This window comes from Mesorhizobium sp. M0136 (assembly GCF_040322515.1).
Taxonomy (GTDB): domain Bacteria; phylum Pseudomonadota; class Alphaproteobacteria; order Rhizobiales; family Rhizobiaceae; genus Mesorhizobium.
In genome coordinates this window covers 1-57101 of sequence record NZ_JAMYTP010000011.1, presented here as the reverse complement: position 1 = coordinate 57101, position 57101 = coordinate 1, and the positions used below count along the sequence as shown (strand labels likewise).

The 57101-nt window shown below is 61.7% G+C and carries 51 protein-coding genes and 4 pseudogenes (1 of these 55 running past the window's edge); 14 read left to right on the top strand and 41 right to left on the bottom strand.

Annotated elements, in window-relative coordinates:
• Positions 1–2080, bottom strand: partial view of a caspase family protein gene (locus NKJ35_RS15310; RefSeq protein WP_352648116.1) — the 5' portion only. The gene continues 470 nt to the left of window position 1, outside the view; the window shows 2080 of its 2550 coding nt (coding positions 1–2080); its start codon is at positions 2078–2080; the stop codon falls past the left edge of the window.
• A gap of 404 nt (positions 2081–2484) precedes the next feature.
• On the opposite strand from NKJ35_RS15310, the gene NKJ35_RS15305 reads away from it, so the two are divergent.
• The 3 genes from NKJ35_RS15305 to NKJ35_RS15295 all read left to right on the top strand — a co-directional run bounded on the left by NKJ35_RS15305 (position 2485) and on the right by NKJ35_RS15295 (position 10299).
• A complete protein-coding gene (locus NKJ35_RS15305; protein WP_352648114.1) occupies positions 2485–3759 on the top strand; it encodes an MFS transporter in 1275 nt (424 codons plus the stop codon).
• A gap of 120 nt (positions 3760–3879) precedes the next feature.
• The gene (gene cysK, locus NKJ35_RS15300; RefSeq protein ID WP_352648111.1) at positions 3880–5373 is read left to right on the top strand and encodes a cysteine synthase A; all 1494 of its coding nucleotides are present in this window, start codon (positions 3880–3882) and stop codon (positions 5371–5373) included.
• 204 nt (positions 5374–5577) lie between these two features.
• Complete coding sequence (locus NKJ35_RS15295; RefSeq protein WP_352648108.1) at positions 5578–10299, top strand: alpha/beta fold hydrolase; 4722 nt, start codon at positions 5578–5580, stop codon at positions 10297–10299.
• A 62-nt stretch (positions 10300–10361) separates the two neighbouring features.
• On the opposite strand, the gene NKJ35_RS15290 is transcribed toward NKJ35_RS15295, so the two are convergent.
• The 4 genes from NKJ35_RS15290 to NKJ35_RS15270 all read right to left on the bottom strand — a co-directional run bounded on the left by NKJ35_RS15290 (position 10362) and on the right by NKJ35_RS15270 (position 13482).
• Positions 10362–10964 carry an alpha/beta fold hydrolase gene (locus NKJ35_RS15290; protein ID WP_352648106.1) on the bottom strand — a complete coding sequence of 201 codons (603 nt, stop codon included), beginning with the start codon at positions 10962–10964 and terminating at the stop codon, positions 10362–10364.
• On the bottom strand, positions 10961–11191 hold the full coding sequence (locus NKJ35_RS15285; protein ID WP_352648104.1) for an alpha/beta fold hydrolase: 231 nt from the start codon (positions 11189–11191) through the stop codon (positions 10961–10963). The genes NKJ35_RS15290 and NKJ35_RS15285 overlap by 4 nt, the downstream gene beginning before the upstream one ends.
• Before the next feature lie 378 nt (positions 11192–11569).
• Entirely contained in the window at positions 11570–12796 is a 1227-nt protein-coding gene (locus tag NKJ35_RS15275) for an NAD(P)-binding domain-containing protein (protein WP_352648102.1), read from the bottom strand.
• 101 nt (positions 12797–12897) lie between these two features.
• Positions 12898–13482 carry an OsmC family protein gene (locus NKJ35_RS15270; RefSeq protein WP_352648101.1) on the bottom strand — a complete coding sequence of 195 codons (585 nt, stop codon included), beginning with the start codon at positions 13480–13482 and terminating at the stop codon, positions 12898–12900.
• An 873-nt stretch (positions 13483–14355) separates the two neighbouring features.
• Here NKJ35_RS15270 and NKJ35_RS15265 point away from each other — a divergent pair.
• Positions 14356–14691 carry a helix-turn-helix domain-containing protein gene (locus NKJ35_RS15265; protein WP_352648100.1) on the top strand — a complete coding sequence of 112 codons (336 nt, stop codon included), beginning with the start codon at positions 14356–14358 and terminating at the stop codon, positions 14689–14691.
• Positions 14684–15931 carry a type II toxin-antitoxin system HipA family toxin gene (locus NKJ35_RS15260; protein WP_352648099.1) on the top strand — a complete coding sequence of 416 codons (1248 nt, stop codon included), beginning with the start codon at positions 14684–14686 and terminating at the stop codon, positions 15929–15931. Before NKJ35_RS15265 ends, NKJ35_RS15260 begins: the two co-directional genes overlap by 8 nt.
• On the opposite strand, the gene NKJ35_RS15255 is transcribed toward NKJ35_RS15260, so the two are convergent.
• From NKJ35_RS15255 to NKJ35_RS15245, 3 genes are all read right to left on the bottom strand, one after another.
• On the bottom strand, positions 15928–16854 hold the full coding sequence (locus tag NKJ35_RS15255; RefSeq protein WP_352648098.1) for a LysR family transcriptional regulator: 927 nt from the start codon (positions 16852–16854) through the stop codon (positions 15928–15930). The genes NKJ35_RS15260 and NKJ35_RS15255 overlap by 4 nt on opposite strands.
• 196 nt (positions 16855–17050) lie before the next feature.
• Complete coding sequence (locus NKJ35_RS15250; RefSeq protein WP_352648097.1) at positions 17051–17632, bottom strand: hypothetical protein; 582 nt, start codon at positions 17630–17632, stop codon at positions 17051–17053.
• Complete coding sequence (locus NKJ35_RS15245) at positions 17575–18045, bottom strand: hypothetical protein (RefSeq protein ID WP_352648095.1); 471 nt, start codon at positions 18043–18045, stop codon at positions 17575–17577. Before NKJ35_RS15245 ends, NKJ35_RS15250 begins: the two co-directional genes overlap by 58 nt.
• 439 nt (positions 18046–18484) lie before the next feature.
• Here NKJ35_RS15245 and NKJ35_RS15240 point away from each other — a divergent pair, with 439 nt between their 5' ends.
• Genes NKJ35_RS15240 through NKJ35_RS15230 form a run of 3 tightly spaced genes read left to right on the top strand, consistent with a single transcriptional unit; the run spans position 18485 to position 21916 of the window.
• Positions 18485–19210 (top strand): helix-turn-helix domain-containing protein, encoded by a 726-nt coding sequence (locus tag NKJ35_RS15240; protein ID WP_352648094.1) that lies wholly within the window; start codon positions 18485–18487, stop codon positions 19208–19210.
• Positions 19207–20514: an MFS transporter gene (locus NKJ35_RS15235; protein ID WP_352648092.1), complete on the top strand. Its 1308-nt coding sequence runs from the start codon at positions 19207–19209 to the stop codon at positions 20512–20514. Before NKJ35_RS15240 ends, NKJ35_RS15235 begins: the two co-directional genes overlap by 4 nt.
• 1 nt (position 20515) lies before the next feature.
• Positions 20516–21916 (top strand): hypothetical protein, encoded by a 1401-nt coding sequence (locus NKJ35_RS15230; RefSeq protein ID WP_352648091.1) that lies wholly within the window; start codon positions 20516–20518, stop codon positions 21914–21916.
• 447 nt (positions 21917–22363) lie between these two features.
• Here the strand turns inward: NKJ35_RS15230 and NKJ35_RS15225 are convergent, their stop codons facing one another.
• A complete protein-coding gene (locus NKJ35_RS15225; RefSeq protein ID WP_352648089.1) occupies positions 22364–25678 on the bottom strand; it encodes an ATP-binding protein in 3315 nt (1104 codons plus the stop codon).
• A 392-nt stretch (positions 25679–26070) separates the two neighbouring features.
• Here NKJ35_RS15225 and NKJ35_RS15220 point away from each other — a divergent pair, with 392 nt between their 5' ends.
• The gene (locus tag NKJ35_RS15220) at positions 26071–26574 is read left to right on the top strand and encodes a helix-turn-helix domain-containing protein (protein ID WP_352648087.1); all 504 of its coding nucleotides are present in this window, start codon (positions 26071–26073) and stop codon (positions 26572–26574) included.
• Between the two features lie 15 nt (positions 26575–26589).
• Here NKJ35_RS15220 and NKJ35_RS15215 read toward each other — a convergent pair whose 3' ends face one another.
• From NKJ35_RS15215 to NKJ35_RS15195, 5 genes are all read right to left on the bottom strand, one after another.
• Positions 26590–27843 (bottom strand): CapA family protein, encoded by a 1254-nt coding sequence (locus NKJ35_RS15215; RefSeq protein ID WP_352648085.1) that lies wholly within the window; start codon positions 27841–27843, stop codon positions 26590–26592.
• 79 nt (positions 27844–27922) lie between these two features.
• Positions 27923–28753 carry a transporter substrate-binding domain-containing protein gene (locus NKJ35_RS15210; RefSeq protein WP_352648331.1) on the bottom strand — a complete coding sequence of 277 codons (831 nt, stop codon included), beginning with the start codon at positions 28751–28753 and terminating at the stop codon, positions 27923–27925.
• A 68-nt stretch (positions 28754–28821) separates the two neighbouring features.
• A complete protein-coding gene (locus NKJ35_RS15205) occupies positions 28822–29571 on the bottom strand; it encodes an ABC transporter permease (RefSeq protein ID WP_352648083.1) in 750 nt (249 codons plus the stop codon).
• A 10-nt stretch (positions 29572–29581) separates the two neighbouring features.
• A complete protein-coding gene (locus NKJ35_RS15200) occupies positions 29582–30241 on the bottom strand; it encodes an ABC transporter permease subunit (RefSeq protein WP_352648081.1) in 660 nt (219 codons plus the stop codon).
• Between the two features lie 350 nt (positions 30242–30591).
• Positions 30592–30810: a helix-turn-helix domain-containing protein gene (locus NKJ35_RS15195; protein ID WP_352648079.1), complete on the bottom strand. Its 219-nt coding sequence runs from the start codon at positions 30808–30810 to the stop codon at positions 30592–30594.
• Between the two features lie 233 nt (positions 30811–31043).
• Between NKJ35_RS15195 and NKJ35_RS15190 the strand changes: the two genes are divergently transcribed.
• Entirely contained in the window at positions 31044–32015 is a 972-nt protein-coding gene (locus NKJ35_RS15190) for a LysR family transcriptional regulator (protein ID WP_352648077.1), read from the top strand.
• Positions 32016–32045: 30 nt separating this feature from the next.
• Here NKJ35_RS15190 and NKJ35_RS15185 read toward each other — a convergent pair whose 3' ends face one another.
• From NKJ35_RS15185 to NKJ35_RS15070, 24 genes and pseudogenes are all read right to left on the bottom strand, one after another.
• Entirely contained in the window at positions 32046–32270 is a 225-nt protein-coding gene (locus NKJ35_RS15185) for a DUF2274 domain-containing protein (RefSeq protein ID WP_352648075.1), read from the bottom strand.
• Between the two features lies 1 nt (position 32271).
• The gene (locus NKJ35_RS15180) at positions 32272–33426 is read right to left on the bottom strand and encodes a TraB/TrbI/VirB10 family type IV secretion system protein (protein WP_352648073.1); all 1155 of its coding nucleotides are present in this window, start codon (positions 33424–33426) and stop codon (positions 32272–32274) included.
• Positions 33423–34478 carry a P-type conjugative transfer protein TrbG gene (gene trbG, locus NKJ35_RS15175; RefSeq protein ID WP_352648071.1) on the bottom strand — a complete coding sequence of 352 codons (1056 nt, stop codon included), beginning with the start codon at positions 34476–34478 and terminating at the stop codon, positions 33423–33425. The genes NKJ35_RS15180 and trbG overlap by 4 nt, the downstream gene beginning before the upstream one ends.
• Positions 34475–35164 carry a conjugal transfer protein TrbF gene (gene trbF, locus NKJ35_RS15170; RefSeq protein ID WP_352648069.1) on the bottom strand — a complete coding sequence of 230 codons (690 nt, stop codon included), beginning with the start codon at positions 35162–35164 and terminating at the stop codon, positions 34475–34477. Before trbF ends, trbG begins: the two co-directional genes overlap by 4 nt.
• Before the next feature lie 4 nt (positions 35165–35168).
• Positions 35169–36518 (bottom strand): P-type conjugative transfer protein TrbL, encoded by a 1350-nt coding sequence (gene trbL / locus NKJ35_RS15165; protein WP_352648067.1) that lies wholly within the window; start codon positions 36516–36518, stop codon positions 35169–35171.
• Between the two features lie 2 nt (positions 36519–36520).
• Positions 36521–36847: a putative entry exclusion protein TrbK-alt gene (gene trbK-alt / locus NKJ35_RS15160; protein ID WP_352648064.1), complete on the bottom strand. Its 327-nt coding sequence runs from the start codon at positions 36845–36847 to the stop codon at positions 36521–36523.
• Positions 36848–36858: 11 nt separating this feature from the next.
• A complete protein-coding gene (gene trbJ, locus NKJ35_RS15155) occupies positions 36859–37617 on the bottom strand; it encodes a P-type conjugative transfer protein TrbJ (RefSeq protein WP_352648062.1) in 759 nt (252 codons plus the stop codon).
• A complete protein-coding gene (gene trbE, locus NKJ35_RS15150) occupies positions 37614–40061 on the bottom strand; it encodes a conjugal transfer protein TrbE (RefSeq protein ID WP_352648060.1) in 2448 nt (815 codons plus the stop codon). The genes trbJ and trbE overlap by 4 nt, the downstream gene beginning before the upstream one ends.
• Positions 40062–40071: 10 nt before the next feature.
• Complete coding sequence (locus NKJ35_RS15145) at positions 40072–40353, bottom strand: VirB3 family type IV secretion system protein (RefSeq protein ID WP_352648058.1); 282 nt, start codon at positions 40351–40353, stop codon at positions 40072–40074.
• The gene (locus tag NKJ35_RS15140; RefSeq protein ID WP_352648056.1) at positions 40353–40685 is read right to left on the bottom strand and encodes a TrbC/VirB2 family type IV secretion system protein; all 333 of its coding nucleotides are present in this window, start codon (positions 40683–40685) and stop codon (positions 40353–40355) included. The genes NKJ35_RS15145 and NKJ35_RS15140 overlap by 1 nt, the downstream gene beginning before the upstream one ends.
• Positions 40682–41665 (bottom strand): P-type conjugative transfer ATPase TrbB, encoded by a 984-nt coding sequence (gene trbB / locus NKJ35_RS15135; protein ID WP_352648054.1) that lies wholly within the window; start codon positions 41663–41665, stop codon positions 40682–40684. The genes NKJ35_RS15140 and trbB overlap by 4 nt, the downstream gene beginning before the upstream one ends.
• Positions 41666–42645: 980 nt before the next feature.
• Entirely contained in the window at positions 42646–43083 is a 438-nt protein-coding gene (locus NKJ35_RS15130) for a CopG family transcriptional regulator (protein WP_352648330.1), read from the bottom strand.
• 4 nt (positions 43084–43087) lie between these two features.
• A complete protein-coding gene (locus NKJ35_RS15125) occupies positions 43088–45073 on the bottom strand; it encodes a conjugal transfer protein TraG (protein WP_352648052.1) in 1986 nt (661 codons plus the stop codon).
• Between the two features lie 15 nt (positions 45074–45088).
• Entirely contained in the window at positions 45089–46828 is a 1740-nt protein-coding gene (locus NKJ35_RS15120) for a relaxase/mobilization nuclease domain-containing protein (RefSeq protein ID WP_352648050.1), read from the bottom strand.
• Positions 46829–47071: 243 nt separating this feature from the next.
• Positions 47072–47842, bottom strand: a complete 771-nt coding sequence (locus NKJ35_RS15115; RefSeq protein WP_352648327.1) for a lytic transglycosylase domain-containing protein — start codon at positions 47840–47842, stop codon at positions 47072–47074.
• Between the two features lie 3 nt (positions 47843–47845).
• Positions 47846–48180, bottom strand: a pseudogene (locus tag NKJ35_RS15110) (DUF736 domain-containing protein).
• Positions 48181–48271: 91 nt separating this feature from the next.
• On the bottom strand, positions 48272–48796 hold the full coding sequence (locus NKJ35_RS15105; RefSeq protein ID WP_352648048.1) for a S26 family signal peptidase: 525 nt from the start codon (positions 48794–48796) through the stop codon (positions 48272–48274).
• A complete protein-coding gene (locus NKJ35_RS15100) occupies positions 48793–49311 on the bottom strand; it encodes a DUF2840 domain-containing protein (protein WP_352648046.1) in 519 nt (172 codons plus the stop codon). Before NKJ35_RS15100 ends, NKJ35_RS15105 begins: the two co-directional genes overlap by 4 nt.
• A 92-nt stretch (positions 49312–49403) precedes the next feature.
• Positions 49404–49679, bottom strand: a complete 276-nt coding sequence (locus NKJ35_RS15095; protein WP_352648044.1) for a helix-turn-helix transcriptional regulator — start codon at positions 49677–49679, stop codon at positions 49404–49406.
• A 123-nt stretch (positions 49680–49802) separates the two neighbouring features.
• Positions 49803–50291, bottom strand: a complete 489-nt coding sequence (locus tag NKJ35_RS15090) for a DUF2285 domain-containing protein (protein ID WP_352648042.1) — start codon at positions 50289–50291, stop codon at positions 49803–49805.
• Positions 50227–50565 carry a transcriptional regulator domain-containing protein gene (locus NKJ35_RS15085; protein WP_352648040.1) on the bottom strand — a complete coding sequence of 113 codons (339 nt, stop codon included), beginning with the start codon at positions 50563–50565 and terminating at the stop codon, positions 50227–50229. Before NKJ35_RS15085 ends, NKJ35_RS15090 begins: the two co-directional genes overlap by 65 nt.
• A 122-nt stretch (positions 50566–50687) precedes the next feature.
• A complete protein-coding gene (locus NKJ35_RS15080) occupies positions 50688–50948 on the bottom strand; it encodes a DNA -binding domain-containing protein (protein WP_352648038.1) in 261 nt (86 codons plus the stop codon).
• A gap of 182 nt (positions 50949–51130) precedes the next feature.
• Positions 51131–51457 carry a DUF736 domain-containing protein gene (locus tag NKJ35_RS15075; RefSeq protein WP_352479110.1) on the bottom strand — a complete coding sequence of 109 codons (327 nt, stop codon included), beginning with the start codon at positions 51455–51457 and terminating at the stop codon, positions 51131–51133.
• 669 nt (positions 51458–52126) lie between these two features.
• Positions 52127–52335 (bottom strand): annotated as a pseudogene (locus tag NKJ35_RS15070) (arginase family protein); the annotation flags it as partial.
• Between the two features lie 72 nt (positions 52336–52407).
• Between NKJ35_RS15070 and NKJ35_RS15065 the strand changes: the two are divergent.
• Positions 52408–52778: pseudogene (locus tag NKJ35_RS15065) on the top strand (Lrp/AsnC family transcriptional regulator); the annotation flags it as partial.
• 188 nt (positions 52779–52966) lie between these two features.
• Here the strand turns inward: NKJ35_RS15065 and NKJ35_RS15060 are convergent.
• Together NKJ35_RS15060 and NKJ35_RS15055 are read right to left on the bottom strand one after the other, a co-directional pair.
• On the bottom strand, positions 52967–53134 hold the full coding sequence (locus NKJ35_RS15060) for a hypothetical protein (RefSeq protein ID WP_352648036.1): 168 nt from the start codon (positions 53132–53134) through the stop codon (positions 52967–52969).
• A gap of 354 nt (positions 53135–53488) precedes the next feature.
• A pseudogene (locus tag NKJ35_RS15055) lies at positions 53489–54406 on the bottom strand (DUF2493 domain-containing protein).
• A gap of 376 nt (positions 54407–54782) precedes the next feature.
• Here NKJ35_RS15055 and NKJ35_RS15050 point away from each other — a divergent pair.
• Positions 54783–55001, top strand: coding sequence for a KTSC domain-containing protein (locus NKJ35_RS15050; protein WP_352648034.1), 219 nt, complete (start codon positions 54783–54785; stop codon positions 54999–55001).
• A gap of 560 nt (positions 55002–55561) precedes the next feature.
• Here NKJ35_RS15050 and NKJ35_RS15045 read toward each other — a convergent pair.
• Positions 55562–55789, bottom strand: a complete 228-nt coding sequence (locus NKJ35_RS15045) for a hypothetical protein (RefSeq protein WP_352648032.1) — start codon at positions 55787–55789, stop codon at positions 55562–55564.
• Positions 55790–55965: 176 nt separating this feature from the next.
• Between NKJ35_RS15045 and NKJ35_RS15040 the strand changes: the two genes are divergently transcribed.
• Together NKJ35_RS15040 and NKJ35_RS15035 are read left to right on the top strand one after the other, a co-directional pair.
• The gene (locus NKJ35_RS15040; RefSeq protein WP_352648030.1) at positions 55966–56319 is read left to right on the top strand and encodes a hypothetical protein; all 354 of its coding nucleotides are present in this window, start codon (positions 55966–55968) and stop codon (positions 56317–56319) included.
• 390 nt (positions 56320–56709) lie between these two features.
• A complete protein-coding gene (locus tag NKJ35_RS15035; RefSeq protein WP_352648028.1) occupies positions 56710–56835 on the top strand; it encodes a hypothetical protein in 126 nt (41 codons plus the stop codon).
• Positions 56836–57101 lie beyond the last annotated feature (266 nt).

Genomic DNA, 57101 nt, shown 5'->3' with positions numbered 1-57101 from the left:
CAGACAAGTAATTGCGGCCGAGCAGGTTCATAGAATACATATCCTGCCGCTGCACGCCGGCTTGCAGGAACGCAACGGCGCGGGCTAGGTCAGCGGCCACGCCGTTGCGGCCCTCGGTGAAGATCGCAGCCAGATCGTTCATTGCATAGGTATGCCCCATCGCCGCTGCCTTGAGAAGCAGGTCCAACCCCTTGGCCGTGTCGGGCTTGACGCCATACCCATTGAACAAGGCGCGACCCCAGGACGTCATGCCGTAGGGATCCCCCTTGTCGGACGCCGCGGCGTAAAGCGCGTTGGCCTGTGCGCGGTCGACGGCCAATCCGGTTCCGGTCGCATACATGTAGCCTAGCTCGAACACGGCACGTACGTGTCCCTTCTTGGCGGCTTGCTCGATGGCTGTCCTGCCCTCATCGACCTTGCCTGCCGCAAGGAGCGCGCGCCCCAGTTCATAGCGGAAGCGCGCAACGTTGGGATAAGCCTTCACGGCGGTCTCGCAAAGCTCTACCGCGCTGGCGCCAATTTCGTTCGGCAGCAGGCCGGGGACGACGCCTTGCAGGTCCAGAGGTTCGCCGGCAGCCGTATCGCACGGATCGACTATCGGCGAGAGTTTCATCGTGGCTGGCTTTGAAGAGCTGCTGGCCGCCCGAATCTCGAAGCCGACCTCGACCGTGGCTTCGGCGCCGATCTGTGGCTCGTAGCGCAGTCGATCGACCTCTGCGGCCATCAGGCTCGACTGGGGCGATAGGGTTCGATCGGGCAGCGAGAGCGTTCCCGTTGTCGGATATTTCGAAACTTTCAGCGTGACAGCGGGATCTTCGGTCGGGAAGTCAAGCTTCAGGGAGACCGGACCGACGCCCATGGGAACATCGATGTCGCGGTTTTCGATCGCTTCTGCCGCACCGGTGATATGAATGCCACGCTGCAATACCTTCTGCTTCTGCTCGGCCTCGAGCGAGGCCATGATCTGTTTACCCTGTGGGCCTTCGCCGCTCTTGACCCGAAACACCAGAATGCCCTGGGTTTGACCGCCCCAATTGTCATGCGTGGCATAGGCCAGCATATCCACCTCTTCCTGCGCAGCGACACCCTTGGGAACGTCCATCTGCAAGCGCGGGAGGTCCTTGCCCTGAATCGGCACGCCCACCTCGACTGGGTTGCCGTCCAGCATCAGTCGCCCCAGGGCAGGCGGTCTTTCAATGCTCAGGGTGATCGTGCCGCCGTCGATGTCTACCGGTTCGGGCAGACCCAAGCCGACGGGTCCAACCCCCGACAGCACGACCTTCTCCAGCACCGGCGGCAGTGCGGGGCGACTGCTGCGGCGCATCAGCACGACTTCGTCAATCAGTGATGAGTTCTCCCAGGGAACTTGGAGGCCGTTTGTAGCTTCCACCACATCGCGGCGTACCGCCGCCATTACGGTGCGGATTTCCTGGTTAGGCGCTAGCGCGCGACGGGAAAACGCCGCCGAAAACGGGCTGAGTTCGCCGGCCCCGTCATACGCCGCCGCCCCGGGTTCGGTGGCAAATGCAATCAGTGTGTTCAGCGAGCTTCTGACCTGGGCGAGCCCGGCGTTACCGGTGGCAATGAGCTGGTCTCTCAGCCAGTAGTTCTTGCGCGGAAACGGATTGTTGCGGCAGGCATCAAGGATGATCACCTGGATCTTCGATTTCGAACGCAATTGTCCCAGCACATCGTTGAGCTTGATGGCCTGGACCTCGATGTCCGCCGCCTCCTTCAAGGAGGCATCGACCGGGATCAGGAAGTTTTCGCCGCCGATCTGAAAACCGTGGCCGGAATAGTAGACGACCGCCAGGTCGGCGCCGTCAACGGCGGCAAGATAGTTGCGGAACTGTTCTTCGAATTGCAGCTTCGTCAGATCGCTTGCGACGAAGACCTCGAATCCTGCCAGTCGAAATGTTTTCGACACGTCCTCGGCATCCTTGACCGGGTTCTTGAGCGCGGGGAATTGTCGGTAGTCCGAATTGCCGATGACAAAAGCGACCCTTCGGTCGGCGCAAGCGTCAAAAGTCGTGAAGCTCGCAAGGAGGAAGGCTGCGACGATTGCGCAAAGTCGGAGCATGGCAACCCCATAAACGCTGTTACCTCGCGACCACAAGAACACCGCATGGGGTAGCCAGGTCCGTTAGAGAGCATGCAATCTGCCGGGACAAAAAAGGGAGAAAAGCCGTCGCGGCAGCGGGCATATTTCTCACTTGATCAAGTGCTAAATTACATCAGAGACCGCATATCTGCAACGTCTGTCAGACGGCGCCGGCTATCCGATCACTGCCCGCCTCGTCTGGTTCTGGGGATTTACCAATCTCGATTAGGCCTGATCTCGGTATCAGCCCCTCCTGTCGGGTAGATTGCAGGTCCAAAGTGGGCCGTTTCCACGGCCGGGTCCGGAGTTTCTACGCTGATGCACACGCCTGCTTCCATACCGCTGGACGATGACAGCTTCGAAGATGTTCTGAGGGCAGAAACATGTCGAATCGTCAATCACCACCGGCTGGAAACAGCGAGGTTCGGGGTAACACAATGCGGCTGCGCGGCCTGTTGGCTGCGGCCGGTGCTACGACTGCCATGGCGTTCGGATTTGGTAGCCTAGCGCTGACATCCGTTTTTATCAGGCCGCTTGAGGCGGAGTTTGGCTGGTCGCGAGCCGATATTAGCCTTGCCTACACGCTGTCAAGCGTCGGCATGGCCTTGGGCGGGCTGTTCTGGGGCCGGTTGTCCGATCGCCTGAATACCAGAAACCTGCTGTTCATCGGCTCGGCAGGTATGGTGATAGCGCTTGCCGCGATGTCCTTCGCTACTTCGCTCTGGCAGATCTATGCCGCCAATTTCGCGCTGGGCGGGCTCGGCTTTGCCTGTCTTTATGCGCCGGTACTTGCGGTAACCGGGCTCTGGTTCGACCGCCGCCGGGGCCTCGCGGTGGGGACCGTCACAGCAGGAGGAGCCCTAGGTCAAGGCATACTGCCGTACGCCGCGAATGCCTTGATTGATGGCGTCGGCTGGCGCTTCGCATATGCGGTGATGGCGGCGGCGACAATGGCTGCGCTGGCGATCCTTCTGCCTGCGGTTCAAAGGCCGCCCCTCGGCGACGTTCTTCCCGTCCCCGTGCGTTTTTCAACAGAGCCAGCTTTCCAAGGTGGCCGGATTTCTCCCGTGGCGCTCCTGTCTGCGGCAGCCTTTCTCTGCTGCGCCTGCATGGGGGTCCCGCTGATGCACCTCACGAGCTTCGTCACGGCCGTGTGCGGATCTTCGGATGTCGGATCGCTCAGCCTGTTGATCGCGATGCTGTTCGGCGCCGCCGGGCGGATCGCATTCGGGCTCCTCGCCGACCGGGCAGGCAACCTTGCTGCCTATGCACTGGCATCTTTCATTCAGACCGCATGCGTTGCGATTTTTCCCGCGCTAGACCAGCAGCTGAGCCTCTTGGTGCTGTCGGCAGTCTTCGGTTTTGGTTTTGCTGGAAACATGACCTGCCTGATCCTCTGCGTACGCCAGTTTGTGCCAGCCGAACGCTTTGGCCAGTCACTCGGCACTGTCATGCTGATCGCCTGGGTAGGCATGGGCATGGCCGGCTATTTCGGCGGCTTCGTCTATGACCACTTCGGCAGCTATAGGCCCGCTTTCCTAATTGCATCTGCCGCGGGCGCAGCCAATCTGGCCGTGCTGGCTGTATTGGCGTCGTTCGGTGCGAGAGCGCTGGCCCCATGCGGCGGCGGACTTCCAGATCCTGCAGTGGGCCACTGATTTCAAGCGTTGGAATCGCTGAATTCCACGTTGGGTCAAACGCTGCAAACCTCGGCTTTCCTGCCAATTCAGAGATCAAAGGGACGGAATGCCGCCGTCGCTAAACAAGGACCAACTGAGATGAGCCCAATCCACGACAGCATTCTCGACACGATCGGTGACACGCCGGTCGTGCGCCTTTCGCGCATAAACAACGGCGCCGCCTCGCTCTATGCCAAGATCGAAGCGTTCAATCCTGGCGGATCGGTCAAGGACCGTTTTGCCGCCGCCGTCATCCAACAAGCGGAGCGTTCTGGATTACTTCGACCTGGCCAGACCGTGATCGAGGCGACGAGTGGCAACACAGGCATTGGGCTCGCCATGGTTTGCGCCACGAAACGCTATCCTCTTGTTATCGTCATGCCGGAAAACGCCAGCCTCGAACGCCGCAAGCTCATGCGTTTCTTCGGTGCCAAGGTCGTGTTGACACCTGCCGTCGAGCGTGGCAGCGGCATGCTGGCCAAGGCGATCGAGCTGGCCGAAACGCACGGCTGGTTCCTCTGCCGGCAATTCGAGACGCCCGTCAACGCCGATATTCATGCCCGCACGACAGCGCTCGAAATTCTCGCGGCTTTTCAGGACCGTCCACTCGATTACTGGGTCACCGGCACAGGGACCGGCGGAACTCTTGCCGGTGTGGCGCGAGTGCTCAAGCGCGAGCGGCCGCAAACGCGAATCATCGTGTGCGAGCCCGATAATTCGGCACTGCTGTCGAGCGGCATTCCCCAAAGCTTTGACGACCACGGACTGCCGACACGAGCGCACACCCGCTTCCGGCCACACCCGATGCAGGGGTGGAGCCCAGATTTCATTCCGCAAATTGTAGGCAATGCCATGGCCGACAACCTTGTGGACGAGATCCTGCCCGTTTCCGGTGCCAGCGCCCTAGAAGTCGCACGCCGGCTTGCGAAGGAAGAAGGAATATTGGCGGGCATCTCCGGCGGAGCAACCTTGAGCGGGGCACTGGAAATCGCTCGGCGCGCCGGCCCGGACCAGAGCGTGCTCTGCATGTTGCCTGACACAGGCGAGCGGTATCTCAGCACGATCCTGTTCGATCATATCAGCGACGAAATGTCGGAGGCCGAGGAGGCGATCTCTCACTCTACACCCGGCTACCGCTTCGACCGGCCGCCATCCTTCGCGCTGTCATCGGCGCCCGCGAACGACATCCAAATCGATCCGTCGGCGCATGAGTTTATTGATGAGGCGATCAATGATTTGGAGCACCCGGTAGTCATGTTCGCTCTGACATGGTGCGAATTCTGCTGGACGGTAAGAAAGCTCTTCGATCGTGCCGGAATCGCCTACAAGTCCATCGACATCGATACCCCGGAATTCCAGAAGATCGGCCTGGACGGAGAAATCCGAAAGGCCCTGAGAGCCCGGATTGGCTCGCCTACAATTCCGCAGGTCTTTGTCGGCGGCGAGCATCTCGGTGGCTGCCTGGATACACTTGCAGCATGGCGAGACGGCACGCTCGGCGCCCGGCTGGAGTCTATTGGCGCAAACTACACACCCGGCGCATGTGCAAATCCCGACAGCCTGCTGCCCCGATGGATGCGCGCGGCGGCGTGAGACGCATCGTCGCTACCAACCCAGAACGAGCCAACACGGACGCCATCCGCTTCCGGCTCGGCTTCATGTAGACTTTTCCGTGCCGACCTCCCCGAAGCGAGGAGCAAGTCAGATCGCTCGCGTTTCTGAAACGAACGGTTTCGGCAGCGGCACGAACTTGATACAATCTACCGCTAATTTAGCAGGCGCACTGGGATCGGCAAAGTGTCGCTCGAAATTCGCCTCCTCGGAGATCTGACCGTCCTTCGCCATGGCGAGGTCGTTTCCTTGCCGCGTTCGAAAAAGACGCGGGCGCTGCTGGCCTATCTTGCGCTTGTCGAGCGCCCGCAGCGGCGCGAGCGCCTTTGCGAAATGTTCTGGGAGGTACCGGACGATCCTCGCGGCGCTCTTCGCTGGAGTCTCTCCAAGATACGGCAGGTCGTCGACCTCGGGCGGGGCGAGATCCTGCAAGCCGACCGCAACGCAGTTCGCCTGAACACCAGCCAAATGACGCTGGACATCGCGCCTCTCCGGGGCCTCGGCGCTCGCGACATAGAGGCCCTTGAACGGGAGCAACTGGAGGCCCTCGCCCGAGCGTTTCGCGGACGTTTCCTGGATGACCTTTCATTGCCGCGCTGTCCGGAATTCGAGGCCTGGCGCATTGCGACTGCCGACGAACTACACGTGACGCGTCTGCGCATCCTTCGCGTGCTCGTCGACCGGCTGGCGGATGATGACCCTGCTCGGGCGCTTCCGTACGCGCATGACCTGCAGGCGCTGGAGCCCGAGGACGGCGCACTTCGAGCCGACATCCGCCGTCTAAGCGAGGCTGCACGGCAGTCCGCCATGGTCCAAAGCAGCGCCACGAGAACGGACACTCAGATCGCTCCCGCGGGTGAGACCGTCACTTCGACGCAGGTTCTGCCTACGCCGGAGATGCAGCTTGCTTCTCCGCCGGAAGTGGTGCTTGCGCAGGAGATCCGCCGGTGCACGACACCCGACGGCGCGCGCCTGGCCTACGCATTGAGTGGTCAAGGTCCCCCTTTGGTGAGGGCCGCCCACTGGATGTCCCATCTCGAGCTCGAATGGGACAGTCCGGTGTGGAAGCATTGGATCGAGGGCCTCTCCGCGCACTACCAGCTGATACGCTACGACCAGCGCGGCAACGGCCTATCAGACCGGTATCCCGCCGACCTTTCCTTTGATGCCATGGTCGCCGACTTGGAGAGCATCATCGATGCCGCTGGTCTGCGCCGCGTATCCCTGCTTGGCATTTCCCAAGGGTGTGCCGTCTCGATCGCCTATGCCGTAAGGCATCCTGAGCGCGTGGCGGGAATGGTGCTGTATGGCGGATTTACCAAGGGCTGGCGCAAACGAGGCAATCAGCGCGAAATAGCGCGTCGCGAAGCCATGGGAGCGCTGATACAGGAGGGCTGGGGCCAAGACGACCCGGTATTCCGCCAGATGTTCACCTCCCTCTTCATTCCGGAAGCAACGCCGGAACAGAAGAATTGGTACAATGAGCTGCAACGCAGTACCGTCTCGCCGGAGATTGCCCATCGAATCTTCGAGGAAGGCGCCGTCATCGATGTGGACGACCTGTTGCCCCGAGTTCGCGTTCCGACCCTGGTGATGCATGCCATTGGGGATGCCGTCATTCCGTTCGATCATGGTCAGGCAATGGCTGGGAAAATCCCCGGCGCGCGTTTCGTGGCGCTCGATAGCGCCAATCACGTGCTGCTTGGTCACGAACCGGCGTTCGCAACCTTTGTGGATGAAACGCGTCGTTTTCTTGCGGACCCCGAACAGACGCAGCAACTCGCGGGTCCTCCGGCGTCCTTGGGAATCAACCGCTCTCGGCAGTACATAACCGTGCTTGCCGCGGAAGTGGTCAGTCCCATGCATCTCCTCGAAACAGAAGATCCGGAGGTGGCGATCCGCGAATTCCAGCCCCTCGAGGATCGCTTGATACAGGTCGTGGAGAGCCATGGCGGTACCATCACATCGTCTGCTGACGGGACAATCACGGCAGCATTCGGCCTTGCTCGCGCCACAGAGGATCACGCGTATCTTGCGTGCCGCGCCGCGCTCGCGGCTAAGCTAGCCGTGGAGGAGCTCTCCCACGGCGGCACCCGGTTGAGGGCCGGAATGGACACCGGCGAGGTCATCGTGCGGCAACAATGGACGAGCGAAGGCAGCAAGGTTGAACTGGCCGGCGCCGCGCCGCGTGCAGCCAACCGGCTGATGCGTGCCTTGCACCGTGCGACGATCGCCGCAACGGCCCGGGCGCGCGCAGCCGCCGGAGGCTATGTGCAGATGCACCGCTTAGCGCATTCGGAGCATCCGCAACTTGGCCGTGACGAACGTATTTACGAACTGTTGGGCGAGAACCACGCTCTGTCGCGCTGGCACCTGAGGGCCAACCGCGGCCTTACCGGATTGGTGGCGCGCGAGCTTGAGCTCAAAATGCTTCTTGCAACTTGGCGCCGGGTCAGGGAGGGCCACGGCCAGATCATTGGCATCGTCGCCGATCCCGGCATGGGCAAGTCGAGACTTGCCCACGAATTTCTCTCCCTCGACGAGGTTGCTGGTTTTACTGTCCTTGAATGCGGCGGTCTGGAGTTTGATTCATCGGTCGCTCTGGGCACTGTAAAGAAGCTGTTGCTCTCGGCTTGTGGCATTCGCGGCGAGGACGGCTTGGCGGACGCCCAGCGCCTGTTTGCCCTTAAGCAGGCGGAACTGGACCTGGATCCACGTCATGCGGCGCCGCTTTCATTCCTCGCGGACCTGCCGGTCAACGATTCTGCGTGGCGGCATCTCGATGCGCGGGAGCGGACCTCACGGGTATCCGAGGCGATGAGCGCTTTTCTGGTTGCTTTGAGCCGAGCCTCGCCCGTCGCCATGCTTATAGAGGATCTGCACTGGATCGATGCTGAGAGCGAGGCCGTGGTCAACAGGCTGGTCGAAGTGATGGGCGCCAACCGCATCATGCTTCTCGCCACCTATAGGCCGCAGTACCGGCATGAATGGAACCGCCGCGGCTATTTTCAGCAGATGAGGCTGGAGCGGTTCGCGCGGGACGAAATGGACCAGTTCCTTACCGAATTACTGGGATCCGATCCCAGCCTGGGTGAACTGCGGAAAACACTTGCCGAGCGGGCCGAGGGCACACCGCTCTTTCTGGAAGAAATGGTGCGCGGACTGGTTGCGGACGGTGCACTTGTCGGCCATTCGGGCCGCTACGAGCTCAAGACGCCGGTGGACTCCATCACCATCCCCTCGACGGTTCAGTCGCTCATCGCCGCACGTATCCAGCAGCTGGGTGACTCGGAAAGGCAGGTACTCCAAGTCGCTTCGGTTATCGGTAAGAATGTTCCATATCCGCTGCTGAGCGCGCTCTCGCCGCTGCCGGATGCCGAACTGGAATCATGCCTGGCCAAACTGCAGAGTCTGGAATTCCTGTTCGAGGTCCAGAGCTATCCTAACGTGGAATATACGTTCAAGCACGCCTTGACGCTCAAGGTGGCCTACGAATCCCTGCTGGCGGAGGACCGAAAAAAGCTGCATCGGGGTGCACTGCTTGCGATGGACACGCTCTATGCCGGATCGCTGAACCATCACGTCGAGGAAATAGCGGAGCACGCGCTTCGTGCCGAGGCGTGGGAACCTGCCGCGGACTATCTGCTGCAAGCGGCGGGTCGGGCTGAGGAACGCTCGGCCTATTCCGCCGCCGTCCAGTTCCTAGAACGCGCCCGCAAGGCGGTCGCCGCGTTGCCCCGAAATCCGAAAACTCTCGCCCAAGCAATAGCCCTGCGGGTGCGGATGCGGCCTGCCTACGGCGCCCTGGGTGCCTATCGGAAGGCGCTGCCGCAGCTGTTGGAAGCGCGCGAACTGGCCATGGAACTGGGCGATCCGCAACTCATCTCCGAGGTGCTGCTCCATTTGAGCTATCTCAACAGCTCCCATGGCCGCTACGAGGAGGCGCTGGAACCGGCCGACACACTCAAGCGCGGCGCCACGGCAAATGGCGTGCAGCGCTGCATAAGCGAGTCGGATCTGGCCGCCTCACAGGCGCTTCTGATCCGCAGCGAGGCGCGGCAGGTGCTCGAGCGGCTTGTTCCGCATGAGGAGAGGTTCACCAAAGCTTGGCGTCTGGAGCGTTTCGGACAGCTCGGTGCGCGAGCGGTTTGGTACCTGGGGCATCGCGCGCAGGCCGAAGCGCGCCTTGGCCGTTTCGACGATGCGGAGCGTTCGCTTGCCGAACTCCAGAAGGTCGCCGCCGAAGTGGCGCGCCCGATCGACAGCTGCGCTGCCGCCTATTTCACCGGTGTGGTGGGTGTCCTGCGCGGGCCCGAGCCGGAGCTTGTCGAGGCGTTGCAGTTGTGGTCCTCCGAAGCTGCGACCAGCGCATCAATCCTTCTGCGGCCATGGCTGTTGACGATGCTTGGGCACGCGGAATTCCTGCTCGGCCGCAACTACGACGCGGGCGCCACCTTGCAAATGGCGGTGACCGAGGCTGAGCGGCTCGATCTTGCCCAGTTCGAATGTCACGCGCGCGCGGTGCTCGCATGCGTGCGTGCGCGCCTGTGTGAGCCAGAAGCTGCGGCCAATCTGGGCCATGCGCTCGAGCTTGCACGGGGACGTGGCGATCCGTGGAGCGAGATCATCGTACTGCGCGGTATTGCCGAGCTGAAACCTCCCAGATCAGCCATGAGCTGGCTCGAACAGGCCTGCAATCTTGCCAGGCGGGTTGAATTGCGGCCGGAGCTTGCCCGCTCCTTGTTGGCTCTCGGCCTCGCGAAGCGTCGCGGTAAAATCGCTAGCGCGGATGCCGCTCTCGCGGAAGCGGGCAGGCTCTACTCAGAAATGCAGATGCGCGAGGATTTTTCCGACACAGAGGTCCCGGCCGGAAAAATCGCGCGCGATCGCATAGCCGCTACGGTGTGATCCCCCGCACCCAAGGATCTGCTTCGAAGGTTTGCGCTGCCCTTAGGGCAAGCAAGTCGCGGTCACGCGGCTCGCGATCGTGCGGTGTTGTGCAACAATATCCCACGGACCAAACGATCCGCCACCAGATTTGCGTGGGTCAGCGGCCCCATATGTCCGGCGCCAGGAACAATCGCCCCGATCGCAGTCGGAACACGGGAAACGAGTTCCCGGGCGATGAGCTGCGTTGGAACTGGCGCAAATTCGCCACGCAATACCAGGACCGGAAAGCCAAACCGGGCATATTCGCTTGCTGGCGTCGATTCATGGATCAATGCCTGGAAGTCCAGGCTGGCCTTCGGCAGAAACCGCACAAGCGCCACCTGCAGTTCCGGCTTCATCGCAGCGAATGCGCCGTCCCCACCCCAATAGTCGATAAAACGAGCTGTCGCGGTCTGGTAACGGCCGTTGATCAGGCCGTCTTGAACGGCGCCTGTGATCCCCAAGATCTCACCCAATGCCTCGTGCCCCTCCGATTCCAGCTCGCGCAGCAGGTGAAAGGCAGAGGGCTCATAAAGCGAGAGGCTGGCTATTCGATGTGGACGCTTCGCAGCTATATGCAGCGCCAATCCACCGCCATAGGAATGGCCAACAAGATGCACAAGTCCCTCATGGCGATCGATCATTCTATGATGGCAGCGGCTTCGTCAGCCAAACGGAAAGCGGCGGAACCAGTCCAGGTTCCGCCGCCCGGCGCGCCGATCAGATCGGGTGCGCTGAACCGGAACGTGTCGTCGAGCCGCTCCAACAATGCGCGCCATTGTCGTCCGCTGCCGCCCGAACAGTGCAGGGCGATTACAAGCGGTGCGTTGCACGCCTCATGCAAGACATTGAACGTCGATGCGGCGGTCACCGAGCCCCGCCCTCCTCCTCCTTCGAAGGACGCATCCGACGGCTGGTATCACGCCTGCCAAACGAGGTGATCGAGTTGATTTCTAAGCGGGTGACGCCGACGTCGCGCAAGATGTAGTCTGGCAACTCGTAAAGCTGCCGACGATCCCCGTGGATGCGAATGAAACGCCAGACTGCGGCCAACATTGTTCCGCCGGCCCCGCGCAAACCTCGCGTTGTGGTGAGGGGCCCGGATGGATTTACCATTGCACTCATTGTTTTCTCCATTGGTTGCGGGCCGCTGACTGCGGCGCCAGTGGGGACCTTTGTCGGGGTCGGCCGTGTGCCTCATCGTTGAAGGCAGCGTGGATTTTTGCCGCGCCACCGTTGTATTGGGCGGTCAGGCCGCGGCTCGGTGCGGAGCAGCGAGAAACATTGCCAGGTGCGCCGTCAGCGCCTCGGCATCGCGGCCGACACCGTCAAGGAAGCTGGAGCTTCGATGACGCATGAAATTGAGGCCGAGCACGTAAAGTCCCGGGTACGGACAGACGCCGCCATCGTTCAGGATTTCGCCCTGGGCGTCGAAAACATCCAGCTTCAGCCATGGGTATTCCCGGCGATAGCCGGTGGCCCACATGATGGTCCCGATACCCTGGTCGATGAGGTCGATTTCGGTCGCCTCGGCGCTCAGAATCAGGTTCGGAATGGGAAGCGGATCGATTGGGCAGCGGCCCTCGCTCGCGGCCGCGCGGTCTATCTTGGCCAGCACCCGCCTCAGCCTGCGTTCCGCCGCCGTGGTCGTGTCAGCGAGATCGCCGTCGAACCGAATGCGTGTATCGCCAGCAGCAGCCGCTCGACCGACAAGACGAACGCCTTGCCCCTCGAGACCGGCAAGGTCGAGCGTCCTGCGTTCGGGTGTGCCTATCAGCTGTAACGAGGGCTGCCGTCTTGCTGCATCAAGATCCGGAACTTCAGCGACGGGCTTGGCAAGCATTCCCAGCCGGTCGAGCCACCACATGATGTCGTGCCCGCGGTAAAGCCTCGGTAGGCGTGTATGACTGCCGACCGACAGGGTCACCGGGCGCCCGGAGCGATTGATCTCTTCCGCAAGTTGTATGCCGGTCGCCGAGGCCCCGGCCACGAGAACGCCACCCTGAGGCAGTTGCTGAGGATTGCGATAGCCCCGCGGCACGATCTGCCTGATACGGGGGGAGATCTGCCTCGCTATTGACGGAATGCGTGGCCTATCGCTGTATCCGGTCGCGACCACGATCGCACGCACACTCCATTGGCCGCGATTGGTCAGCAGCCGGAAGCCTCTGTCGATCCTTTCGGTCGAGAGCACCTCCACGCCGCCCTCTATCGGTGAAGTTGTCGAGCGCGCGTAATTCTCCAGGAATGCGACGGTCTCGGCCGTTGTCATGAAGCCATCGGGGTCGGCACCGCGATAGCTGCCGCCGGGCAGGCGCGTCATCCAGTTGGGCGTGAGCAGGCGAAGGGAATCCCACCTTTCACTGCGCCAGCGCTCAGCGATCCGGCCGCGCTCCAGCACGACATGGTCGATGCCGCTTTCGCTCAGACAATGGCTCATGGCGAGACCCGCCTGTCCGGCGCCGATGACGGCCACGTCTGTGCGCTGCATGGAATCTGCACCTTATATAGCGGGGCACCAGATCGCCGGCGCCATCCTTTCCTGGACGAAGCCGGCGATGTTGCTTCGATCAGAGATCAGCCTTTCACGGCAACCGAGATCGGCACGCCGTTGGTCAGTACGTCGAACACCGCGGAACGGGCACGCGACTGCATTACGATCTCCTCGAGCTTCTCGGCAGGAGCATCGCCCTTGATTTTGAAGGAGACACGGATGCCCTGATAGCCGTTGCGGACTTCATTCGAGATGCCGAGGATGCCGCGAAGGTCGATGTCGCCTTCCACTGTCGCTTCCACCTGATGAAGCGTCACCCCACGCACGGCCGCAATGTTCGCAATACCGGCTGTAAGGCATGAAGCAAGCGCGTGGAGAAGATATTCGACCGGCGTCGGGCCGTTGTCGGCGCCGCACAGGACCGCTGGATGGTCGCTATCAGCCTGGTAGGCCATCGCGTGGGACTGCTCGGCGCCGGCTCCAAAGAAGTTGGTCATCGTGCTGCTGCTGTGGGTGCCCGCAATCCACCGGCTTTTGGCACGGAACTGGAACTTGGCAAGCTCCGGCTGGCCCGCGACGGCGTTTATGGTGGCCAGAAGGGTGGGCGTGTCAACGCCGTTCCTCGGCTCCCGCGGCGCCTTCTTCATGGAAGCCTTTTCCATGACCATTGTATCGTCCTGCATGTCATTCACTCCTGAGTTCGGATGTTGCGCGACCGGGATCGCCCCGGACGGCTAAACCTCGGCCGTCAGCGTTTGATGTGCAGTGGGAACGACAGTGGGAAATCGAGAGGTTTTTTGCACAGCCAGTCGTGAACAGCGCCAGATCCGCAATCCAGCGAAACGACGGGCCTTCAAACGCTTGTTTCCCCGCAAAGCTGCGATCACCCGCAAGCGCCGAGAAGGCGTGCCAACCGAAACCGCAGGAGATCAGACCATGTCTCGTTCATTTGGGATAGAGGCCCGCCCGTCCTCAACCGACTGGGCAGTCATCGTTCGCACCAACCAAGGCTGAGGTGCTTGCCCACATTGCGAAGATCCACACGTATGCGGGCCACCTTAAATCGCCCCGATCCCGGGAAGAGAATACGAGACCTGTCGCGGCGGGAGTGCAGATCGGTCTCCTGTCGACGACAGCAAATGCGCGGCGGTCGTCGCGCGGCCTCAATCCGGAGATCGCGACGGCGGCGAAAGCATCCTCGGCCGGCTGGCGACGGGCATTGCGCTGATCGTCGACAGGGGCTCCGCTTGCCATCTTAGGCGTCACGACGACGAGTCCGGCTTTGATCCACCGCAAATGTCTTTCCAATGGATGATGAGCGCGCCCATGCCCCGCGGATATCTCTCGTCAGTTGCTGCCCGACGCGATCACACGAACACCGCCCTGTATTTGGCCAGAACGCAATTCAAGCGAGCGCACAATCACGGCGCACGTGCTGGAATTGCTCCCGCCTCGCACTGGTAAGTTGTTTTTGAACCTGATTGGAAAATTGTAGTCTTCGTGCTACATATTGACGTAATTTGTAGCGCGAAGGTATCAAAATGCCCACTCCCCACAACCCGCCAGCCGCCGTCAGACGCGCCCTGCGCAAGCTGGGAGCGGATATCCATGACGCGCGGCGGCGGCGGCGGCTTCCAATGGCGGTGGTGGCCGAGCGGGCCTTCACCTCGCGCTCGACATTGCAACGGGTCGAAGCTGGCGACACGAATGTCAGCATCGGCATATATGCCGGCGTTCTTCAGGCGCTCGGCCTGCTCGATGGCCTGAGCCAGATCGCTGATATCGCCAACGACACCGTCGGTCAGACGCTGGCGAGCGCCGATCTACCAAAGCACACGCACCTCAGGCGGCCGGCCAGGACGTCTCGCGATGGCTGACTTTGAGGTCCATATCGATCTTGGCGGCCACACCCGCCCTGTCGGCCTGGCGAGAAGCAATCGGGTCCGCGGTGCGGAAACGATCCTCTTCGAGTATGACGCTGCATGGCTCGACGACCCGGACCGGTTTTCCCTGGAGCCGGCTCTGGCTCTCACCCGTGGCGCCTTTGCTCCGCCTGCCGGGCTGGCTACGTTTGGCTCAATCGGCGACTCGGCGCCTGATACCTGGGGGCGACGCCTCATGCAGCGCGCCGAGCGGCGTCTCGCTGAACGTGAGAAACGTGCCGTTCGCTCTCTCACCGAGAGCGATTATCTTCTCGGCGTGGCGGATCAGACACGACTTGGCGCGCTCCGCTTCCGGTTGGTCGGCACCGAGCTATACCTGGCGCCGATCCGTGACGGGGTCCCTGCCCTCATCGAACTCGGCCGGCTGCTGCAAATCACCGAGCGAATTCTACGCGATGAGGAGACCGACGAAGATCTGCAAATGATCTTCGCACCAGGTTCTTCCCTAGGCGGAGCGCGGCCGAAGGCCTCGGTTATTGACCAACATGGCCACCTCGCGATCGCCAAGTTTCCAAAAGAGACGGACGACTACAGCATTGAGACCTGGGAGGAGATCGCGTTACGCCTGGCTGGCCAGGCAGGCATCGCCACGCCACGACACGAACTGATCGAAGTTGCCGGCAAGCCTGTGATGCTCTCGACGCGTTTCGACCGTGAAGCCGCGATCCGCGTTCCATTCCTGTCCGCCATGGAGATGATGGGTGCCCGGGACGGCGAGCGCGGCAGCTACCCTGAGATGGTCGATGCGCTCACCCAACATGGCGCGCAAGGAAAGACCGACGCGCATGCCCTCTATCGCCGTGTCGCCTTCAACGTGCTGATTTCCAACGTCGACGACCACCTGCGCAATCACGGCTTCCTTTGGCTGGGAAAGGCAGGATGGTCGCTATCGCCTGCCTACGATCTCAATCCGGTCCCGACGGATCTCAAGCCGCGGGTTCTGACGACCAACATCGATCTCGATGAAGGGACGTGTTCGCTTGATCTTCTGGAGACCGCCGCCGGGTTCTTCGCGCTGACGCTCCCGCAGGCGCGAACGATCATCAAGGAGGTCGCCGTGGTGACGTCGACCTGGCGCGATGTTGCCAAGGCCGTGGGGGCGCGACCGGCGGAGATCAACCGGATGGCGAGCGCTTTCGAGCATGACGATCTCAAAAGGGCTCTGGCGCTCTAGGCGCGCGGCGCGCGTCCCGGCCTTCGACTTGCTGCAGCCATGTTCCTGGCGAGCCCGACCAGGCGCAGGACAGCCCGCTTTGGATTCGATTCGAGCCAAACGCCCCTGATCGGGCTGACGCTGTTTTTCCCGCCAAGCGGTTTCCACCGGGCGGAATCGATGGAAGCGGTCCTGGCATAACTCGCCTCGGCCAAAGTGACGCCTTGCCCCAGCTGCACCTGAAAGATGACGGTGGCCTGGTTGGCGCGACATGTTTGAAGGGCCGGGCCGCCGTCGGCCGTGATGCGTTCGAGCAAGCACAGATTCAACGGCGGTCCTTCCAATCCGACCGGAACGAGCAGGCACATATCGGCAAGGTCAGCCCAGGTGAGGAAGGGCTTCTCGACAAGGCAATGAGACGACGGCAGGAGCACGAAGAGACGTTCTTGCCAAAACACTTCGCTGCTGCAGAATCTAGCGGCGCCAATATCGTGCGTGAACACGATGTCGAAGTGCCTGCGGCGTATGGCTGCCAGGCACTGCCCGGATGGGACATCTTCAATGGTCAGGCTGACGTCTGGGTACTTCTCGCCGAAACGATCGATGAGGCGCTTAAGGAACTCACCTCCCGTCACCCAGCACAATCCAATGCGCAGCGTCTTGGCATCGTTGTTATCGCGGACCCGCTCAGCGAAGGCCTCCAGCAGCCCCTCGTAGTGAGCGCGCACAATTTCGATCCAGGTTCGGCCGGTCTCGGTCAAACGAACGCCGCGCACATTGCGTTCGAAGAGCTGCATTTCCAGAAGCTGTTCGAGCTTGACGACGTTGCGACTGACCGAGGATTCCTGGACCCTCAGGACTCTCGCCGCCTGACGCAGGCTGCCATGATCCATCGCCGCAAAGGCGTATGTCAGCAACTGGATGGCGTTCCCGTTCCGCGTCATGGCGCTTGAACTTCGTGGATATTTTCGCGGATGAGGCCTGCCTCACTACGATGCGATCGGATCTGTTCACCGCAACAGGTCGCGCTCTGCAGATCAACAGCCTCGTCCGGCAGCGCAGCAACTCGAGCGCAGGGCGAAGCGACAGGCACCGGTGATTGCATCGAAGCCTTGCGGCAATGGGCATCGCATTGCGTCGTCAGAGCGGGACCTCTTTCATCACGATCGTCGAAGCCGGGAATATGCCGGCCTCATAGACATATTCGTGCGGAATGGCGGGGCCTGGCATCTGTGACACGTACAGATCGAGATTTTCCTTGCTGTTGCTCGCCGCGAGACTGCAGAAATTGCCGCTGTTCCACGTCATGACGCAATGCTTGAACTGCGCGCGTACGGCGCGAGCCATCTCCTCCAAAGTGGCCTCATTGTTGAACATAGTCCCCAATACGGCGGTCTTCTTTCTGTCAATCTCCTCCTGGGGGAAGTACCGCGCTTTGAAACCGTAGTCCTTCTGGTACTCGCGACGTTGGTAGTCGCCTTCATCGACGCCCCGGAACTTCTCGACGAACACGAAGATGCCACCCTTCTTGAGGTGCTGGGTCACGAACTCGACCTGCTTCAGTCTGTTGGGCGAGTACATCTGAAAGGTCGTGTCCTCCAGGATAAGGTCGAAGCCTTGCGTGAACTTTGCCAGCCGCTGGTCGGATCCGAGAACGTCCTTGGTCAACCGGTGGAACGGCCCGATGAAGAACTCGGCATGGGGCGGTTCACCATAGGCCATGAAGGATTTGTAGTTCTCGGGATTCGGCTGCACGACAGCGAGACAATCTGCCCGCCGGAGAATTCGGACAGCGTCCTGGCCATCGTTCCTTCCGCCGTTCCAAGGCTGTATAGCGACAGCGGCGCGCCACGGGACCGGGCATATTTCAGCACCGCGTAGGCCATCCGGCACTCCTCTTCCAATCTGTAAGGAATGCTGCCGTGATAGTGCTGGTCAAAGAAGCCTTGCCGATTGGCGTGCAAATCTACCAGATCGCGCAGGAGTTCATCGCCAGGGAGAAGCCGGGCGTCGGCCACCGGCTTGCGGACGGGCATCCCGCTTTTGCCCGCGGCCGTTGAAGCAAAAAAGCCAGCAAGCTCATTGATCCGCGGACCTTGATCGCATTCGGCCAGGAAATCGTCGAGACCACGCATTGGAATATGCCTCCCGCACCATTGCTTTGGTGAGATGCCAAGAGCTCGATGCGGAAACGCCACCAATTTAAGAGAGGCCTAATGTTTCAAGCTTGTTCGAATCTTGGCGAGGCACTGGTAGGCTGGGAAAATACGGGCGGCTTTCATGCGATTGCCGTTTTTTTACTAAAGTGACATCTTCGACCAATCCTGAGTTAGTTGTGATTTGTCCAGCAACCCATGGTTATGCACAACACGAGAGGGGCGGGCTGCTTTTGGTACGAAGGTTGCTCTCTGCGTGGATACTCTTTGCCTCGACCCAAAAAAGTTACGCCGCTCACAGCATCAAACGTTTGCACACCAACATGAGAGTTGGGGAAACGTGCGGGCGGACTTGATTAAAAGGACTGGTCTAGGGCGCCAGGAAACGGGCATCTCCTTCCCGGGTCATATGTTTCTGATGAACCTGAAGGGCGTGGCGAGCCGCGGAGAAGACTTCGTCGACGGGCGTCGTATCTCCTTTTCGCCGCGACGCGCCGGTTCACTAATCCATATGCCCGCAGGCAGTGATTGGACGGGGTGGGACGAGGGAGATCCGACAGCCGCCTACTTGCTGGTATCCATTGAGAAGGGGTTCGCTGACGAAGCGTTGGGGGGCACGGCGTGCCATCGTTCTGGCGATCTGCCCCCTTCGATCGGATTTCGCGACACCACCGTCGAGATGGCCTTGCAGCGGATCGTCATCGAGCTTAAGCAGCCCGACCGGATCAGCGTGACAATGGTTGAGAGCCAGGCCATGCAACTGCTCGTTCAAATGGTCAGGCTGAACGGCAGCCATCATGAGCCGGCAAAAGGCGGCTTGTCGTCCTTCGATCTCAGACGTGCCATCGCGATGATCGAATCCTCGCCGGACGAAATACCGTCTCTGGCTGCCCTGGCAAAAGAGGTCGGGGTGAGCCGGTTCCATTTCAGCAGGGCCTTCAAGCAGTCGACGGGCATGACGCCCCATGCGTTCATAGCACAGCGTCGTCTGGACCGCTCAGCCGAGATGCTGCGATCGACCAACATGTCCGCGACAGAGATCGCGCTGGAATGCGGGTTCGGCAGCTCAAGCCATTTCACGATCGCTTTCAAGCGGGCCTTCGGCCTCAGTCCGATCGATTTTCGACGCCGGTGCAGGATTTGAATCAACACCTCCGCTCTTTTGAGCAACTATCTGAAAAGCCGAGCATGATTGTTAAGCGGGATTCCCCGAACAGGTTAGACGAGCGGCCATTGGATGGACCGCCCGTGTCAGATGCAATTCGAATTGCCAGCGATAAAAGACCGGGCACCCAGACACGGGTGATGCTTGGGTTTCTGGCCAGTACCTTCTCTGCTGCTGCCGGACGCAACGGCTATTACATCGCTTCCGCCTGGGCACTCGTCGAAGCCGGCCGGGGCAGCGCAGGCGTTGCGATACTTCTGGCGATCGTCAGTGTCGCGGAATTCGTCACGAGCCCTCTGGCGGGCCTGGCTTCGGATCGCTTCGACCGACGACAGCTGAACATTGCGGCGGACCTTGGCCGCTTTGCCATCGTGCTCGGCACAGCTTGCGCGCTTTCCTACCTGGACGTGTTTGTAACCCTTTGCCTGTCGGCCGTCGCCTTTGCATTTTGCGACCGGATCGCGCTGACTGCTTCGCAGGCCATGATCCCGCTCCTGGCGCGTGGCACCGATCTTGTGAACACAAATTCCGCCGTCTTTTTCATCATGCAGTTCGGCAGTCTCGGAGCCGCATTGCTTGCCGGACCCTTGCTGGACGGGCATCCCCCTGCCCCGGCTTTCGCCGTACTTGCCTTGTTCTTCCTGGTTTCGGCGGGCTCGCTCTCCACCGTGCCGCCAAGCTCGGCGCTGCAGCGCGCCACGGCGACCAGAGGTCTGGCGCCAAACGTCGATAACGACCTGTGTCGTCTCTTTGCCGCCTACGCGCTTCTCTATGGAGGCGCAGTGCTCGTCACGGCAATGGCATCGAGCTTCGTGTTCGAAGAGCAGAGGGGGACTGCGGCGGATTTTGGTCACCTAGAGACGGCATGGTCAGCAGGTTCCCTGATCGGCGCAGTTCTTCTCATCAGGCTGACACGAGGGATAAGTGCTCCTATACTTCATCTCATGCTTTTGGGCTCAACCGCGCTCGCGCTGATGTCGTTGATAGCACTGCGCGCGCCGTGGACACTTATTTGCTTCACCATGCTCGGGTGTCTCTACAATCTGGGCCGTGTGAGCATTGAAGTCACATTGCAGTCGTCTGTCCCCAATAATGTGTTGGGCAGGGCAAAAGGCGCCATGCACAGTCTCGCCGTCGCGCTTGGCTTGCTTATGTTCAGCATCATTACCGGTTTGGGCGGCAATGTCTCTCCTTCGACGATCCTCTTCAGTTTCGGAGTGGCGCTCCTTATCAGCATTCCCGCATTGAGCCTCGGCATCGCGCAGCGAAAGGGTGAATCGTGAGGTGGACGAGCTAGCAGCAGACGCAGACGCCAAGCAGGCCGTGCTCGGTGCGTTCGCCGCGCTCTATCCGTGGATGCGATCCCATTATTCCCGCCCGGTCCGGGACTATGCGTCTCGCGTGTTCAAGGCGCCAGCTCTGAAGTCTGAACCGGAAGTTCGCAGCCGCTCGCTTGCCAAACTGCTGGGCACGATCAGGAACGCTGGAGAGCGGAACGGACTGTCAATCGAAGCCGTCGCACAAATCTGCGGGGAGTTCGAAAAACGCCGCGTGTTGCAGACCGGTCCACATTTGTTTCTGCTCCTGGAGCCGGAAGCCTATTACACACATGTCTTCAGCCTGCTGGGCCTCTCGGCGCAGGCTTGCTCGACCTATGTTTCCTATGCCGTCTCAACGGTAAGCCTCGTTGAGAGGCCGCGCAAAGGGCCAGGCTGGTTCAATGTTGACGGAGTGCCGACGAACGTCTTCGGTCTCAGCCGGAGCCGGATGATTGGCTACAGCCTTCTGACCGGGCCGGGATCCTACCGGTTTGAGCTGGTGCCGACGGAGCCGAACGCCGAGGGAGACGCCCTCACTCAGCTTCGCGGCCTTCTGCCACGGACGCCGTTCGAGCGGCCGGCGCATGCCATCAAGGCAGCCAACCTGATGCTCTGGCCGAAACTGTTTGGAAGCAGCTTTGCCTTCCTGCAGATCGACGACGAGGATGTTGCCGATTTGGTGGCGGACCATCTTTCAGACGCAGGCTCCTGGCTACGGACAAGGCTGCTGGAACACCCCAAGATCGCATCCAACATCCTTGCTGGTCTCGATGGGCTGGCCGCCGGTCCATGGAGCGGCTGGCTAGCACGCGGTACCGATTTTTTCTGGTTCTACGAAAACGGCAAACGCCTGCCGCTGCGGTTGGTTGGCGGAGACCTCGTCCAGCCCGCGACCGGAATGAAGGTGGCCCGCTTCACGGTACCCGACATTATCGAACGGCTGGCAGACCGCAGCCTCATCCCCAATCTTCTGCTGATGTTTCTCGTTCTGTCGATCCTGCCTGGCGTGCGAGCCCTGGGAGGCAGTTATCAGCCGCTCTACTACCCCTTGATGCGCTACGTCATCTGCATGGCGCTTGAGGACGCAGGCGTGGATGAGGATCTTCGGCGGGCTCTGGCAGCCGACGACGTACCGGGAGCCTGGGGACATCGAGTCATCGAGTGCTATGATGACCCCTTCAAGCAGTTCCTGGATGGCGAAACCGGCGTGACAAGCGGCCTCCTCGACCGCTTCGGCGATACTCCCTTTGCCAAGGCATGTGGAAGCATGACCAGCTTCGTGACGGACCCGTCGTGGCAGGAACTTCACAGGCGGCTACGGCAAGGGCTGGTGGCGCCTACCGATGCGGAATGGGCCTTTGCTTGAATGTGCATGTGACGATCGCTGTGTACCGCAGTGTAGTTGGCCCACGAAGCGAATCGAACCCTTGACTAAGCTGGAAGCTTCGACCGAAGCGTCAATTTTTGATCAGGTCGAACCACGCAAAGGCGCTTGAAGATCCGCTGCTGACCCTCCGAGCCTCGAAGCCGCATGTCCGCTTCCCGGCCAAATGCTGCCAGGCGGCAATGCGCCTGATGCATCGGCCGTTAAAGTTAGTTGTGCCACCGCCTTACAGCGGACATTGCCGGCGACCGCGCTTGAGGGCGTAGTTGCGCCAAGAGCGGTCATCAGAGCCCGTCGTGCTCTGCCCACAAACGGATCCTTGCGAGCAGACCTCAGGATAATCTAATCACCCTGGCGCTTGGCAGCTGAGGCTCAGCCCCGATCCGACTCCACTGCCTGCTAGTCAGCCTACAACACCGATGCGGTGATCTAGAAAAGGGCAGCAGCTTCGCGGATGACCGAGGTTTCTAGGCCTTCAGCGATCTCGCTAATCCGAAGCTGATTCCGATAGTCAGCTCGGAGCTCATGGCCCGACCTTCTTGAGAGCTTGACCAACTCGGTTGCAGCACGAACCGCCAACCAACGCGCGCCCTGACTTATCGCAGTATCATAGGCTCTGGTTAGGACTTCCATCCCTTGGGTCACATCCGCCTTGGCTACCAAGCAACCCTGAATACGTTCTATTTCAGCCTGCGCCCATTTCTCGTCAGTCTTGTCCATCGCCTCGATAGCATTCTCGATCGCCGCGAGGCCCTCATCGATCCGTCGATGCCTGAGGTAAATGTCCGCAATCGACGAATAGAAGTGTGGCAAGTGCAGCTCGGAGCCAGTCGAGCGCCATCGATTCATGCCGTCTCGCAGCATTCTGAGCCCTTCGTCAGGCAGGTCGCTTCCGATGGCCCAGCCGAGCAGAGTGCGAGCACCGCCGGACCAGGATGCCAGTCTGCGGTCGTCAGCTAAAATGAGCATACGTTCAGCGATCTCACGGCACTCGGCCGGCTCATTGCGGAAACGTCGGGCAAGGGCGAGATTCATGAGGATAAATGCCAGATTGAGCGGATGATCGAGCCGCTCCGCGGTTTCAACGCTTGACGCACAATTGGCGAGGCCGGTGTCGACCCGCCCTGCGAGCACCTGCGCGATGCCTAGATAGCTGCGACAGATCGAGGGGCCGTCCTCTCCATATCTTGCGACATCGAAATCCCTATCGGAGGTCGCCCAGGCATTGATTCCGGCCTCGGCTTCCCGTGCAGCATCCCCAATGGCACCGAGATAGAAATAGGACGTGGCGAGCGCCCGATGGGCCAAAGTCGTTTCCTCAACGTTTTCTCCGCGCGAGGTTTCGGCAAGGAGTTGCTTGGCCAGGTCTCGGCTCCGGTGCAGGTCAGGCCGGTCAAGATAGAAGTTCCAAAGCGAACGTCGGACAAAAAAGAGGTTGGAGGTGAGGCCCGTGGAAATACAAAGCTCTTCGGCACGGAGAAAGTTCGCTTCAACCTTCTCTGACGCATATCCAGCTGACGCGTTCAGCGGGACGCCCATTTCAATCCGGATTCTGAGTTCAAGCTCATTTGTATTGCCCGAGCTAGTGACTGCTTCCAGGGCATCCAGCGCGCCGGTGAAATGCGCGACGGCCTCTGGATTGGCAAATCGCGCCGCGGCAGCGCGCCCAGCTTGGAGGAAGCATTCAGCTGCCTCATGATACCGCTTTGCCGCTACGAGGTGATGTGCAACCAGCTCCGGTTCGGCCGTCGACTCCGAGCCGAGTTTGTCGGCCAGCCGGCTGTGTATGTCCTGGCGCACCGATTTCAACATACTGTGATAGGCAGCATCCCGAACGAGAGCGTGCTTGAACGTGTATCGTGCGTCCGAGCCCCTTCCGCGGCGGAAAACGAGCTCGGCATCCACGAGCTTATCGAGTGCCTCTTCCAACTGGGCACCGCTGAGCCGCGTGACCGATCCAAGGAGGTCGTGGCGGAACTCGCGCCCGATGCATGCGGCCATTTGCGCAACTTCCTTGACCGGCTGCAATCGGTCGAGGCGGGCCATCAGCGAATCGTGTAACGTTAGCGGAATGTCGAGATTTGCCGACCTGGCATGATCTTCGACGAAGGCGGCTGCGCGATCGAAGTGGCGGGCTTCGAGAACACCCTTTGTCAGCTCTTCAATGAACAGCGGCACACCATCCGTCGTGGCGATGATCTTGTCCACAATGGTGGGCGGTAGTCTAATATCGCCGGCGAGCTTCTCGATGAAAGCGGTGGTCTGTTCACGGCCCAGGCGATTAAGCGCCAACTTCGTCACTATGGGATGTCCGCCAAAACCGTGTTCGAAGGTCGGTCTCGTCGTCACCATCATCATGACCCGAGCGTGCTGAATCCGTTCGACACATTGATCCAACAATTCGAGGGTTGTCGCGTCAATCCAGTGGATGTCTTCGATCACGAACAACAATGGCAGAATTGCTGCAGCGTCGAGGATGTCATCCACTAATCCGTCAAGCGTGCGCGCTCGCAGCTGCTGCGGATTTAGGCGCGCCAGAGCATCGCTCTCGTAGCATTTAACATCGATCAGGGAGGCAAAGATGGGCAGCAACGGATTCGCTAGACCTTTGGTGCGCTGGAGCTTTCTGAGCTTCTCGCCATCCTCGTCGGCTTCTCCAATACCGATAGTGCGGCGGAGCTGCTGAACAGCTGGATAGAGCGGCGAGCCAGAATAATACGGCGAGCACTGATAGCTCACCCGCACATGTTTCTCTTGAGAGACCGCGTCGATCAAGGCGCGGGTGATGCGAGATTTGCCGATACCCGCCTCGCCGCTGAGAAGCACGAGCTGGCCTTCGCCCCTCTTCGCTTGCCCCCAACGTTCGAGAGCAAGTCCGAGTTCGAGGTCTCTTCCGAACATGATTTGAGGAGCGCTCGTGACGCGCGCGTCATAGCGTGTCTCGACGGCATGTTCCCCGACAACCAGAAATGGCGAGACGGGTGTCGAAAATCCCTTCAGCTCGATAGGACCCAGGCTCTCAACCGCGAATATTCCGCCGAGCAACTTTGTCGTGCTCTCGGCGACCACCACATATCCCGGTTGGGCCAGGGCTTGCAGCCGGGCGGCGAGATTGGGTGTTTCGCCAACGACGACTTCTTCGTGTGCGGACCCAGTCCCGATGACGTCTCCGACGACACATAATCCCGTGGCAATTCCCACTCTAGCTGCCAGTGGCACTTGAGCAGGAGTGCGCAAACTGGCGACAGCTTTCACTATGGAACGTCCAGAGCGGACCGCCCGCTCGGCGTCCTCCTCGTGGGCGTGTGGCCAGCCGAAATAGCACAGCACGCCGTCGCCCATGAATTTGGCGACGTGGCCATCATAACGGGCGACCTCTGCAGCGACCAACGATTGATATGCGGCTAATACCGAGCCCAAGTCCTCCGGATCGAGCGTCGACGACAGCGCGGTCGATCCCACGAGGTCGACGAACATGACTGTCAGCTGTCGACGCTCCGCGCTTAGCTCCCGGGCGCGGCTTTGAGCCGCGATGTCATCGGTGCTCGCGTCGGGATGGCTTGACGACGGCCCCAGCCCGACTGCCGCCTTGCGGAATCGCTTGCGATGACCGAGGAGCATACCGAGCTTCTCGAGGTCGGCATCGGTCAGCTCCGGCAGGACTTCCGCGTCGATCGCGTTGTCGCGAAATGCCTGCTCGTATTGCTGGAGGCCGAGGCCTCGCAACCAAGTGGCAACGTCCACACAGCTCTCCCAAGCCTGAATTCGGATCCCTCAGCCGCAATATTAACTCAGATGCCAGGGAAATGCTGTAGTCCGACATGGTTACCGCGGCGCGGACGATACGCTCCTAGTGATCAAGCGTCCGCATCGGGTCAGATCGCGTCGATGCATGGGAGCCCCTCACATTCCAAGCCTCCAAGCCGCAAGTCCGCTTCAGGCCCTTTAAGGTCCTTCAGTTGCGAGCGGCGCATCATGCCATGCCTAATTGACTACATGCTTGGCCATCTATGCGCCTGCATTACACATTATATGGTGTATTAGATGGACGCTAATTTCAGATAGCGCCGACACAAGATGCCGCAGCCGACGGACTCCCTGTTCGAGGATAACCCAGTGGAGCATCGAGAGCATTGTTGAAAACGAAACGCTCCGACCGCGTCGAGACCCGCGCAACGCCTGATAGCGAGGGTAGCCCTCATCCCGCCGATCGGCATGTGGGCAGACAGATCGCAACTGTTCGCGTTCAATCAGACGTTTCTCAGGCTCAGCTTGCCCGATCCATAGGGATTAGCTTTCAACAGCTCCAGAAATACGAGAACGCAAAGAACCGCGTTAGCGCATCCATGCTCTACGAGATCGCCAAGTCGTTGGACGTCCCGATCAGCCGCTTCTTTGAGGGCCTGCCGGGGAACGACCAGACGGCCATGGAGGCGCGACCTTTGCCCGTTGATGAACGCCTAGACTTCATCGCGAGTGCGGAGGGCCGACGCCTCATCGAAGGGCTGATGAAACTTCCTCCCCGGGTGCGTGGCCGGGTCTCAGCCCTGATCGCAGCTTTCGGCGAAGAACTCGCACCGGCCGACGCGAACAGCGAAACGGCCGACGAGTACGCGCCGGCCCAGCGCAAGACGGCCTGACAGCCATCGGACTTGTCAGCCGTACTTTCGTGCAGCGGGCATTATGATGCGGCCGGCGCGCCCTGATACGGCGATATCGGTACCGAAAACCCGCGAACGGGTTGCAAATCCATCAAGAATATCTCGCGCTGCGTTCCCGGTTGCGGCCGTGGGAACCAGTCTGCCCGTTGGCGATCCGATAGACTGAGCGTCCGCGCCAATGACCACAGGGAGAAGCTCTACACCTTGAAGGCCTCCGCTCACGTCATAGCGGCATGCGGCGACGATGCTTTGCCAGACTTCCGGCGGGTCCCATTCGTTCTCGTCGACATGCACGTGGAAAAGGAAGTTGCCGAGGCCGTAGAAGATCGGCGCGCCGTTGTAGATTTCCAGCGACTGAAGCACGGGGGCACCGTGGCTGACGAAGAGCTCCGCGCCGGCGTCGATGCAGGACCGGGCGAAGGTCCGCACCCAACGCGGCACGTCCTGCCAACCTGGCTCCCAATGGTGATGATGCAGATAGGCGACGACGAAATCGCCTTGCACCGCTGCCTGCCTGATAGCGGACAAATGGATCGTCGCGCTCTGAGAGTCGACTTCGACGATGCGACCGAAGCTGGCAGCTTTCGCAAACACCGTGCCGTAGAAATTGATCTCTTTGCCGCTCGCGACCTCCGGCGGATCTTCCGGCTGCGCATAGTTAGCGAGCTCGAAGGGGGAACTTTGCAGATGCTCTCCAAGTCTCGCCAGCCTGCGGAAATGTCCGTCCGGCACTCCGAACTTTCGGACGGTCTTCAGCCGGTTGACGCCAGCACGCGCCGGACGAAAAGCGGTAGCATTCTCTGCATACATGTTGGCCGGCCCTGGGCCTGCATCGATGGCAAGAAGCGTGACGTCGCGCGCCCCAAGCCGGCGGCGACCCGGTTTGGCTGCGTGCGCCTCGTCCGCCCCAATCCCGGCGTGGAGGAAACAACGCGCTTCCACCTCTTCCAGTGTATTGAGCACGCCGCTCGGGCCGAGGTCGAAAGCGTGGTTGTTTGCCAGGGCAAGCGCGTTGAAGCCGATTGCCTGCAACGCATCCAACACTTCGACTTTGGAATAGCCGAAGTACTTGCCCTTGGTCGGCCAACCGCCGTGCTTGCCGAGGATCGTCGACTCGAAGTTGGTGAATACGAGGTCGCCCTGCCCCAGGAAGCGCACGATTTCGGCGAACCGTTCGTCCTGGATATTGCGGATGTCGTGCGTGATCAGGGATTGGCCGGTTACAACCGCGCAAAAATGGTCTTTCATGGAGCTCGCCTTTTTGATTTGGTATGTAGAGCGCCGGCACGCGGCCAGCGCCACACGATCTCGAAGCCGGTTGGCGCCCCTATTTCGCAACGGCTGGTGCGATGTCGGTCTTGAACCATTTGATACTCAGCGCCGTGAGCGTCCCATCCTTGGTGGCCGCGTCTATGGCCGCGTTGAACTTGGCGAGCAATTCGGTATCGTCTTTGCGCATGCCGGCGCCGACGCCAGGGCCCCATAGGCCGCCTTTCAGTTCCGGGCCGAAGAACACCGCGATCGACCCAGCCGGCGTCTCCAGGAAATCCCGCCATGTGAAAAAGTCGGCAAGCCCGCCGTCGACCCGTCCGGCGGCGAGGTCGAGCTTCAGATTGTCCAGGCTGTCATAGCTGCGGATGGTCACGACATCGCCGAAGAGATCTTTTAGCACCGCCTCCGAGTTCGACGAACGCAGGACCCCGATGGCCTTGCCGCTCAGTGTCGTTCTAACGTGCTCGATGGCCGCTTTTTCCTTTTCCCCGACTGTCGAGAGGTTGACCCTCTGCTTGGTGTCGCCGGCGTCGAGCCCCAGTTCCTTGCGCACGACGAACTGGTTGAAGCCGCCGGCGTAGGGAACCGAGAACGCGATCGACTGCTTGCGCTTCTCAGTGATCGCCATGCCCGACATGATGACGTCGAACTTGCCGACGACCAGGGCCGGAATTATGCCGTCCCAGTCCTGCGCAACAAAGCTGCATTTGATGTTGATGCGGCGACACAGCTCGCGTCCGACATCGACGTCGTAGCCATAGAGCTCGCCATTGGCATCGGTTCCGTCCCATGGCGGCGAAGCGCCTTCGGTGGCGATCGATAGCGCGCGCTCGCCCTCGGCCCGGACGGGGAAGACTGATATAAATGATGCGAGCAAAACAGCCATGGCAAAGGGTATGCGCATAAGGCACCTCTTTCGTTTTGGTTGGTGGGAATGCAGCGAAAGCTGCACGGTCACGGCGTGGGTGTCGTGATCTCGGGTTCGCATAGCGCTGGCTTTGGTCGCAGCCTGCGTCGTGCGCCAGGAGGGCGGTCGGTCGAGAGCCGCCGTTCCAGAAACTGAGTTAATTTCACCGCAACCGACGTAAGCGACAGATAGATCGCACCGGCGACGATAAATATTTCGAAAGGGGCGAAGGTGGCCGATACCATCTGCCTCGCCATGCCGGTGATCTCCAGAAGGGTTACGGTGCTTGCTAGAGACGAACCCTTGATCATGCCTACGACTTCGTTCCCGTAAGCCGGCAGCGAGATCCTGAACGCGATCGGAAAGGTGACAAGGCGGGCGGTTTGCAGGCGTTTCAGGCCGAGAGCCGCGGCGGCCTCGATAAGACCCTTGGGCACGGACTGCAGACCTCGACACAGGATCTCAGTCGTATGCGCCGCGCTGTTCAGCGAGAATGTAAACAGGGCGCACCAGAAAGGATCCCGCAGGACCACCCAAAAGACGCTTGCCCGTACCGCCTCGATCTGGCTTAGGCCATAGTAGAGCAGGAAGAGTTGAACGAGCATGGGTGTGCCGCGAAAGACATAGGTGTAGCCCAGCACCGCGAGCGACAGGCTAGGACGCGCGAAGGCGCGGATGAACGCCAGCGGCACCGACAATAGAAATCCCGCCATCAGCGACAGCGCGGTCAGCGTCAAGGTGAGCCCCACGCCTGAGGAGAGCACCACCACTGAATCGAGCATCAACCGGAGGTTCACGGCGGCTCCCCTAGCGACCGAAAGCAGGGTAGCGCCGTTCCGCGAACCGGATCGACACCAGCGTCATTGTTGTGAGGGTGAGATAGAGCGCTGACGCTGCGAGATAGAAGGTCAACGGTGCGCGCAGGGATCCGGCACCGACAAAGGCAACGCGCATGATGTCGGTCAGGCCGACAATGGACACCAGAGCGGTCTCCTTGAAAAGCGAAATCCAGAGATTGCCATAAGCCGGCAGGGCCAGCCGCAGCATCTGCGGACCGATGATGAACGCCCAACGCTGCCAAGCATTCAGCCCCAGCGACTTCGCCGCTTCAGTCTGCCCCGCCGGCACGGCGGCAATCGCACCCCGGAACACTTCGGTCGCATAACCACTGAACACGACCGAGAGCGCGATCACCCCTGCGGTGAACGCATTCACCTCCACGTAGCGGCCGGCCACCATGCTGGCGAAGGTGGTGCCTCCAAAGTAGATGAGCAGGATAATCACAAGCTCCGGGACACCACGGACCACAGTCGTGTAGGCCGTCACAACCCTGCTTAGCCGCGGGGCCGCCGCACCTTTGGAGATGGCCAGCAGCAGCCCGAATGCTGTTCCCAAGAGACCGCTGACAAGTGCAAGGCTCAGGGTTACCACGAAGGCAGCAGCAAACTGAAAAGCAAAACCGCCCATTGGATTCGTCCATTGGTTTGCACTTCGCAATGTACGGCGCGTTTTTCGGCGCAATACTTTCGGTGGATAGCCTGCGGTTGCGAAATCGCCTTAGGGATTGGCCGCAATTAATTCTCGGATTTGACCTAACCTATCGGCTATCTCTTTTTGCTCAATCTATAATTTAAAAAATTTTTGCCATAACGAACGATTATACATACCCTCAGTCGGGCTCCGGCAAAACTAGGTTGGCAGAATTGAGCCCCGCTCCGCGCGAATCTCGATGCTCTAGCCTCTGAAAAGTTCGGATGATCGGCTGATTTCGCCAAGCCCATTCCGAAGGGGAACGAGACCCTCGCGGCAAGGGGCAATCAGAGATCATCATCAGGCTTGACGAGTTCGATGTGGCCGACGCCGAGGGCTTGAGCCAGTTCATAAAGGGTGATCACAGTCGGATTCCTCCGACCTCTTTCTAGGCCGCTGAGATATTGCTGACTGAAGCCGGAACGCGCCTCAACTTCTTCCTGGGTCAGACCCTTCTCTCGACGCAGGCGGGCGAAGTTCCGGCCGACCAATTTGCGCATATCCATGCGCTGGAAGATCGCGGCTTACATACTTTGAGTTTATCAACTATAATATGTAAACGGCTGATCTGAGGAGGATGTGCATCGCCTCGGTACCAAGGTCCGAGAAGGTATCTTCTCAGAAAGGGCGCGTCATTTCATGTCCTAGGCCGGCCGCATAAATGCGGTCTCTGCCCCGTCTGCCCATTCAATCCACGTTCGGGGCTGACATAACCGCTTTCAAGAGGGGTTCGGAAAGGATGGAGTTGCTGCAAGGCGGCCTGAAGCTCCGGCAGTTGCAGGTCTTCCGCGAAGTGCTGCGGACCGGTTCGACAAGACGGGCCGCGATGGCCCTCGGGGTAAGCCAGCCTGCGGTCAGCCAGCATGTGAAGCAGCTCGAGGCCACACTTGGCATCACACTCTTCAAAAGGTCCTCGAACCGTATCGTCCCATTGCAGGAAGCCTGGGAACTGCTGCGGAACGTTGATATCGCCATAACGTCGCTGGATCGGCTGGAATCGTCGATCTTCGCAATGAAGAACGATGAAAAGCAGCGGATTGCCATTGCCGCGCCCTCCGTCTTCGGTTTCGTGACCCTGCCCAAAGTTGTGGCGATCATTCACTCGCAGACCGCGTCCAATGTCCGATCGATTTCGGGAAGCTACGATCAGATCGGGGAGCACATACTTGCCGGGCGGGCGGATCTCGGGATCTCAAGGCTGCCCCTTGATCCGCGCCTGTTTGAATGGGCGCCGCTGGGCTCGGCACGCAACGTATGCATCTTTCATCCCGATCATCGTTTCGCAAGGCAGGCGCGCATCGAGGCCCAGGACCTCGCAGGCGAAACAATCGTCGATATCGATCCTCAATTCGCCGCCCATCAAATGAACTTCAATGCCTTGCGCTTCGCCGGCGTCGAACCAGACATACTGGTGGAATTCGACTGCAACGGTCACGAAGCGGGGTATGTTTCGGCGGGCCTTGGTATCTCCATCACCAACGAGATCATCGCGCGCGAGTATGCGGCGTTTCGCCTGGGCGTAAAACCGGTCGAGCCGTCCGCCATCTATCACTACGTTGCGATCTGGCAGAAGGGCAGGACCTTCACCAACGCCTTGAATGTTTCGCTTGAAGCGATCATCTCAGTCTTTGCCGCGATGTCTCCCGAAGCGGCGTCGCGTTCAAAAACAACTTCAGCCTCTGTTCCGGAAACAGTGGCCCCGCTGGTGTAGGCGATCCCCTGCTTTGCGTCTTAGCCGGATTCAGGTCTTGCGCTCCTGCTTCGCCCTGGCAAAGCCTCGATCCGTCGCAATGAAACGCTCAAGCATTGGCACGATCAGGCGCAGAGGGTCGGCCAATGCCTGACCCGATTCATGCCCGAGTATCTCGGCATATCTGGACAGGTCGCGATGCAGTCGCGCCGGCAATTCGAGCGTGACCTTAACCGGCTTGTCATCGGCAATCGGCCCGAGTTTCAGCTTGGCCATCTCAACCTCCATAGGGTTCGAGAACGAGATCGCGGGTGACGACCACGCGCACGGTAAAGCCCGGCCTTATTGTCAGCGTCGGTGCGACATTGAGCTGGCGCTGAACGATTTGTTGGCCGACCTGGCTGAGGCTGTCGGAGGCACCGCTGCGAAGAGCCCGCACGATATCGCTCTCCTGGCCAGAGGACCCTGTCTTCGCGCCGACACTCAGAATAGTTGTGAGTGCAGCCGCCTTAAACAATTCAGCCCAATGGTAGTCGACGCCGTCCTCAAGGCCGGCATAGCCTTGGGCATCAGCACCAGGCTGTCGCTCAAGAACGATGGAGCGGCCGTTTGGAAAGATCAGTCTACTCCAGACCAGCAGCACACGGCGCTGGCCGAAGCCGATCCCATTGTCGTACTGGCCAATGACCCGCGTGCCTTGTGGAATCAAAAGCGTCCTTCCGGTCGGACTGTCATAGATGCTCTCCGTCACCTGCGCGGTGATCTGACCGGGCAGATCGGAGCGGATGCCGGTTATGAGTGCGGCGGGGATGACGGCCCCGGCCTGAAGCACAAAGGGCGACGCGGGAGGCATGACATGATCCGGCGCTACGGTGCGCCGATCGGCGGCCGCATTGAGGAAGGCCAGCTGACGATCCTGCGCAGCCGACTGGCCGGCCTGATCGGCAATGTCAGGGCCAGCCATGTTTTGGGAACCTGCTCCTCCAAGCGTTTCGGCCACCGCCGAGGCCGCCCGCTCTGTCTGGAAGAAAACACGGGACGTTCGGGCAGCCTCGTCTTCTGCCCGCCGACGTTGCTCAGCCTCGTCGACCGTGGCGGGTGCGATGGTCGGCAGCACCACCGGCTGCCCCTTGTTCTGGGCATCGAGCATCGGCCGACCAAGATCACCTGGCAAAGGCGGCCCAAGAACGGGGCCGGTGTAGTCGCGCGGCAGGCTGGCCAGTCCGTCGGCGGGCTGCCTGTTGGAAGTCGAGTAGAGCTCGTCGCCATGCGGGCCTGTTTCACTCGTCTGAAGCGCGTAGATCAGCGCGCCGCCGACGCCAAGCGATCCGACCAGGCTGATGCCAGCGAGCACCTTGCGTGACAGGCGGGTAATGCGCGGCGGCTCAGCGCGAAGCTGCATGGGTGCAGCACCGGGTTCGTTCTCGTTCATGACTCCTCTCCTCCCCTTTGCCGGAGTGCGCTTGTGTCGCTCGGCGTTGGACTGACGCTTGACGTCCTAGTTACCCTCCTGGTCCCGTCGGTGCGGACGAGCCTGACGGTCTGCTGCCGCTTGCCGCTGCCAAGCCGCAATTCGGCCGCGCCGAAGAGACGGTCAATGATCAGCGTGTTCTGGTAGACGCGGCTGTTGGCGATCTCAGCCTCACCGTCCGGGCCTATGACGAAGATGGGCGGCATCTCGCCTTGCACGATCCCGCGTGGAAACTCGACATAGACGCGCCTGCCGTCGTCATAGACGCTGACCGGCCTCCAAGGCGGCGTGTCGCCTGTGAGGCCGTAGCGGTAATTGCGTGCGGTGACGTCGGGAATAACCGGCGTCGCGGGGATCGGCCGCGATTGTCCGGCCGGCGGCGCGGGATAGGCCCAGGCCACGGCAGGCATATACGGCTTCTCGCCGGATCGCAGCTCGATCATGTAGCTACGCCGGTCGGTGGTGATGACGAGATTGGTGCTGATGTCTGCGCGCGAAGGCTTGACCAGTACATGAACGCGCCGGGTGACCCCCGCTCCGCTTTCGGTGTCGCCGATGATCCAGCGCGCCGTGTCGCCAGCCGCGATCGGACCTTCACCAGTCAGGCTTTCGCCAGGCTCGAGCGCAATGTCCGTTATCTGTCCGGGGGCGGCATAGACCTGATAAAGTGCTCCGTCACTCCAGGGGTATATCTGAATGGCGTTGTAATAGCCTTCTCGCCGTGGCTGGACACGCGCGGCCGCGTTGGCGTTCTCAACGCGTGCCGCCGGGGTGCCACCGCCCGCGCCACCATGTGCCGGGACCCAGCCCGGTGCAACGTGTAACGGTTTGGGCTTCTCATCGGGAGTGGCAACCGGAGCAGCTGGCAAAGGCGGCACGGAGGCATCGTAGCGGATCTGCGGCGGTTTCTGAGGTGTGGCGCAGCCGCCGAGCACGGAACCAGAAAGCAACACCGCAACAAGGGCGGACCACCCAGACGGACATGTTGCGACACCATGCGAAGGCCCATTCATTGGTTCATCTCCCGCGACCAGTTGATGGCGTTGACGTAGATGCCAAGCGGATTTGCCCGAAGCCGGTCGACGTCGCGAGGCGGCTGAATCACGGTTGTCAGGATGGCGGTCCATCGTTCGGTGGTGGAGAGCTGGCCGTTTTCATAGTGGCGCTCCGCCCAGGCGACGCGAAAGGAATCCGCAGAGGCGCGAATGACCGACGAGACGTCGACCGAGACTTGCTGCTCGCCGACCCTCGAGAAGGGATCATTGATGCGGGCATACTCGTTGAGCGCCGCGGCGCCCTCGTCAGTGGTCCACTCATAAGCGCGCAGCCAGTTTTGGCGCACGACGATTGGATCGGCCGGGATTGAGCGGACCTGTTCGATGAAGCGAGCGAGATGCCAGGCCACTTGCGGGTCGGTCGGCTTATAGTCCGAATTGGCGGGCGCGAGTGCCTGCGCCTGTCCGAGCGTGTCGACCTGCACCACCCAAGGGACTACGGTCCCTCGCAATAAGTGCGACACAAGCGCGGCGGCCATGCCGGCCGATAGGATCAGCGATCCGAAGGCCATATAGCGCCAGTTTCTGGCCTGCAAGCGAGCCGCGCCGATGCGTTCGTCCCAGACCTGCGCGGCCTTCTGGTACGGAGTCTCGGGTTGAGGTGTCTTGCCGTAATGGACGGCCGGCCGTCGAAAAATGTTCATGGGGTCAATTGCCTTCGGAAAGAGAAACGGAACTGCCGCTGCCGTGGGCATCGCCAGCGCGGACGGCGTGGGCCGCGGTCTGCACGCCGTGCGACAGGCGCTGGGACCGCTGCATGCGTTTGGCCCAGTCAGGGGTATTGTGTGCCGGCTCGCCCAGCCCGGCGGCGCGGGAGACGGAAGGGCCGCTTGCGCGTTCGGCATTGCCTGCGACCGTTCCCGCTGTCGCGGTTTCACCGATCCCCGCCGTGGCGGACCGTGGACCAGCGGCGGAGGTCGATTGGACAGATTCACTGGCACGTGCGGCGGCACGCCTGAGCGGCGAGTCATTTTGCGAAACACCTGCGCTTGCGAGGCCGCCCACGCCGGAAATGGCAGCCGTGGCACCACCTTGGCCAGACAGGCCTGCATGCCAGCCGCCGCCACGCGCGGTGGAGGTCCCTGCGGACAAAGCTGCCGACCCGCCGCGTGCCGCCAGGCTTGCGGCGCCGCCGGTGGCAAGCACCATGCCGCCTGCGGCCAGGCCTGTGCCGACGGCGGCACCCGCACCGAGCTGCGGCCCGCCGGAGACGATGCCGTTGGCAATGCCCGGGCCGAAGATGCCGAGACCGAGGAGTGACAAGGCAGCCAGCACGATCGCCATGGCCTGATCGATGGTGGGGTTTTCGCCACCAAAGCCTTGTGTGAACTCGCCGAACAGCGTCGAGCCGATCCCGATCACCACAGCCAGCACCAGCACCTTGATGCCCGACGAGATGACGTTGCCGAGCACGCGCTCGGCCATGAAGGCTGTCTTGCCGAAGAGGCCGAAGGGGATCAGCACAAATCCGGCGAGCGTCGACAGCTTGAATTCGATCAGGGTGACGAAGAGCTGCACCGCCAGGATGAAGAAGGCGAGCAGGACCAGGGCCCAGGCAAAGAGCAGACAGACGATCTGGATGAAGTTTTCGAAGAAGGAGACCCAGCCCATCAGACCGGAGATGGATTCAAGCAACGGTCGTCCTGCGTCGAGCCCGGTTTGCGCGACCTTGCCAGGGCGCAGCAGATCCTGAGTTGAAAAACCCGTACCGCTCGCCTTGAGGCCGAGACCGGAGAAGCTCTCGAAGACGATGCGGGCAAGGCTGTTCCAGTTGGAAATCAGGTAGGCGAAGACGCCAACGAACAGCGTCTTCTTCACGAGGCGCGCCAGGATGTCGTCATCGGCCCCCCAGCTCCAGAAGAGAGCGGCGAGCGTCACGTCGATTACGATCAAGGTGGTGGCGATGAAGGCGACCTCGCCGCCAAGCAGGCCGAAACCGCTGTCGATATAGCGGGTGAAAGTACCAAGGAATTGGTCGATGATGCCGGTGCTGCCCATGCCTATCGCGCCTCCGGCTTAGTCGTCTCTGGCGACTGCGGCGTGAGCGGCTCGGAGGTCAAGCTCCCAGATCGTGCCTTGAACCCGAGGAACCGATCGCGCTGCTCTGCCCACAAGCGCATGCAATCGTTGTCACGCAAGGCAGCCTCCCCGAGCCCCTGGCAGTGGCGAAGACTCTCACGCAGTGGATCCGGCGCCTTCAGTGCCGGCACGGCAGCTGCCGTGCCGACCGGACTTTCCTGCTTCCGGGTCATCTCCAGCGCGGTCGCCGTTACGGCGATCGTGACGAAGATGACGGCGACGATGCGCGCCAAAATCTTGCCGTCCATGGTCCCAAGCCTCAGCGGTTGAACATCTGGGCATTGCCGGCCTGGTAGCCGGAGCCTGGGGTCAGGAAGCGGCGGCGCTGTTCGCGACCCTGTTCGGCGGCCGCGGCACGTTCCGCATCGGTCAATGCCTGAGCGCGGCCGTTTGCGGCGACAACGGCCGTGAGGTCGGCGAGCTGCTGGGCCTGCAGCGCGAGGAGTTGGTTGCCGGCTTGCGCCGCCTGCAGCGCTCCTGTGGCGGATTGGCTTGATCTGACCAGGGCCGCCATTTGCGTGCGATTGGTCTCGATGTTTCCGACGACCCCTGCCTGGACGCGCATCGCATCCTGAAGACCGCCAACCGTGTTTCGCCAGCGCGAGCGCGCATCGGCAACGAGCGCCTCATCCGAGGCCGAGAGCGAGACGCTGCCGTATTTCTGCTGGAACATCTGGTCGACCTTCAGGACGTCGAAGGCGATGTTCTGCGCCTGGTTGAGGAGCTGCTGAGTGCGCTGCACCGACTGCTGCAATTGCTGAAGCGATGAGAACGGCAAGCTTGCGAGGTTGCGGCCCTGGTTGATCAGCATCTGCGCCTGATTTTGCAACGAAGTGATCTGGTTGGTGATCTGCTGGAGCGATCTAGCTGCCGTCAGCACATTCTGCGTGTAGTTCGATGGATCAAACACGATCAAGGCATGCGCTGGAGTCGCCACCAACGGCGCGACCATCAGCGGCGACGCAACCATGACGGCGGCAAGCAGAAGGGCGCGCGAGCGATAAAGACAGGTGTTCATGATCGAGGTTCCTTTTCGGCTCCGGGGACGAAGTTTGGAATGAGATCGGCGGCCCAGCCAACGTTTCGCGCACGCAACCAAGCGGCGAGAAAGTCGTCGCGACCGTATTCGGCATCGATGCTGGCGATGAGGGCCTGGTCCGTCTTGGACGACGCGGCGCAGAGCGCGAGGCCGATCTCGGACAGGCCAAGTTCGAAGAGGCGGTTGCCGCGCCGGGACTGGCAGTAATAGTCGCGCTTGGGGGTCGCGCGTGCCAGGATTTCTATCTGGCGGTCGTTGAGGCCGAAGCGGCGATAGATGGCCGTGATCTGCGGCTCGATCGCGCGCTCGTTCGGCAACAGCAGCCGGGTTGGGCAGCTCTCTATGATCGCAGGTGCGATTGCCGAATTGTCGATATCGGACAAGGACTGGGTCGCAAAGACAACGCTGGCATTCTTCTTGCGGAGCGTCTTCAGCCACTCGCGCAGCTGGCCCGCGAAGCCCTCATCATCGAGCGCCAGCCAACCTTCGTCGATGATGAGCAGCGTCGGCCGCCCGTCGAGGCGGTCACCGATGCGATGGAACAGATAGGACAGCACGGCTGGCGCGGCTCCCGTGCCGATCAGGCCCTCGATTTCGAACGCCTGGACGGATGCCGCGCCAAGATGTTCGGTTTCCGCGTCGAGCAGTCGGCCATACTGGCCACCAATGCAGTATGAGCGCAGAGCCTGCTTTAAGGCCCTCGCCTGCAACAGCACGCTCAGGCCGGTGATGGTACGCTCGGCGATCGGCGCCGAGGCAAGCGATGTCAGCGCGGTCCAGATATGCTCCTTGGCATCGGGGGTAATGGGAACGGCTTCGCGCGCCAGGATCGCAACAATCCAGTCAGCCGCCCAGGCGCGCTCGTAGGTATCGTGGATGCGGGCGAGCGGCTGCAGGGAGACGGAGGCCTGCGCGCCTTCGGTGAGCCCCCCACCGAGATCGTGCCAGTCACCGCCCATGGCCAGTGTCGCGGCGCGGATCGAGCCGCCAAAGTCGAAGGTGAAGACCTGGCTTTGCGGGTAGCGGCGGAACTGCAAGGCCATCAGCGCGAGCAGCACGGACTTGCCGGCGCCGGTGGGGCCGGCCACCAAAGTGTGGCCGACGTCGCCGACGTGCAGAGACAACCGGAACGGGGTCGAGCCTTCGGTCTTGCCATAGAGCAAGGGCGGGCCACCGAAATGCTCGTCCCGTTCCGGCCCCGCCCACATGGCAGAGAGGGGAATCATGTGGGCGAGATTGTGCGTCGACAGGGGCGGCTGGCGGACGTTGGCATAGGCATGTCCAGGCAATGAGCCCAACCAGGCGTCGACGGCGTTGACAGTTTCGACCACGGCCGTGAAGTCGCGACCCTGGATGACCTTTTCGGCAAGCCGCAGTTTCTCGTCGGCTGCTCGCGGATCGGCATCCCAGACCACGATGGTGGCGGTCACATAGGCCATGCCCGACATATCGGCGCCGAGTTCCTGCAAGGCCATGTCGGCGTCGGCAGCCTTGTTGGAGGCGTCCGTGTCCATAAGCACGGACGCCTCGTTGGTCATCACCTCCTTCAGGATCGCTGCGATGCTCTTGCGCTTGGCGAACCATTGCCGCCGGATCTTGGTCAGCAGCTTCGCGGCGTCGACCTTGTCGAGAAGGATGGCGCGTGTGGTCCACCGATAGGGAAAAGCCAGTCGGTTGAGATCGTCGAGCAGGCCTGGGGTCGTCACGGTCGGAAAGCCGACAATGGTCAGCACCCGAAGATGCTGGTCACCGAGGCGTGGTTCGAGCCCACCTGTCAGGGGCGTGTCCGCGAGCAGTGCATCGAGATAGACCGGACACTCCGGGATGCGCACGCGATGACGCTTCGTTGAAACGGTCGAATGCAGATATGTCAGCGTCTGGCTGTCATCGAGCCAATGGCATTCCGGCATGAAGCCATCGAGCAGCTGGAGCACGCGCTCGCTGCGGTCGACAAAGGCGCGCAGGACTTCCTGCGGATCCACGCCGGACTGTTCGCGCCCCTCGTAAAGCCACCCTTCCGTGCGCGCTGCTTCCTCGGCAGGCGGCAGATAGAGGAGGGTGAGGAGGTAGCTCGATACGAAATAGATGCCGCCCTCCTCGAAGTCGGCCTTACGCTCAGCGTCGACCAGACCTGACGCCGGATCCGGAAACTGGCTTTCGGGATAGGTTGCCGCCTCGTGCCGTTGAGCCTCGACGAAGATGCACCAGCCCGAGCCAAGGCGACGGAAGGCGTTGTTGATGCGCGAGGCGACCGCGACCAGTTCGGCCGCGACGGCGGAGTCGAGATCAGGCCCGCGAAACTTCGCAGTCCGCTGCAAGCTGCCATCCTTGTTGAGCACGACGCCCGGTGCGACAAGGGCAGCCCAGGGTAAATAGTCGGCGAGGCGGCTGGCGCGGCGGCGAAATTCGGCAAGATTCATCATCGCGGCGTCCTCAAACCGACAGGTGACCGGGCATGCGCAGATGCCGGCGGCCAACTTCGAAAAAGAGTTCATCGCGTCTGGCGGCCCATACCGCAGTGGCGTGGCCAAGCGCCCAGATGACGAGACCGACCAGCCAGAGGCGCAGGCCGAGGCCGACCGCGCCGGCGAGGGTGCCGTTCAGGATCGCAATGGAGCGCGGTGCGCCCCCGAGCAGAATGTGCTCGGTTAGCGCCTTGTGCACGGGCACGGCCCATCCCGGAATTGCGTCGAGCTGTTCGAAAGCGGTTGCCATCAGATCAATGCTCCGCCGCCAAACGAGAAGAACGACAGGAAGAAGCTGGACGCCGCGAAGGCGATCGACAAACCAAAGACAATTTGGATCAACCGCCGAAAACCGCCCGAAGTATCGCCGAAGGCAAGCGTGAGGCCCGTCACGATGATGATGATGACGGCTATGATCTTGGAGACAGGACCCTCGATTGATTGCAGGATCTTCTCGAGTGGCTGTTCCCACGGCATCGATGAGCCAGACGCATGGGCGGCCGGAGCGACGATGACACTGATGGCTAGGGTTGTGGCGGCGGCAAGGGCATTGCGGTAGGCGCGTGAAATGACGGCGGTCATGAATTGTCTCCTGTGACGGTAGGTTCGGCTTGAATGATGCGATAATCGCCGTCGGGGCCGAGACCCTCGACGCGTGCGAGTTCGGCAAGCCGCCGGGCTGAGCCGCGTCCGGCGAGCACCGCGATGAGGTCGATGGTTTCGGCAATCAGCGCGCGGGGTACGGTGATGACGGCTTCCTGGATGAGTTGCTCGAGACGGCGCAGCGCACCAAGGGCGGAACCGGCATGGATGGTGCCGATGCCGCCGGGGTGGCCTGTGCCCCAAGCCTTGAGCAGGTCGAGAGCCTCCGGGCCGCGGACTTCGCCGATCGGGATGCGATCGGGCCGCAGGCGCAGCGAGGAGCGGACCAGATCCGAGAGCGTGGCGACGCCGTCCTTGGTCCGCATGGCGACGAGGTTGGGTGCCGCGCATTGCAGTTCGCGCGTGTCCTCGATGATGACGACGCGATCAGATCCTTTCGCGACCTCGGCGAGCAAGGCGTTGGTCAGCGTCGTCTTGCCCGTGGATGTCCCGCCGGCGACGAGGATGTTGGCACGGCTGGCGACGGCGGCGCGCAAGGTCGCTGCCTGTTCCGTCGTCATGATGCCTGCCGCCACGTAGTTCGCGAGCGTGAAGACGGCGACGGCAGGTTTCCGGATTGCGAAGGCTGGCACGGCGACGACGGGCGGCAGCATCCCTTCGAACCGCTCTCCAGTTTCTGGTAACTCCGCCGACACGCGTGGCGAGCGGCCGTGCACTTCCGCGCCGACATGATGGGCGACCAGTCGCACAATGCGCTCGCCGTCGGCGACTGAGATCATCTCGTCAGTCTCGGCCAGGCCTTCCGCGAACCGATCGACCCAGATCCGGCCGTCCGGATTCAACATCACTTCGACGATTTTGGGATCGTCCAGGAATTGGCCGATGGCAGGCCCTAGCGCCGTTCGCAGCATACGCGAGCTGCGCGCTCGTCCTTCGGTCTCGTTGTGCGAAGCAGCCATTTTGTCCCCGTTTCGGTCGGGAACAATTCAGACGGTCCCCGGTCGGGGATGATTAAGAGAGTGGTATTTTGCGCCGCTGCAACAAGTATATCGGCGCGTCGTAGTATGGCGTGTAAATACAGGAGAACGGCGGGCTGCCCTTGCCTCATTCGGCAACGACCCGGTGATCGTCCTAGGGAATCGCAGGTGCCGATGTGCGATGGGCGAAAGCAGCATGGCCGAGGTCTGGAAGCAGTTGGACAAAGTCGGACCAACCGCGATCGCTTCAACCATAATGGCTGTAAGGCCGCTGTGAGGTCATCCATCCTGACATGAATGCGCGAACCGTTGTGTTACGGTGCCATGGTGCTTAGGAGACCTGATCTAGCCTGCCCGGATGGAAGAGGAGGTTCGCCACGACCACGATCAACCGCCGCGTCCTGCTCACCCGTTCGGGCAGCGCCGTCTTGGCCTCGACTGTTGGGACAAAGGCCCTCGCCGCAGACCCGCCACGTGGGGACAGAGAGCCGTCCAACCAGCTGGGAGCGCTGATTGAGGCGCACAAGAAAGCATACATAGCCTTCGGCAAGGCCGTCCGCGAAACGGGCGGCAACAGCCAGGATCGTGACAGAGCTAGCCGAACTGAGGAAACGGCGCTGCTGGCTATCTGTGCCTATGCTGCAGTCAGGGAAAGCGATCGCTTGTCCAAAGCCGGATATCTTCTACAGATCGAGGCGCGTGGTGAGCTTGACCTGCCTGAGCATGTGCAGGCTCTTCTCCGCTCGACGATGTGGAACGGATAGGGAAGCCTGGGGCGACTAGATCACTCGAAGAGCGCCGGCTGACGTCGTTTCGGAGCGTTTCCTGCACGAGTTCGCAGCTGACCTTCTGGCCTCATTTGAGGTCCCTCAAGCCGGCGCGGTCGACGGCTGACGACCCCTCTCTCGCATTTGAATACCTGCACCAGCCCTGGCGAGAGGCGGCAGGGCGAATGCCAAACGCTAAGACTGCGTTGCAACGTCGGGATTCATGTCTTCGGAAATCTCGTGCACCAGTTTCGGTCCCTTCGCCAGGCGCCTGCCCAGGGCCGTGACGAAGGAATCGTACCGTTCGGCGGCCTTGGCGCGCGCAGCCTGCGCGGCGGGCTCCGGCAAGGCCGGCGTTGTCGCGAGCCAGAAGCGGACGAACACGGCCAGGGTCTCGACTGCGATGCCGATATCGCGTTCCTGCCGTGCCAGACGCCGATCGACCTGGTCCAGGCGTTTGGCAATTGCCGCCTCGCGACGCTCATCAGCATCCGGCGAGAGGAACGAGGCGATCGCGGCCTCTGCGATCATGGATTGGGGCTGATCGCGCCGCGCCGCATAGTCACCAAGCATCGCCATGATCCTCTGGTCGAGATAGACGGAGATCTGCACTTTCCTTTTGCGAGCCGTCATACGCTTACAGCTCCATTCCATCATTGGGGTCGAGTGAGACCTGCCGCGCCATGCCCTGCATGAGCCGGGCCAGGCGTCGATTGCGGATGGCATCATCGTCCCCGTCGTCGTCGGGCTCGATCTCGAACTCATTGTCGATTGAGACTGCTTTTTCCACGGCCCCTGCCCGCTCGAGCTCGGGTTGCAGGCGTCGCTCTGATTCCGATGGATCGCCATCGCTGTTTCCGCTCACAGCGGAAGCATCGGCGAGCTCAGGCCGGGTCGGTGGCGGCAGCTGGCTCCAGTCGCCACGATCGGTTGCTGCAGCCCTATCCAACTCTGGCGTCGGCAGGATGCGCTCGCGAAAGCGCGCATCTTCGTAGTAGCGCACCTTCTTCGCCCTGATTGGCGGCGCCCCCGCCACCATCACGATCTCATCGGCTGGCGGAAGCTGCATGATCTCGCCGGGGGTGAGGAGCTGGCGTGCGGTCTCCTGGCGCGACACCATGAGATGTCCGAGCCAGGGCGAGAGCCGATGGCCGGCATAGTTCTTCATTGCACGCATTTCGGTTGCCGTGCCGAGCGCGTCCGAGACCCGCTTGGCGGTCCTTTCATCGTTGGTGGCGAAGCTGACGCGCACGTGACAGTTGTCGAGGATGGAATTGTTTGGACCGTAAGCCTTCTCGATCTGATTGAGCGACTGCGCGATGAGAAAGCCCTTCAGTCCATACCCGGCCATGAAGGCAAGCGCGCTCTCGAAGAAGTCGAGGCGGCCAAGGGCGGGAAACTCGTCCAGCATCAACAGCAGCCGGTGGCGGTTTGACTTTGTGTGGAGATCCTCAGTGAGACGACGGCCGATCTGATTGAGGATAAGGCGAATGAGCGGTTTGGTGCGACTGATGTCCGAAGGCGGAACGACGAGATACAGCGTTGCCGGTCGCTTCCCGCCGACGATGTCGGCGATGCGCCAGTCGCAATGGCGGGTCGCCTCGGCGACGACCGGATCGCGATAGAGACCGAGGAAGGACATCGCTGTGGAAAGGACGCCTGAGCGTTCGTTGTCGGATTTGTTGAGCAGTTCGCGCGCCGCACTGGCGATGACCGGATGCGGGCCAGCCCCTCCGAGATGCGCGGTCTTCATCATGGCCGCAAGCGTCGATTCGATCGGGCGCTTTGGATCGGAGAGGAAGGCGGCGACGCCGGCGAGCGTCTTGTCCTGCTCTGCATAGAGAACATGGAGGATCGCTCCGACCAGCAGCGCGTGACTTGTCTTTTCCCAATGATTGCGCTTCTCCAGGCTGCCTTCCGGGTCGACCAGAATGTCGGCGATGTTCTGGGCGTCTCGGACCTCCCATTCGCCGCGGCGGACTTCCAGAAGCGGGTTGTAGGCGGACGATTGCGAGTTGGTCGGATCGAAGAGCAGCACGCGGCCGTGCAGAGCGCGGAAGCCGGCGGTGAGTTGCCAGTTTTCTCCCTTGATGTCGTGAACGATTGCCGAGCCCGGCCAGGCAAGCAGGGAGGGCACCACCAGGCCGACGCCTTTCCCCGATCGGGTTGGGGCGAAGCACAGCACATGCTCAGGACCATCGTGGCGCAGATAGTGGCGGTCATAGCGACCCAGCACCACCCCATCGCTGCCGAGGAGACCCGCAGCCTCCACCTCCCGCCGGTCGGCCCAGCGCGCCGAGCCATAGGTCTGCACGTTCTTGACTTCGCGCGCCCGCCACACCGACATGCCGATCGCGACGATGATCGAAAGGAACCCGCCGGACACGGCAATCAAGCCGCCCTCCAGGAAGATATCCGGAGCGTAGGCGTCATAAAAATACCACCACCACAACAGCGCCGGTGGATAATAGACCGGCAGCCCGCCGACATCGAACCAGGGCGGGCCAAGCTGCGCCTGGAACCCAAGCTTCCATGCGGTCCATTGCGTCGCAGCCCATACTGTTAGCAGGACAATCAGGAAGACAGTGAGGATCTGACCCCAGAGTATTTTGGTGGCCGACATCGCTTGATCCTTTCATCACAGGCCGAGAGACCGCTTGCGGCCAAAGCTCCACTCGACCCCTCCACCATCGCGGGCAACGCCGGAGACATGTTGGCCGAGATGCTTTTCGAGAGAGGGTGTCCAGGGAACCAGCTGGAAACCGAGACCATTATCGATCATGGCGAAGCGGCCGGAGGCGAGCGTGAAACGTTGGCGATAGGTGCCGGCCACATAGCCACCGCCTGTGACTGGGTTGAAGGGCTTCCCTGTGTCGATCGCGAGCTTGTCGCCGATCGTCTCCAGTTCCTTGCGGCGGAGCGTGTCGAGCAGGTTGCTCGTGAAGACGACCCGCCTTCCCTGCCGCTCTGCCAGCCCCTGACTGACAAGGTGTTCGGCGCGCCGGGTCAAGGCATCGCGGACCTCGGCACCGAAACCGGTCTCGGATAGGGCCACAGGCTCGCGAGCGATGGCCTGGCGGTCGAGCCAGGTCGCACCTGACGCAACAATTTGTTTATCGACGGCAAGATCGGAGCGCACGGCGAGCGCTGCCCGACGCAGGCCGTGCGCATCATCGAAATGGCGCAGCTCGACGATGGATCCCGGCGCGCTGTCGCCAGCAGAATCCAGGTCGGACAGTTTGATGTGATGGGTGCGTCCGTCGACGCCGTCAACCACGGCATAGGCTGTGCCGATCAGCTCGTCGTCGAGCCCACGGTCGACCAGCCGGCCGACAACGGGCGTGTCGAGGCGTTCTGCTGCCAGGACGTAACTGGCCGGACCGCGCTCGATGTGTTGCGCGCTGAGCGCGCGGTGCATGCGCTTGATGATGTCGCCACGCTCTCCGAGTTCGCGCAATGTCGTCTCGGCCTTGTCGTCGATCAGCCATTGGCCGGGGCCAAGCTGATCGGCGAGACCGAGTGTTTCAAGCTTGCGCAGGCGGCCGACCTTCATCGCATGGAAAGCGTCCGGTTGCCTGTCGGCCTGTGGGGCAAGATCGATGAAGCCGGTGTGGCGGGCATCGCGAGCGAGTTGGCGGTCAAGTTGCGTCCACCGCTCGGACTCGACCTGACGTTCGAGCGCGCGGCGGATATCGAGATCAGTGCGCAGCCCCAGTTCCTGGGTGATGAGGCCGCGCGCCCGGTCGCGCATCCCTTGCCTAATGTAATCCCGCGAGATGACCAGATCCTGGCCATCGTCACGAACCCCACGCACGATCAGGTGGACATGCGGATGCGCGGTGTTCCAGTGATCGACCCCAACCCATTCGAGCCGCGTGGCAAGATCCTTCTCCATCTGCCCGACAAGATCGCGGGCAAAGGACTTGAGGTCCGTCATGTCGAGAGCGTCGTCGGGCGAAACGATGAAGCGGAAATGGTGCCGATCCTCCGCGGTGCGCGCGGCGAAAGCCGCAGCATCTGCATCTTCCGTCCTCGGCCCAAACAGCCGACCCTTCTCCCCGTCCCGGGTTACCCCCTCGCGTCGCAGGTAGCCGAGGTGTGCGCCAAGCACGCCAGCGCGCACGGAATGGCGGACAACGCAAGCTTTGACCACCGCGCCGCGCGACCGCGATGTGATGAAGCGATTGGCCTGGATGCTCGCGCGCTGACCGTGACCAAAACGGGAGCGGTTGCTGGACACAATCCTGCCCGAGCGCGAGATGCCGCCGCCGGCCTTTTTCGCCGCGGCTAGCGCCTGGGCGATGAACGGCCTGGCCTGCTGGGCGCGCGTCGAGCGCATCCGGCCAGGGCGGATGCCGAACTCGCGCTCATTGTCCATGGCGATATTCCGCAACGTTGAAAAGAGCGGGCAAATACAGTGATTTGATGTTGCCGCACACATTGCCCCGAATGTGGACAATGTGCACAAGGCGCCAGAAGATCGAGCAGAAACAACTACCCAACCGAGGCGCAATGTGCGCGCTTTTATCTTGCCATCGCTCGGTTGTGTGCGCCGTCTCCAGCCCTGGCGCCCGCCATGGCGCGCTAGAGTCCGCGTCAGCACCAAAGATGGTGTACCGGTTCATGGCTCAGCCCTCTCGCCCGCTTGCGTCACGAACAGGCCGGCCGACCGAGGTGCGGCATTGGATGATTCACGCACACTCTGCGCCCTCGGCACGTCATTGGCCGAGTCTTCGACCGTCCGGGAATCTGCTGCAGGCTTTCCTGCCGGCGGCAGGGCGAAAAGCGGTGCTGTCCTCCATCCTGATGACTTAGGGCGCGCCGGGCCGGTCGCAGTCGTAGCAGTGTCGCTGCCAATGGCGGACGCGACGGCTGTCACATAGGCGTGCGTTTCCCGCGGCAGAGGCCGACCCTGCAATGATGCCTCATAGCGCCCCGGGCCTGCATTGTAGGCAGCAATCCACCCGGGCAATCCATAGCGATCCAGGAGTTCGCGGATGTAAGCGGATCCCGCGACGATGTTGTCGCGCGCATCGTATGGATTGCTGCCGAGCCGATATCGAACCCGCAGCTCGGCCCAGGTTGCCGGTACGATCTGCATCAGGCCCATGGCGCCTTTTGGCGAGGTGGCGCGTTGGTCGCCAGCACTTTCCGCGCAAAGGACCGCACGGATCCAGGCGGGCGGAAGCCTAAAACGCCTCGCCGCGTCCGCGATATGGGCCTCGTAGTTGCGCGCCGCCGGCGTGCCGGCTGTGGCACTCTTCGCCACTGCAATCGTAGTACCGGAGGATAGCACGCAGAGCCCGGCAAGCAGGACGAGCGCGTGGGGCCAACCGACGCGAAGCAATGCGGAAGGGTCTAGATGGTTCGTCGACCGACGGCGCGCGGACATCATTCAATCCTTCTCTGCCCGGTCACGCGGACGCGACCACATCAATGCCCAGGAGGTTTGTCCTCGCCGTCCTGAAAGAGGTTGGCGCGAATGGGCTGCGCGAAGGTCGGGTCGTCAATTTGCAGCGACACGAACTCACCGGCCTTTTCGCCGGATCGTTTCCAACCGGCGCCGATCGCAGGGCCGTCTTCGCCGCCGGCGTGCACGCGATAGTCGGGCGCGTTTTCGACGTCGCTCGCTTCGGCCTCGACGATTGCGATGTCGAGGTCGAGTCTGAGCGTCCGGATGCGCCCGCAGTAGCCAGTCTGATTGCGCGTGAATTGTCCGATCTGTGGCATGTACTTTGTCCTTTCGAGGATGTTCGGCGGTGATGTCGGGGACGACCTGAAAGGGCCGTCGGTGGCGCGCTCACCGCGCTCGCGCGCGCCATTAAAACCGGCCGTCGCCTTGCTCGTCGGTCCACAGCGGGACCGCGCGGCCGATGATCTGGTCGGTGGAAACGAGGCCGAAGTAGCGGCCGTCGAGGCTGTCGCGGACCTGCCGGTTCATCAGGAACACAGACGCAGCCGGAACAGAGTGACAGCCCTGCCAGCTTGGCAGATCACGGCCGGCGCGATCTCGCTCAAGCGCGGCGCCAACGTCACGGCCGTCGACGGAGATAGCGAGCTTGATCCGGCATACTGTCTGGCCGGAAACCGCAAGGATGCGTTTGAGCAGCAGCACGCCTTTCGGCAGATAGGCCCGCTCGGCAAGGAACTCTGCCAGCGGTTCAGGCGGCCGTACGGCGACAAGGTCGCCAGCCGAAAACTTGCCGCCCCCGTCGATCCGGTAGAAGCCGATCGGCACGCTGGGTGACGCGTTCCAGATAAACCTGGGCGCTGGTGCCGTGAGAGCTGGGAGGAACACGCCGGCGCTGGCCAGCGCCATTGCCAGGATGATTGTCGACCGCCTCATGGCCGCACCCTTTTCCGAAGGAGGTAGGCACAATGCAGATCAAGCGTGTAGGCGCGCGGCTCTTGCCCGGCCGTCATCCGGTGGTGGACGTGCCGCCAGTGATCGGGCGAGACCGTTTCCGGATCGATCCCGAGACGCTCGACGGCATCAATCATCTGCAGCACCTGTTCGACGCTCGGCCAACCTTGCATCGTCAGCAGGATGTCGCCGCCGGGTCGCACGAAAGGCAGCGTCTGGCAGGCTTGGCCGGGTGTAACGGCATGCACGATATCGAGACGGGAGATGATCGTGCCGAAGTCGTTCGATGCCCATCGCACGAAGGCAAAAATGGCGCCGGGGCGAAACCAAAGGACACGCCGGCGCCGGTCGAGGATCTGCTCTCGATCTACGGACCCGAAGCGGATCCAGAACTCGATTTTCTTCGCGATCCATGTCAGTTCGACACGGGTGAGGCTGCCGTTCTGCAACGCGTCGCCGGCAGACCCGGTCGAATCCAGGGCCGTGGTATCGGTCATTGTGTGGTCCTGCTCTTTTTGGGAATCAGCCTGATGACGACAAGCAATTGTCCATTGCGCGATCGGCCGCACTGTCTGCGCGGTCCCGCAAATCACCGTCCGGGCCGTCCGGTGAGGATCGCAGGCAAATGGCGCTTAGCGGGAAGGACTGAGCCGCGTGGGTCCGAAGTCGAGATCACGGCCCCGCGCTCGGCCCACGCCTGCAGGTCGTCAAGGGCATAGACGACGCGGCCACCGAGTTTGCGATAGGCGGGACCGGTGCCATAGGTGCGATGCTTCTCGAGCGTACGCGATGACAGGCTGAGGAATTCGGCTGCTTCCTTGGTGCGAAGAAAGCGCGGCGGCAAAACGGCTAGGTCTGATCGCATGGATGGGCCTCCGTGGGCTAATGGGAACCGCTGGCGTTCAGCGGCGGATTACGATCACGGTGGCGGAAAGCGGGCTTCGCAGGGGATGGGGAAGATTGGGGGGCGTGATATTTCCACCCCGGGCTAGTGTCGTGTGCGGTGGCGCAGGAGTTGCAGATAGCCTCCGCCGATCATGGCGGCACTGCCTTTGACGAGACCAATGACGGCGTCACGCAGGGATGACGTCTTCCACGGATTGGCGCCTACACGCTCAATTCCGTAACAGGCGGTCGCAATGTCGCGATAGCTGGCGCCATTCGTGCGGCCATCGGCCGCCTGCATCATCAAGCGCAGGCGACGACGCTGCTGAACGGTTACGCGCGTGTCTGGCGGCACAGGTCGCCGGTGATAGGCCCGCCAGAAACGGACGAGAGCCTCGACGCGTCCCAGCGTTTGAGAATCCAGCGGGATCACCGCCGCCAGCGAATGGTCGCCCTCGCTGCCGGGAAGGAGCAGAATCTGGGTGGCTATCCCGTTGTCATGAATAGCGTGAAATCCCTGCGGGCTCTCACGATGCCTTTCGACTCCGCTGAGCGTCGCGGGGCCGATCGGCAGGCAGTCGGGTGATGACATGAGAGCCAACACCGCGGGATCCACCAGAGGCGACCACAAGACGTCTTGCGCCAGGGCCGAAAGGTCGGGCCGTGCCGGGAAATCGCAACCCCCAGCGTTTCTGGGCCTCAGCGGGAAATGGCTCCCTTTCCGTTCTCGAATGAACAAGGCCCAGGTAGGCGCGATGATAGGCATCTGAGCGGCGTAGACATTCCCAAGCGAGCCCTTCGATTGGCAAGCTGTCGAAGAAGTCGTAGCTGTTGTTGTCCCGCCAACGCGACGTGTTCGGCTTCATCGTGCATCTCCTCGCGAAAGGCCAAGTCGTGCTCGAATCGATTCCGGACTCTGGTGGTTGGCGAAACGTCACGGGGAGGCATCGGGTGATGCCTTTTCAGCATCACCGGCCGGCAATGCTCGCTAATCGTCAGTCTGACGCAGAAGGTATCGGTAGCCCGTACGCGTCATCCATCGTGCTCGAGCGAGATGGCTGTCATAGACGCTCCGGGCACGTTGCGAGTCCTTGGTCGGATCAATCCCGAAGAGCACCTTGACCACCTCGCGCCAATCGGCGCCGTCAGCGTCAGCGTCGAACAGACGCATGTAGAGCTTCACATGGCTGCGATCGTAGTCGGTGAGTTCATCGCCAGTCGGCGCGGTCTCCTCAAATGGCTCAATCATGGCTGCCCTCCCCCGGCAAACGGCCGAGATTCAAGTCCGAATCCTATAGGTCTGGTTTCGCCGGCACAGGAGGCTCGTAGTGCATCACGCGATGCTGTCTCGGCATCGCCCCCGATGAGCCAGCCAAGGCTGCTTCAAAATGGGAGCCCGCCCGATCGGGTCGGGCGGGCTTCTCGGGCGCCCTATTCGGCGTTGCGGCGGCTCGGACGGGACCAGATCAGACTGTGGCCCTCGCCCTCCTCGTCATCGAAGAGGTTGGCGAAGATCGGGGCGTTGAAACTCGGATCGTCGAGCTTGAGGCCGAGATAATTGCGACCTTCGTTGGACTGCTTGGCCCAGGCGGCGCCGATCTCGGCTCGGCCGACGAAGACCCGGTGGCTGGGGGCGTTGTCGCCGTTGGCGCGGGTTTCGGGAACGATGCGAACGCCGCGGGCCTGGACGCTGAGGGTGACGATGTCGCCCGTAAACTCGTTGTTGCCGGACTTCTTGAAGGTGCCGATGGTAGCCATGACAGTTCTCCTTGATCCTGTTTGTTTCGAGCCACACCATTGTGGTCTCGATGGTGATCGAAAGGTCGGAGGCGATCGCCGGCGCACCCAGGGGCCGAAGCGAAGCGGAGGACGGTGCGGGAGAGACTTTGTTGTACCGCGAGGAATGACGGCGAAGCCGGCAGGGGAAAAAAGTCGCGACGTGCCGTTGCGTCACAGGCGATCGAGGCGAAGCCGTCTTTCGACCAGAAACACCAATCGAAGAGACCGCTATCGGTGTGATTGTGACAACACGCGGGTAAGGAGATATGGCTGCCGGGATCCGACTTCTTGGAGGAGAACGACGTGACGCTCGATCAGTGCCAAAGGCCTATGCTGCCAGCACTGCTGATCGCATTTCCCTGTGACAAGCCGCGCTCCTAGCCCTCGATGCCATCCTGTCGTCGGATGGGATCGAGGTGGCGGACATGGGTCGGGCCGGCGCGGGCAAGTTGTTGACCGACTGAACGCTGCGATGAGGCAGCGCACCCCGATTAAGCTGGAGCAACTCCAACTGGGCGAAAGGGCTGAAGCTTGCCTACAGGACACTGCTTCCAGGAGTTTGCCTCACGCCGCGGGTTGCAGGGCCGCCCTCAGCAGCATGCCGAACAGGTCGCGTGGCTCGTCGGGATCGGCTAAGAGGTCGCGCACGCCCGGTTCGGCGGCGCGGCGGGCGAGCCCCGACACGGTCCCGGCCGAGATCGAATGATCCCCGCCGAGGAAATCGGCATGGCGTCCGCACTCGCCGCGCAGGCGGCCTCGGCAATGGCGAATGTCCAGGCGGATATCTCGAGCAGCGCCTTCAGCGCCAGGTTTTCATGGACGATGCGCCTTACCGGAATTGCCTGGACGGTGCCCATATCCTCAACAGCGTGGCCAAGACCTGACAGCGTCTCAGCAAGCCCCGCGGTTCTCAGGGCGCTCGCGGCAGCGTGTCTGATCTCGCCGATCTCGGCCTCTCGCACGCCACGGTCAGGGCGCTTATGGAGCGGCTGGAAGGGTCCGGCGACATCATCGGCTACAAGGTGGTGCTGCGCGCCGACGCAGGTCGATCAGCGCATGCGCGGTATCATGCTCATTGAGATTGAGCGCCATGCCGCCGCCCGCGTGGTCCTGGCACTGGGCGGCTTCCGGAAGTCTCGACCATCCATACCACCAATTATCGATGAGATCTGGTGGTTGAACTCGGCACGGCCTCGCTGACCGATTTCGATGCCGTGCTGCGCCGCATACGCTGCTAGCCGGCATAACGGGCAGCGAAACGCGCCTGCTCCTGGCCACGCAGCGCACGACGCGGGCACGAAGACCTAGCTGTTGCGGGAAGGCGCTGATTTTGGCGTTCTTCATAGGCGGCCGGGTTGTTCATCTTCCCGGTCGCTCGGCCTGTAGCAGCCCCGCCAGATTTGGCCAGTGACATGGAGGTGCGGAGCAATTCGTCGAGGCACGTCTGAGTTTGACGTCGCCTCGCTTGTCGGTGCGTCCCAGGCGGGTTCATTCAGCATAGGGGTCGATTTCGCCGGCGATCTCCGAGATATCTCCGTCGTAGTCGTCGATTGGCGCTACGGAGAGTGTGCCGTCCCCTGCGCGGAAGATGACGATGCTGACCATCAGGCTGGTGGCGAGGCTGAACGCCAAGGCGTTTGCTTCTGCGAGGGACATCTTTTCGGCTCCTGTTTGGAAGCGGGGATCGATCCCCGCGTGACAGGCGCCCGATGTGTCCGGCCGAGGGCCACAATCACCGGAGAGGCGAAGCCGAAGCGGCGGCACGCTTTGCGTAGTCCGACCCTTTACGGGTTGATGGCATCAGGTCCTCGGACCGGACCAAGGAATTGCGCGGATGAACGCGAGGATCGGTTCGTGCTTTCAATTTCAGAAGCCGGTAAGACCTGAAGTTCGAGCCGTGCTGGCCCGCAGTCGTCGCCATCGTGCCGGCAGCGCCATGGCCCGACCGCCGTCCGGAACGAACACACCAGTAGACGAGTATGGCGCTGGCGTTGGCCTCGGCCGTCCCTTTCATGCGGCGCCGAATTTCAGGACCGGGATGCCGAGCTTGCGTGCCTTGTCGGCGAGGTTGTCCTGAATGCCCGTGCCAGGGAAATGAACGACGCCGATCGGCAAAGTGTCGAGCATTTGAACGGAGCGGCCTTGGCATGCCTGGTCCAGTCAGGCTTGAAGGCGATCTGTGGCACCTTGCGATTGTGAGCCCATCTGGCCGCGATCAACTCGGCCCCCTTTGGGCGATCCGCCGTGGAGCAGGACCATATCCGGATGCTTACCATGGACCTGGTCAAGCTTGGCCCAGATCAGGCGATGGTCATTGAAGTCGAGCCCGCCGGTGACGGCGACCTTCGGCCCGGGAGGCAGAAGCGCATGGGTATTGGCGTGCCTCTTGGCGGCAAGGAAATCGCGACTGTCGATCATGGCCGCTGTGAGATAGCGGTGGTTGACGACGGAGCCCGAACGCGGTCGCCAGGTGGAATGCGTGTGACGCTCGAAATGTTCGGCGGCCTGGTCGCGCATCAGTTCGAACGCGTTGCGTCGTTCTATAAGCGTCTGGCCCAGCGCGATGAGGCGCTCGAGCTCTGTGGACTTGACCTCTGAACCGTCCTGTTCGCGCTGCAGCCTTTGCTTGGCGAGCTCGTTGGCGTCGAGGTCGCGTTCGATCCGGGCAACGGCGCGATGGAAGAGATTGACCGTCCCCCAGAGCAGTTCCTCGAGGTCCGGTTTGAGGCGCGTATTGGACAGCGCCACCACGAGGGCGTCGAAAATGTCGGCCATGCTGGCTGCAATGACACAGCCTTCGGGAAGCGGACGCGGATCGGGTTCGTCCTCGAAGGGCCGGTAGCCGTAGAGCTGGAGTTCCTGCAGGACGTGATCGCTTGGAGAGAATGGGAGTTGCGGTTCAAAGTCGGTATCGTGCTGGCTGCCCATGGTGGCTTCCTCAGGTGGATCGGTCGCGCCTATCGCGGCCTTCATGGCGACGAAGGCGGCGGGCGGTCCGGACTTGCACCCGCAGCGCCAGCGCAGGGCCGTAACGGAGTGGAGGATGGCGAGCTCGGCTATTTTGTTTCGCGCTGGAAAGGCCTGATACCGGGTCCCCGCGGGGTGCCGCGGGATGCAAAGGCCGCCGAAAATAGCCGGGCGCAGCCATTGCCGGTCAGGGCCGGCCGAAGTGGATTCTCGACGAGGCGCTGATCGCGGCCGTTGGCGCTCCGCATTGAGCCTCGTGCCTCACCGCATCATCATAGTCACAAGGAACGCGACGGCCTCTCCGCTCGTTGATTGCTTTTCGACTCGAGCCGCCGTCATGCCCTCCACATCGATACGCAAAACGGAATACGATCCCGACAGAAGAATCCTCTCGGTCTGGTTCGTGGCCAGCGGCAAGCGGTACGAGTTTGAGGGGGTAACGCCGGAAACCTTTGCCGCGTTCCGGGCCGCGTTCGCCAAGGGCCGCTATTTCAACGACCACATCCGCAACAATTTCCGCTACCGTCTGGTTGCGAGCGATAGCGACCCGGGATGACCTGACCTGCAGGCGGCTCAATCGTCCTGTCGCTCCAACCGGCGGTTGGTGGACGCGTTGCCGCTGTTGCGCTTAGGGTTGATTACGGTCCGCGCTCACTTGGCAAGCCCCACCCCCGCATCCCCCCGCCTGGTGCAAAGCGTTTGATCGGTCCCGCCGTTCTGGCAGTGCGGCGGGACTTTTTTGCGGTCCAGGTGGAGCATCGGCGCGCGGGGAAGGCGCGGTGCACGGAGCACCCTTTTCTCATCCAACGTACGTCGGTGCCGCGCTGAAGGGTCTCAACGTCGGTCTGGCGCCAGAGCTCAACCAGCTGGACTATTGCTCGACCGGAAGCGGCTCGTGCTGCGGCTCAGCGTGGTGGAACACCTGTCCAAGATCGCGCGCGTCGAACGTTTGGGCGCAGACTGGGCAGTAGACAAAATGCTTCGACTCGTTCTCTACCGGCCCGTCATGCGGCCTGCCCTCATAGCCTGTCGCGATGTTGTCGGTTCTAGTCCGGGGCATCTGCAAGTGCCTTTCGTCGTTTTGGCGGCCGATACTTCTCCACCAACCGGGCCCTCTCACGGTCGACCGTGACGCCCGAGGTCGATCGTCACAGTGTCCTCGTCGATGCGCGTGACCTCGCCTTTCAGGTCGATTTGCTGGCCTCGGTTCACCTTGGTGTGGTCGATGATGGAATGTGGGAAGTCATAACCTGGGATCGAGACGCTTACGCGGTCCTCTGTTATCCGCCCTCGAACCCTGGCAGTAATCGCCACCCGGTCACCAATGCCTATTCCCCGAGCCATGCCATGGATTCTGGTGCGGGTGGTGTCTTCTTCAAGAGGCTTCTAATATACGCCCGCCATCCTAAGGCTGACCTACGACCAGAGTTACAAAAGTTGAACTCCATCGGGGAACACTCCTTCTGTCTGCCTGTTCGATTTGCCAGGCGCATCCCGCGCATTCAGACAGGAGAAAGAAGATGAAACGCATCCTTTTGGCTTCGGCCGTGCTGGCGGTGTCGGCTGGGCTTTCCTTTGCCCAGACGACGAGCGGAACTTCGAGCGGAACCTCGACGAGCGGAACCTCGACCACGACAACCATGCCCAGTACGACGGATCAGGGCACCGGCACGACGAGCAGCGGGACCAACCTGTCCGGCGATCAGGGCACCGACACGACCACCACCAGCGGCACCACGAATTCGAACTCGGCCAGGGACTGCGCGCCCGGCCAGCAGACTGGCAGCGCTCAGCAGGCGGCGCCTGGTCAGCAGGACACGGCAGCCAAGACCGCCGCGCCGGGCCAGGTGAAAAAGACCGGTGAAGGTTGCTGATTGGCACATCGGCTCAGGTTGGAATCACCAGCGCGTGGCTGGCTGACTCCCCCGACCACCAAACTCGGCTGGCGATCAAATTGCCGCCAGCTGAGCATCACTCCAGGAACTTTTGCGCTTGCTTATGCTTTCAGTGGGCACGCCTGGCTTCTGTTTGCTTTCGGTCAGATAGACATCCCTCTGCTCGCGCATCTTGCCTGAAAGGGAGCTGCGGTCGCGCTCAGAGGAGAGCCGCGCTGTATTGCCGATAGCGCTAGAGCGATTCGAAGCCCTACAGCAACCGGCAGTTGGACTGACACCAAGTTGGCTCCGAGAGCGTTGTCTAGTTGCCGGGAACCCAGCCTGGCACGGCACGTTGCTCAGTTCCGACCTTCGCAAAGGATGCATGGAATGGCGAAAGACGTTTCTCGCGAGGAAGAGCAACGCGGCACCGGAAAGGTTCTCATCTGGGGCGCCGCGATCGCCCTCGCTCTCTTTGTTGCCCTGCTGGCCATATTTGTTCTGGGGTCGTCCTGATTGCTGCAGCAGGATCTAACTTGGGTGCACGAGGTTGTGAGTCTAGAGAGCTGCAGAGCCTACTTGGATCTTGAGCACCGTGGGGTTGAATGCAAGCTCCCGTGGGTCAGGTGACTGCTAGGCTTTCGTGCTTTTTGGTGTCCCCTTCGGTTTAGATGCCGCGGCCGACGTCACAGCAAGTGTACGCATCCGGTGAAGACCGCAGACGTGCATATCCGATGCCATGAGGACCTGAGCACCGCGGTGCTGGGGTCAAGCTTTCGATG

Excerpts from the sequence above, each read along its gene's own strand:
- NKJ35_RS15305 (WP_352648114.1), top strand. The coding sequence starts at position 2,485 with ATGTCGAATCGTCAATCACCACCGGCTGGAAACAGCGAGGTTCGGGGT.
- cysK (WP_352648111.1), top strand. The coding sequence starts at position 3,880 with ATGAGCCCAATCCACGACAGCATTCTCGACACGATCGGTGACACGCCG.
- NKJ35_RS15290 (WP_352648106.1), bottom strand. The coding sequence starts at position 10,964 with ATGATCGATCGCCATGAGGGACTTGTGCATCTTGTTGGCCATTCCTAT.
- NKJ35_RS15270 (WP_352648101.1), bottom strand. The coding sequence starts at position 13,482 with ATGGTCATGGAAAAGGCTTCCATGAAGAAGGCGCCGCGGGAGCCGAGG.
- NKJ35_RS15265 (WP_352648100.1), top strand. The coding sequence starts at position 14,356 with ATGCCCACTCCCCACAACCCGCCAGCCGCCGTCAGACGCGCCCTGCGC.
- NKJ35_RS15260 (WP_352648099.1), top strand. The coding sequence starts at position 14,684 with ATGGCTGACTTTGAGGTCCATATCGATCTTGGCGGCCACACCCGCCCT.
- NKJ35_RS15255 (WP_352648098.1), bottom strand. The coding sequence starts at position 16,854 with ATGACGCGGAACGGGAACGCCATCCAGTTGCTGACATACGCCTTTGCG.
- NKJ35_RS15250 (WP_352648097.1), bottom strand. The coding sequence starts at position 17,632 with ATGGCCTATGGTGAACCGCCCCATGCCGAGTTCTTCATCGGGCCGTTC.
- NKJ35_RS15245 (WP_352648095.1), bottom strand. The coding sequence starts at position 18,045 with ATGCGTGGTCTCGACGATTTCCTGGCCGAATGCGATCAAGGTCCGCGG.
- NKJ35_RS15240 (WP_352648094.1), top strand. The coding sequence starts at position 18,485 with ATGAACCTGAAGGGCGTGGCGAGCCGCGGAGAAGACTTCGTCGACGGG.
- NKJ35_RS15215 (WP_352648085.1), bottom strand. The coding sequence starts at position 27,843 with ATGAAAGACCATTTTTGCGCGGTTGTAACCGGCCAATCCCTGATCACG.
- NKJ35_RS15210 (WP_352648331.1), bottom strand. The coding sequence starts at position 28,753 with ATGGCTGTTTTGCTCGCATCATTTATATCAGTCTTCCCCGTCCGGGCC.
- NKJ35_RS15200 (WP_352648081.1), bottom strand. The coding sequence starts at position 30,241 with ATGGGCGGTTTTGCTTTTCAGTTTGCTGCTGCCTTCGTGGTAACCCTG.
- NKJ35_RS15195 (WP_352648079.1), bottom strand. The coding sequence starts at position 30,810 with ATGGATATGCGCAAATTGGTCGGCCGGAACTTCGCCCGCCTGCGTCGA.
- NKJ35_RS15190 (WP_352648077.1), top strand. The coding sequence starts at position 31,044 with ATGGAGTTGCTGCAAGGCGGCCTGAAGCTCCGGCAGTTGCAGGTCTTC.
- NKJ35_RS15185 (WP_352648075.1), bottom strand. The coding sequence starts at position 32,270 with ATGGCCAAGCTGAAACTCGGGCCGATTGCCGATGACAAGCCGGTTAAG.
- NKJ35_RS15180 (WP_352648073.1), bottom strand. The coding sequence starts at position 33,426 with ATGAACGAGAACGAACCCGGTGCTGCACCCATGCAGCTTCGCGCTGAG.
- trbG (WP_352648071.1), bottom strand. The coding sequence starts at position 34,478 with ATGAATGGGCCTTCGCATGGTGTCGCAACATGTCCGTCTGGGTGGTCC.
- trbF (WP_352648069.1), bottom strand. The coding sequence starts at position 35,164 with ATGAACATTTTTCGACGGCCGGCCGTCCATTACGGCAAGACACCTCAA.
- trbL (WP_352648067.1), bottom strand. The coding sequence starts at position 36,518 with ATGGGCAGCACCGGCATCATCGACCAATTCCTTGGTACTTTCACCCGC.
- trbK-alt (WP_352648064.1), bottom strand. The coding sequence starts at position 36,847 with ATGGACGGCAAGATTTTGGCGCGCATCGTCGCCGTCATCTTCGTCACG.
- trbJ (WP_352648062.1), bottom strand. The coding sequence starts at position 37,617 with ATGAACACCTGTCTTTATCGCTCGCGCGCCCTTCTGCTTGCCGCCGTC.
- trbE (WP_352648060.1), bottom strand. The coding sequence starts at position 40,061 with ATGATGAATCTTGCCGAATTTCGCCGCCGCGCCAGCCGCCTCGCCGAC.
- NKJ35_RS15145 (WP_352648058.1), bottom strand. The coding sequence starts at position 40,353 with ATGGCAACCGCTTTCGAACAGCTCGACGCAATTCCGGGATGGGCCGTG.
- NKJ35_RS15140 (WP_352648056.1), bottom strand. The coding sequence starts at position 40,685 with ATGACCGCCGTCATTTCACGCGCCTACCGCAATGCCCTTGCCGCCGCC.
- trbB (WP_352648054.1), bottom strand. The coding sequence starts at position 41,665 with ATGGCTGCTTCGCACAACGAGACCGAAGGACGAGCGCGCAGCTCGCGT.
- NKJ35_RS15130 (WP_352648330.1), bottom strand. The coding sequence starts at position 43,083 with ATGACGGCTCGCAAAAGGAAAGTGCAGATCTCCGTCTATCTCGACCAG.
- NKJ35_RS15125 (WP_352648052.1), bottom strand. The coding sequence starts at position 45,073 with ATGTCGGCCACCAAAATACTCTGGGGTCAGATCCTCACTGTCTTCCTG.
- NKJ35_RS15120 (WP_352648050.1), bottom strand. The coding sequence starts at position 46,828 with ATGGACAATGAGCGCGAGTTCGGCATCCGCCCTGGCCGGATGCGCTCG.
- NKJ35_RS15115 (WP_352648327.1), bottom strand. The coding sequence starts at position 47,842 with ATGTCCGCGCGCCGTCGGTCGACGAACCATCTAGACCCTTCCGCATTG.
- NKJ35_RS15105 (WP_352648048.1), bottom strand. The coding sequence starts at position 48,796 with ATGAGGCGGTCGACAATCATCCTGGCAATGGCGCTGGCCAGCGCCGGC.
- NKJ35_RS15100 (WP_352648046.1), bottom strand. The coding sequence starts at position 49,311 with ATGACCGATACCACGGCCCTGGATTCGACCGGGTCTGCCGGCGACGCG.
- NKJ35_RS15095 (WP_352648044.1), bottom strand. The coding sequence starts at position 49,679 with ATGCGATCAGACCTAGCCGTTTTGCCGCCGCGCTTTCTTCGCACCAAG.
- NKJ35_RS15090 (WP_352648042.1), bottom strand. The coding sequence starts at position 50,291 with ATGTCATCACCCGACTGCCTGCCGATCGGCCCCGCGACGCTCAGCGGA.
- NKJ35_RS15085 (WP_352648040.1), bottom strand. The coding sequence starts at position 50,565 with ATGAAGCCGAACACGTCGCGTTGGCGGGACAACAACAGCTACGACTTC.
- NKJ35_RS15080 (WP_352648038.1), bottom strand. The coding sequence starts at position 50,948 with ATGATTGAGCCATTTGAGGAGACCGCGCCGACTGGCGATGAACTCACC.
- NKJ35_RS15075 (WP_352479110.1), bottom strand. The coding sequence starts at position 51,457 with ATGGCTACCATCGGCACCTTCAAGAAGTCCGGCAACAACGAGTTTACG.
- NKJ35_RS15060 (WP_352648036.1), bottom strand. The coding sequence starts at position 53,134 with ATGTCCCTCGCAGAAGCAAACGCCTTGGCGTTCAGCCTCGCCACCAGC.
- NKJ35_RS15050 (WP_352648034.1), top strand. The coding sequence starts at position 54,783 with ATGCCCTCCACATCGATACGCAAAACGGAATACGATCCCGACAGAAGA.
- NKJ35_RS15045 (WP_352648032.1), bottom strand. The coding sequence starts at position 55,789 with ATGGCTCGGGGAATAGGCATTGGTGACCGGGTGGCGATTACTGCCAGG.
- NKJ35_RS15040 (WP_352648030.1), top strand. The coding sequence starts at position 55,966 with ATGAAACGCATCCTTTTGGCTTCGGCCGTGCTGGCGGTGTCGGCTGGG.
- NKJ35_RS15035 (WP_352648028.1), top strand. The coding sequence starts at position 56,710 with ATGGCGAAAGACGTTTCTCGCGAGGAAGAGCAACGCGGCACCGGAAAG.